44 protein-coding genes (2 of these 44 cut by a window edge) are annotated in these 57,671 nt (G+C 41.7%); 24 read left to right on the top strand and 20 right to left on the bottom strand.

Annotated features, from left to right (window positions below):
* Positions 1-129 carry the 5' end (the start) of a hypothetical protein gene (locus tag UYC_RS0117110; protein ID WP_016872380.1) on the bottom strand. 294 nt of this gene lie to the left of the window's left edge, so only the first 129 of its 423 coding nucleotides appear in the window; its start codon is at positions 127-129; its stop codon lies off the left edge, out of view.
* A 69-nt stretch (positions 130-198) separates the two neighbouring features.
* Complete coding sequence (locus UYC_RS0117105) at positions 199-558, bottom strand: HesB/IscA family protein (RefSeq protein ID WP_016872381.1); 360 nt, start codon at positions 556-558, stop codon at positions 199-201.
* Between the two features lie 356 nt (positions 559-914).
* Between UYC_RS0117105 and UYC_RS0117100 the strand changes: the two genes are divergently transcribed.
* From UYC_RS0117100 to UYC_RS0117085, 4 genes are all read left to right on the top strand, one after another.
* On the top strand, positions 915-2,567 hold the full coding sequence (locus UYC_RS0117100; protein WP_016872382.1) for a DUF6930 domain-containing protein: 1,653 nt from the start codon (positions 915-917) through the stop codon (positions 2,565-2,567).
* 1,605 nt (positions 2,568-4,172) lie between these two features.
* Positions 4,173-4,340, top strand: coding sequence for a ribbon-helix-helix domain-containing protein (locus UYC_RS0117095; RefSeq protein WP_016872383.1), 168 nt, complete (start codon positions 4,173-4,175; stop codon positions 4,338-4,340).
* A gap of 212 nt (positions 4,341-4,552) precedes the next feature.
* Entirely contained in the window at positions 4,553-5,992 is a 1,440-nt protein-coding gene (zds, locus tag UYC_RS0117090) for a 9,9'-di-cis-zeta-carotene desaturase (RefSeq protein WP_016872384.1), read from the top strand.
* A 37-nt stretch (positions 5,993-6,029) separates the two neighbouring features.
* Positions 6,030-6,479, top strand: a complete 450-nt coding sequence (locus UYC_RS0117085; RefSeq protein WP_016872385.1) for an SRPBCC family protein — start codon at positions 6,030-6,032, stop codon at positions 6,477-6,479.
* Between the two features lie 146 nt (positions 6,480-6,625).
* Here UYC_RS0117085 and UYC_RS0117080 read toward each other — a convergent pair whose 3' ends face one another.
* The 3 genes from UYC_RS0117080 to UYC_RS0117070 all read right to left on the bottom strand — a co-directional run bounded on the left by UYC_RS0117080 (position 6,626) and on the right by UYC_RS0117070 (position 9,244).
* Positions 6,626-6,865, bottom strand: coding sequence for a 2Fe-2S iron-sulfur cluster-binding protein (locus UYC_RS0117080; protein WP_016872386.1), 240 nt, complete (start codon positions 6,863-6,865; stop codon positions 6,626-6,628).
* 13 nt (positions 6,866-6,878) lie between these two features.
* Complete coding sequence (gene cobQ, locus UYC_RS0117075) at positions 6,879-8,357, bottom strand: cobyric acid synthase CobQ (RefSeq protein WP_016872387.1); 1,479 nt, start codon at positions 8,355-8,357, stop codon at positions 6,879-6,881.
* Between the two features lie 482 nt (positions 8,358-8,839).
* Positions 8,840-9,244 (bottom strand): Npun_F0494 family protein, encoded by a 405-nt coding sequence (locus UYC_RS0117070; RefSeq protein WP_016872388.1) that lies wholly within the window; start codon positions 9,242-9,244, stop codon positions 8,840-8,842.
* A gap of 185 nt (positions 9,245-9,429) precedes the next feature.
* On the opposite strand from UYC_RS0117070, the gene UYC_RS0117065 reads away from it, so the two are divergent.
* Positions 9,430-9,867, top strand: coding sequence for a peroxiredoxin (locus UYC_RS0117065; RefSeq protein WP_016872389.1), 438 nt, complete (start codon positions 9,430-9,432; stop codon positions 9,865-9,867).
* Between the two features lie 172 nt (positions 9,868-10,039).
* Here UYC_RS0117065 and UYC_RS0117060 read toward each other — a convergent pair whose 3' ends face one another.
* The 4 genes from UYC_RS0117060 to UYC_RS0117045 form a co-directional block, all read right to left on the bottom strand.
* Positions 10,040-10,432 (bottom strand): hypothetical protein, encoded by a 393-nt coding sequence (locus UYC_RS0117060; protein WP_016872390.1) that lies wholly within the window; start codon positions 10,430-10,432, stop codon positions 10,040-10,042.
* A 46-nt stretch (positions 10,433-10,478) separates the two neighbouring features.
* On the bottom strand, positions 10,479-11,375 hold the full coding sequence (locus UYC_RS0117055; RefSeq protein ID WP_016872391.1) for an ABC transporter permease: 897 nt from the start codon (positions 11,373-11,375) through the stop codon (positions 10,479-10,481).
* A gap of 69 nt (positions 11,376-11,444) precedes the next feature.
* Positions 11,445-12,464 (bottom strand): daunorubicin resistance protein DrrA family ABC transporter ATP-binding protein, encoded by a 1,020-nt coding sequence (locus tag UYC_RS0117050; protein ID WP_016872392.1) that lies wholly within the window; start codon positions 12,462-12,464, stop codon positions 11,445-11,447.
* A gap of 105 nt (positions 12,465-12,569) precedes the next feature.
* On the bottom strand, positions 12,570-13,415 hold the full coding sequence (locus UYC_RS0117045) for a DUF4351 domain-containing protein (RefSeq protein ID WP_016872393.1): 846 nt from the start codon (positions 13,413-13,415) through the stop codon (positions 12,570-12,572).
* 347 nt (positions 13,416-13,762) lie between these two features.
* Between UYC_RS0117045 and UYC_RS0117040 the strand changes: the two genes are divergently transcribed.
* From UYC_RS0117040 to UYC_RS0117020, 5 genes are all read left to right on the top strand, one after another.
* Positions 13,763-20,392, top strand: a complete 6,630-nt coding sequence (locus UYC_RS0117040; RefSeq protein WP_016872394.1) for a HAMP domain-containing protein — start codon at positions 13,763-13,765, stop codon at positions 20,390-20,392.
* Positions 20,393-20,548: 156 nt separating this feature from the next.
* Positions 20,549-24,226: a response regulator gene (locus UYC_RS35595; protein WP_016872395.1), complete on the top strand. Its 3,678-nt coding sequence runs from the start codon at positions 20,549-20,551 to the stop codon at positions 24,224-24,226.
* Positions 24,227-24,560: 334 nt separating this feature from the next.
* A complete protein-coding gene (locus UYC_RS0117030) occupies positions 24,561-25,385 on the top strand; it encodes a CheR family methyltransferase (protein ID WP_016872396.1) in 825 nt (274 codons plus the stop codon).
* A 264-nt stretch (positions 25,386-25,649) separates the two neighbouring features.
* The gene (locus UYC_RS0117025; protein ID WP_016872397.1) at positions 25,650-26,234 is read left to right on the top strand and encodes a chemotaxis protein CheB; all 585 of its coding nucleotides are present in this window, start codon (positions 25,650-25,652) and stop codon (positions 26,232-26,234) included.
* 173 nt (positions 26,235-26,407) lie between these two features.
* Positions 26,408-28,567, top strand: coding sequence for a hybrid sensor histidine kinase/response regulator (locus tag UYC_RS0117020; protein ID WP_016872398.1), 2,160 nt, complete (start codon positions 26,408-26,410; stop codon positions 28,565-28,567).
* A 133-nt stretch (positions 28,568-28,700) separates the two neighbouring features.
* Here the strand turns inward: UYC_RS0117020 and ald are convergent, their stop codons facing one another.
* Positions 28,701-29,789: an alanine dehydrogenase gene (gene ald / locus UYC_RS0117015; RefSeq protein ID WP_016872399.1), complete on the bottom strand. Its 1,089-nt coding sequence runs from the start codon at positions 29,787-29,789 to the stop codon at positions 28,701-28,703.
* Positions 29,790-30,187: 398 nt separating this feature from the next.
* Between ald and UYC_RS37250 the strand changes: the two genes are divergently transcribed.
* From UYC_RS37250 to UYC_RS0116990, 5 genes are all read left to right on the top strand, one after another.
* On the top strand, positions 30,188-30,358 hold the full coding sequence (locus tag UYC_RS37250; protein ID WP_016872400.1) for a chlorophyll a/b-binding protein: 171 nt from the start codon (positions 30,188-30,190) through the stop codon (positions 30,356-30,358).
* 613 nt (positions 30,359-30,971) lie between these two features.
* Positions 30,972-31,265, top strand: a complete 294-nt coding sequence (locus UYC_RS0117005; protein WP_026087295.1) for a hypothetical protein — start codon at positions 30,972-30,974, stop codon at positions 31,263-31,265.
* A 264-nt stretch (positions 31,266-31,529) separates the two neighbouring features.
* A complete protein-coding gene (locus UYC_RS0117000) occupies positions 31,530-32,489 on the top strand; it encodes a WD40 repeat domain-containing protein (protein WP_016872402.1) in 960 nt (319 codons plus the stop codon).
* Positions 32,490-32,721: 232 nt separating this feature from the next.
* Positions 32,722-33,903, top strand: coding sequence for an aldo/keto reductase (locus tag UYC_RS0116995; protein ID WP_016872403.1), 1,182 nt, complete (start codon positions 32,722-32,724; stop codon positions 33,901-33,903).
* Positions 33,904-34,045: 142 nt separating this feature from the next.
* Positions 34,046-34,837 (top strand): superoxide dismutase, encoded by a 792-nt coding sequence (locus tag UYC_RS0116990; RefSeq protein WP_016872404.1) that lies wholly within the window; start codon positions 34,046-34,048, stop codon positions 34,835-34,837.
* 85 nt (positions 34,838-34,922) lie between these two features.
* Here UYC_RS0116990 and rsmG read toward each other — a convergent pair whose 3' ends face one another.
* Together rsmG and UYC_RS39940 are read right to left on the bottom strand one after the other, a co-directional pair.
* Positions 34,923-35,675: a 16S rRNA (guanine(527)-N(7))-methyltransferase RsmG gene (gene rsmG, locus UYC_RS0116985; protein ID WP_016872405.1), complete on the bottom strand. Its 753-nt coding sequence runs from the start codon at positions 35,673-35,675 to the stop codon at positions 34,923-34,925.
* Between the two features lie 68 nt (positions 35,676-35,743).
* Positions 35,744-35,866, bottom strand: a complete 123-nt coding sequence (locus tag UYC_RS39940) for a hypothetical protein (RefSeq protein WP_268743974.1) — start codon at positions 35,864-35,866, stop codon at positions 35,744-35,746.
* A gap of 224 nt (positions 35,867-36,090) precedes the next feature.
* Between UYC_RS39940 and UYC_RS0116980 the strand changes: the two genes are divergently transcribed.
* Complete coding sequence (locus UYC_RS0116980) at positions 36,091-37,734, top strand: ArnT family glycosyltransferase (protein ID WP_016872406.1); 1,644 nt, start codon at positions 36,091-36,093, stop codon at positions 37,732-37,734.
* 106 nt (positions 37,735-37,840) lie between these two features.
* Here UYC_RS0116980 and UYC_RS0116975 read toward each other — a convergent pair whose 3' ends face one another.
* Positions 37,841-38,956: an LptF/LptG family permease gene (locus UYC_RS0116975; RefSeq protein WP_039750739.1), complete on the bottom strand. Its 1,116-nt coding sequence runs from the start codon at positions 38,954-38,956 to the stop codon at positions 37,841-37,843.
* A 782-nt stretch (positions 38,957-39,738) separates the two neighbouring features.
* On the opposite strand from UYC_RS0116975, the gene UYC_RS0116965 reads away from it, so the two are divergent.
* Positions 39,739-42,420: a glycosyltransferase family 39 protein gene (locus UYC_RS0116965; protein WP_016872408.1), complete on the top strand. Its 2,682-nt coding sequence runs from the start codon at positions 39,739-39,741 to the stop codon at positions 42,418-42,420.
* A 3-nt stretch (positions 42,421-42,423) separates the two neighbouring features.
* On the opposite strand, the gene UYC_RS36605 is transcribed toward UYC_RS0116965, so the two are convergent.
* Positions 42,424-42,678, bottom strand: coding sequence for a hypothetical protein (locus tag UYC_RS36605; RefSeq protein ID WP_235082849.1), 255 nt, complete (start codon positions 42,676-42,678; stop codon positions 42,424-42,426).
* A 110-nt stretch (positions 42,679-42,788) separates the two neighbouring features.
* On the opposite strand from UYC_RS36605, the gene UYC_RS0116960 reads away from it, so the two are divergent.
* Entirely contained in the window at positions 42,789-44,006 is a 1,218-nt protein-coding gene (locus UYC_RS0116960) for a lipid-A-disaccharide synthase-related protein (protein WP_016872409.1), read from the top strand.
* A 179-nt stretch (positions 44,007-44,185) separates the two neighbouring features.
* On the top strand, positions 44,186-45,922 hold the full coding sequence (locus UYC_RS0116955; protein ID WP_016872410.1) for an ABC transporter ATP-binding protein: 1,737 nt from the start codon (positions 44,186-44,188) through the stop codon (positions 45,920-45,922).
* 105 nt (positions 45,923-46,027) lie between these two features.
* On the opposite strand, the gene UYC_RS0116950 is transcribed toward UYC_RS0116955, so the two are convergent.
* The 4 genes from UYC_RS0116950 to UYC_RS0116935 form a co-directional block, all read right to left on the bottom strand.
* Entirely contained in the window at positions 46,028-46,462 is a 435-nt protein-coding gene (locus UYC_RS0116950; protein ID WP_016872411.1) for an NUDIX hydrolase, read from the bottom strand.
* Positions 46,463-46,704: 242 nt separating this feature from the next.
* Positions 46,705-47,157: an NUDIX hydrolase gene (locus UYC_RS0116945; RefSeq protein ID WP_016872412.1), complete on the bottom strand. Its 453-nt coding sequence runs from the start codon at positions 47,155-47,157 to the stop codon at positions 46,705-46,707.
* A gap of 8 nt (positions 47,158-47,165) precedes the next feature.
* Positions 47,166-47,618: a DUF3531 family protein gene (locus UYC_RS0116940; RefSeq protein WP_016872413.1), complete on the bottom strand. Its 453-nt coding sequence runs from the start codon at positions 47,616-47,618 to the stop codon at positions 47,166-47,168.
* A 225-nt stretch (positions 47,619-47,843) separates the two neighbouring features.
* On the bottom strand, positions 47,844-48,782 hold the full coding sequence (locus UYC_RS0116935; RefSeq protein ID WP_016872414.1) for a Sll0314/Alr1548 family TPR repeat-containing protein: 939 nt from the start codon (positions 48,780-48,782) through the stop codon (positions 47,844-47,846).
* Positions 48,783-49,093: 311 nt separating this feature from the next.
* Between UYC_RS0116935 and UYC_RS0116930 the strand changes: the two genes are divergently transcribed.
* From UYC_RS0116930 to UYC_RS0116905, 5 genes are all read left to right on the top strand, one after another.
* On the top strand, positions 49,094-49,777 hold the full coding sequence (locus UYC_RS0116930; RefSeq protein ID WP_016872415.1) for an ABC transporter ATP-binding protein: 684 nt from the start codon (positions 49,094-49,096) through the stop codon (positions 49,775-49,777).
* Between the two features lie 288 nt (positions 49,778-50,065).
* Entirely contained in the window at positions 50,066-50,800 is a 735-nt protein-coding gene (locus tag UYC_RS0116925; protein ID WP_016872416.1) for a phycocyanobilin:ferredoxin oxidoreductase, read from the top strand.
* Positions 50,801-51,941: 1,141 nt separating this feature from the next.
* Positions 51,942-53,237: an HlyD family efflux transporter periplasmic adaptor subunit gene (locus tag UYC_RS0116915; protein ID WP_016872417.1), complete on the top strand. Its 1,296-nt coding sequence runs from the start codon at positions 51,942-51,944 to the stop codon at positions 53,235-53,237.
* Between the two features lie 84 nt (positions 53,238-53,321).
* Positions 53,322-54,479 (top strand): ABC transporter permease DevC, encoded by a 1,158-nt coding sequence (devC, locus tag UYC_RS0116910; protein WP_016872418.1) that lies wholly within the window; start codon positions 53,322-53,324, stop codon positions 54,477-54,479.
* Positions 54,480-54,811: 332 nt separating this feature from the next.
* The gene (locus tag UYC_RS0116905; RefSeq protein WP_016872419.1) at positions 54,812-55,522 is read left to right on the top strand and encodes a DevA family ABC transporter ATP-binding protein; all 711 of its coding nucleotides are present in this window, start codon (positions 54,812-54,814) and stop codon (positions 55,520-55,522) included.
* A gap of 173 nt (positions 55,523-55,695) precedes the next feature.
* Here UYC_RS0116905 and UYC_RS0116900 read toward each other — a convergent pair whose 3' ends face one another.
* Positions 55,696-56,472 carry a hypothetical protein gene (locus tag UYC_RS0116900; RefSeq protein WP_016872420.1) on the bottom strand — a complete coding sequence of 259 codons (777 nt, stop codon included), beginning with the start codon at positions 56,470-56,472 and terminating at the stop codon, positions 55,696-55,698.
* 419 nt (positions 56,473-56,891) lie between these two features.
* Positions 56,892-57,671, bottom strand: partial view of a photosystem II manganese-stabilizing polypeptide gene (gene psbO, locus UYC_RS0116895; protein ID WP_016872421.1) — the 3' portion only. 54 nt of this gene lie beyond the right edge of the window; only the last 780 of its 834 coding nucleotides appear in the window; its start codon lies beyond the right edge, outside the window; it ends in the stop codon at positions 56,892-56,894.

The raw sequence follows: 57,671 nt of genomic DNA, 5'->3' as shown, positions 1-57,671 counted from the left end.
CCACGCCGAACTACTTTTAGGAGCGCGATCGCAAACTTCTTTAAACACAGGAATCAAAGCGTCTGCTGATTCTCCGGCTTTATACCTTTCCAAACCTGTGTCAAACAGGGATTCAACTGTATTAGTCATTAGTCATGAGTCAGTCATTAGTCATTAATCATTCATCCTTTGCCAGATGACAAAGAACAAATGACTATATTACACTCCAAATGACTTACCGCAGCCGCAAGTTTGGGAAGCGTTGGGGTTAGTGAACTGGAAACCACCGCCAATCATAGAATCACTATAATCAAGCATTAAGCCATAAAGATATAATAAACTCTTGCGATCGCAAACAATTTTGAAGCCATCATAATCAAAAACTTCATCGTTAGAAGAAATCTTACTGGGATCTTCAAAATCCATCATGTAAGACATTCCAGAGCATCCACCTTGACGCACTCCTACCCGCAAGCACAAATCTTTGCCAGCTTGTCTCTCCTGCAAAAACTTAACTTGCCGCAATGCTGCCTCGCTCAACTGAATGCCTTTTTGTGATGATTGAGTTGCTTGTGTCATTTGCGTTTCAACTCCTTAATCTGATGAATTTTCAACCTATAGTGAAGAAGGAAGAAACTTTTAACTCCAAACCTTCATCCCCAGGTTGCCTAAAAGTTAAAGTTTTTCTCTCTATTCTAGCGATATTGATGTCTCAAGTTGCCAAATTGTAAATACTCCGTCCAAAGCACGCAAAGATTTTTATTCTAGAATTGAGAGACTCAATATGTTTTGAGATTCAGTATTTTTGGAGTTTTAGCCTTTGGCAGCCATCAACCGCAATCGCCCTTCAATCAGCAGCTAAGGGAGTTTTGATCCGAGGCTAGCTCTGACCCAAAAATGTACTTCTAAATCGCTTGTTTTGATTCACTTACTCTATGACAAGTTTTAATCGCTCTACCAGCCGTCGTTTGCGGAAATTAACTCAAATTCCTTCTGTATGGGAGGGCGATCGCCGTCCATTGTCATCATCACCAACTCAGCACTCAGACTCAGAGACAAAAGGCGAATGCATTCTTTGGGTAGATGGTACGCAAGGTATTGTCCGAGGAATGGACGTAGTACCTCCAGAAAGTGGCCCGGAGGCAATCGTTCGTACTTTAATGCGAGCAATGGAAAATCCCCACAGCCCAGCCAAGGCAGCTCGTCCTCAAAGAATAGTAGTCAGAGATCGCGAAATCCAATTTTATTTGCGCGGCGTGTTGCAAGACTTGGATATAGCAATTGACTATTCACCGGAATTGCCTTTAATTGATGAACTATTTCGAGGGTTTTCGGAAATTCTCGACTCTCAAGTTCCCGAATTACCCCCACGGTATGCACAAGCCTTAAGAGAAAAGGCATTAGCGATGTGGCAAACAGCGCCTTGGGAATTATTGGAAGAACAGCAAATCTTGTCAATAGAGATTAACAAGTGGGATGTGGGTACACTCTATGCCTCAGTTATGGGAATGTTGGGGATGGAGTATGGAATATTGTTATATCGTTCCGAAGAATCCCTCAAGCAGTTTCGCGCCACTATTTTAAGAGAAGACGAATCACAAGGGCATTTAGAAGAAGCTTTTCTCAAGCAAGATTGTCTGTTTTTAACTTTTGAACGTGCCGATGACATTGACGAAGAAGAGGATGAAGAATTTGAAGATTTAGCAGAACTGCCCTTGTCGGAAATTCAACCCACTTTTGGCAATATTCATCCTCTAGAAGGGCTGCGATCGGTTTTGTATGACGAAGAAGCATTAATCGTATATGTTGCTCTAGAAGGCTTGTGTCGGTTTATTCGGGATCACCGTCGTCAATTAGGAGGCGATTCTTTTCCCTGTGCTAGTCGTCGCTACCGGATCTCGTTGCCTGTTGCTAGTGATGAATCTACGAAATCAGTATCAATTACTGTTTCTACGATGCCCGAATTGGCAGCAGAATTAGAGGAAATGGCAGGCTACGACTTTGAGGAAGACGATGAAAATGAGTCGCACATCGATCCTGTGTTCCGCTCTTTGCGAGATGACTTAATACCAGAAGATTCTTTCCTGAGCTTGGGTGTTGTGTCTTGGGAGATGTTGGAGTACCTGCATCAGGGAGTTAAATACTACAAAGCTGGAGAAATTCAACCAGCAGGTGATGGTTTGCCCGTGATTTTAATTCAAACCTCCCGCCCCAAGGCTAAAACTGTAATTGAAAATATTGAAAAAGCTGGTGGACTCAAAGCCATTTGCTTTAATCCTGGTGCCGATCCCTTAGGTGGCGATCGCTATGACCTTGGTTTACTGCAAACTCAAAATGGTGAATTGTTCCTTTTCGGTGAGTTTTTGGATGACGATCCCATTCACGTAGAAGCACGGAAAAAATGGAACCAGCGATGTAAACATACTAAAGGCTACTGCGGTCTGATTATCGCCAAAGGGCTAACAGGTGCTGCCCGTGGCAATCCCCAGTTGCGAGATATGATGGCTTTGTTTGAAGCGCGATCGCTTTCACCAAAAGATCTAGGCATAGGCACTCTCCAACTCATGCCCCAACTGCAATTTGAATAATTGTTTACACTATCACTACAACCATTCACTCTGCGGGTATTTTCCTGCCGAGTAGATATTGTTTGTATACAATCAGTTGTATTTATCAATAACTCTATACCTTTGAGTCCAGGATTATTTGTAGAGTGCAAGGCAGTAAACCATTACTGTTAGAAGTTTTTTCATGTCTACAGTAGCCAGTAGTCAAGGGAGAGTAAGAGCTACTTGCATAAGCCACTATTTGACCTATAAATTCTCCGCACAAGTACAATCAGCCACCCTAAGTACCCAATTTTACGGGCGTCTACTATGTGTCTACTCGCAGGTATGGTTAGCCTGCATAATTTTTTTCTTTTGCTTTTAACCGAATTGTATTGAGCAATAAATGGTTAATTAGAAGAATAAATCTTCAGCAATATCTAAATCTTTTGGAATAAATTTGATTTTAAATTTCACATTGGATGCGGACATCATAATATATTTTAGTACAAATAAACTGTTTTTAAATGTTTTTAGAGTTAACTTAATATCCTAAGTTTATTAATTTTTGATTAAGAGCGATTCCTCATTTTTCTCAGTAACTCTTGTAAATCGTCAACCAGTAATAATAAAGTATTATATTAAACAAGCTCCATACTTAACAGCTTCTATTGCCAATCTAGCTAAATAACTTGACTCCATAAATTCTCTATTCACTCTATTAGGACTTGTAAAAAACCAGTCCTAATACTTTTAAAAAATTACACTTTAAATATAATAACTTTATAATTTCATGTTATGAATAGCACTAATCTTATAAAGGTATAATTAAGTATAAATTCGGTAAAGTTTGAGTAAAGAGAAAGTTTTTCTAGAAAAAAGGGATACAATAAAAAATTAATACACAGAGAATTTGTACTATTTTTTCAAACAAATATCATCCTACATGAATGACAAATATGGTAACAACTCCAATTATTGTTTAGACATAAATAACGGATAGCTTCTAGCCAATTAGCAATGGCAATAATTGCAAATGTTGGACACTAAGAAAAAATACATCTTGCTTTCGAGATGTGGAAGCATTCCAAGTTTACCTGTAAGTGTATGTACCTGAGAAGAAAGTATCAGTGCTATTTAACAAAATTGATTTCTCGTATTTTCTATGCTGCACTTTCTAGAACCGAAAATATCTCAGTATCTATACGACATAGCAAACTCATACCTTGATGTCATATCTGCAAGGCGTTGTAGGATAAATCTTCCCCAACAGTGATTATTGAAATTATGCTAGAGAGATAGTTAGATGTTTTAGCAATAACATACTGGAGAAAAAGTTATGTAGGAAAAATGGTTATTTGTACTCAATTTATAAAATTTCTAGTCCAACTTGTCCTATACTCACTCCTGCCGACTTCTTGCCTTTAACAGCGAGAATACGCTAGTGTTTCTGTCAAAAGAACAATCAACAAATTTCAAATTCTCTATTTTATTAGAAAAATGAAGGACACATTAACCAAATTGAGATTTTAGTACTTATGACATTGCTTGTTACCTGAAAAAAACTCTGATATTCTTATCTGTTTCATCCTCACTGAATCGGTGATTTCTTTAGTGATGTTAGTATCTAGCAAATAACACAATCAAATGACTAATAAGAAGTGGGCTGTAAAACGTATCACTGTGAATTTAGCAACACAGGAGGCAGAAAAACTAGAAAAGTACTGTCAGCAGACTGGCAGACCAGCAACTGATGTAATTCGGGAACTAATTCGAGGATTACCCACCAACGAAGACACTAAAGATACCAACTAAATAAGGAAAACAACTACCAACAGAACCAATCAAATCAGAAGAAAAAGGGCTGCAACTATTTATACCTTTTGTCTTTGATCTGATTACTGCTTTAACTTTTGTGTAAGTATATGGGGTAATATCTACTCCCTTAACCCTTGATTCAATATGAATAGCTAATTCCGACACCAACCCAGTTACAATTTGTAAAGAAACTGAAAAGGAAGTACGGAATGCGTGTTGCGATCGTGGGTGCGGGGCTGGCTGGGCTAACAACAGCCGTAGATTTAGCTGATGCTGGTTGTGAAGTCCAGATATTAGAGTCTCGTCCATTTGTTGGGGGTAAAGTAGGCAGTTGGATAGATGGTGATGGCAACCATATTGAGATGGGGTTGCACGTCTTCTTTGGAAATTACTATCAATTGTTGGAATTGATGAAGAAAGTGGGGGCGTTTGGAAACCTCCTGCCTAAAGAACATACCCATACCTTCATTAACCAAGGAGGGCAGATTGGCACCCTTGATTTTCGCTTTTTTATGGGCGCGCCTTTCAATGGGCTAAAGGCATTTTTCACTTGCTCTCAAATATCATTGTTGGATAAATTGCAGAATGCAGTAGCACTTGCGACAAGCCCAATAGTAAGGGGTTTGGTAGATTACAACGGTGCGATGCAAAATATTCGTAACTTAGATAAAGTTAGTTTTGCCGACTGGTTCCGAAGTCATGGAGGTAGTCAAGGCAGTATTGAGCGAATGTGGAACCCGATCGCCTATGCCTTGGGCTTTATTGATTGCGAAAATATTTCTGCCCGCTGTATGTTGACAATCTTTCAGTTATTTGCAGTCAGAACAGAGGCGTCGAAACTGCGGATGTTGTCGGGTTCACCTTATGAATACCTGCACAAGCCAATCTTGGAGTACTTAGAAGCAAGGGGAACAAAAATTTACACTCGCCGCAGAGTACGAGAAATCCAGTTTGCCGAGGAAGGGGAACAAACCCGCGTCACTGGTATAGTAGTTGCCAACGGCGAAACAGAAGAAATTATTACTGCCGATGCCTACGTAGCTGCTTGTGATCTTCCAGGTATTCAACGCCTCCTACCCCAACAGTGGCGCAAGTGGTCAGAATTTGAGAATATCTATAAATTAGAAGCAGTACCTGTAGCTACGGTGCAGTTGCGGTTTGATGGTTGGGTAACGGAACTGCAAGATGCCGAAGGGCGCAAACAGCTAGAGCGTGCAGCCGGAATTGATAATTTGTTGTATACTCCCGATGCAGACTTTTCCTGTTTTGCTGATTTAGCTTTAACTAGTCCTGCTGATTATTATCGCCAAGGGCAGGGGTCTTTGTTGCAATTGGTGCTGACACCAGGAGATCCATTTATTAAACAAAGTAATGAGGAAATAGCCCAGCACGTTCTGGCGCAAGTACATGAGTTGTTTCCCTCATCACGGGAACTGAATATGACTTGGTACAGTGTAGTGAAACTTGCTCAGTCTCTTTATAGGGAAGCACCAGGAATGGATATTTATCGTCCCAGTCAACAGACACCTGTGGCTAATTTCTTTCTAGCAGGGAGTTATACGCAGCAAGACTATATTGATAGCATGGAAGGAGCGACAATTTCGGGAAGACGTGCAGCGAAAGCTATTTTAGAGACTGTGAAAAAGTAGAGGTTAAAAACAAACCGCGAAGGAAGAAAAAGAGAGAATGTCTGATTGGCTAGAGCATAGCGTGCAAGTAGAGGTAGAGGCTCCCATAGATGTAGTATGGAGCCTTTGGTCTGATTTGGAGCAAATGCCCCGTTGGATGAAGTGGATTGATTCAGTAAAGGTTCCGGAGGATAATCCAGAAATATCTATATGGAAGCTGAAAACTGGCGGTTTGGAATTTACTTGGAAATCTCGCATTCTCAAAGTTATTCCCAATCAAATTATTCAATGGGAATCGGTAGATGGTTTACCAAATCGAGGGGCAATACGCTTTTACGATCGCCATAATACCAGTATCGTCAAACTTACTGTAGGCTATGCTATCCCCGGTATCATTGGCAAAATCATGGATAATTTGTTTTTGGGAAAGGTAGTAGAATCAACGCTTCTAGCAGATATGGAAAGGTTTAAAGAATACGTCTTAAAAGTAAAACAAGAGAGTAGATAGTGGTTAGTGGATAGTAGGGGCGGGTTTATTTAGATGTTCCGTCATTTTAGAGAAATTGCTGGGAAAACCCGCCCGTACAGTCGTTAGTAGTAATTTTTGACCACCGACTAGTAACTACTAACTACTAACTACTAACAATTATTGAATTACCATGTTGGATCGCTAAACAAATTTATTGTCAATTCTTCGCGTCCGGGTGGAACTGCGTTGATGCAAGCACGAATAGTTTCTCCATCCTCTAATTCTACTGCACAAGCATAACAAGAACCCATTAGACAACCAGTGGGAATTAATACTCCAGCTCGATCTGCAACATCTAGCAGGGGTTCTCCCACTTCGGCATCAACTGTAATATCGTCTGGTAAGAAATGGACGCGAACACTCATGATTTCTAAGTTATTACGACAAAAATGGAGTTAAATCTAAATGTCGTTCAATTTCTCTGGCAATGTAGTCTAAGAGATTCTCTCGCTGATCTCGATAGTTGGCAACACCTGTAGGTAGAGATTTCAAACCCCGTTGTTGACGCAGTCGATTTAACCAAGCACGACGCCAAGGGCCATTATCAAATATACCGTGAAGATAAGTACCCCAGACTGATTGACAACGATCTACTAATCCCAAATTAGCATCGTCAAATAAAGGATGATAAGCTTGGGGATCTACTCCTTGAGTTTCTGTGCGCGATCGCCCTTGATGAATTTCAAATCCGCTTACTGGTAAACCCATTTGCGGATAATTTGAGGTAACTTGGCGCTGACGAGCGATTTTTTGTCCTGTAATTACTGTTTTGATGGGTAATAGTCCTAAGCCTTGATACCTGCCAGCTTGCCCTTCTATGCCTTCTGGATCGGCGATAATTTGACCAAGAATTTGGAAACCTCCACAGATACCCAATACTGTACCTCCAGCTGCTGCATAATTTTGAATTGCTTCTGCCATGCCAGTTTTTTGCAGTAGTAGCAAATCAGGAATTGTCGCTTTTGTTCCTGGGATAATTACTGCATCTGGACGTCCTAATTCATGCTTGGGGCTTAGGTATTTAATTGTAACTGAAGGTTCTGATTCCAACGGATCGAAGTCGGTAAAATTGGAGATTCTCGGTAGGCGGATAACGCTAATATTTAGTTCAGTTGAAGATTTGTACGATTTACGTTCCAATAAATCCAGGGAATCCTCGGCAGGGAACATAGTATCTAAGTAAGGAATAACGCCAACTACAGGAATACCTGTACGTTCTTCCAACCATTTTATACCTGGTTCTAGGAGCGATCGCTGTCCCCGAAATTTGTTAATGACGACACCACGAATTAGGGCACGTTCCTCTGGCTCCAGTAATTCTAGCGTTCCGATTACATGGGCAAAAGCACCACCTCTATCAATATCAACAACCAATAGAGTAGGAGCATTTAAATATTTTGCTACCCGCATATTAGTTAAGTCGCGGTGCTTGAGGTTAATCTCCGCGGGGCTACCAGCACCTTCACAAATTACCACATCAAATTCTGTTGCTAAATGCTGTAGAGATTCTTCAATTGCTCGCCATCCAAGTTCAAAATACTGCTCGTAGTAATCTTGAGCATGAACTTTGCCTACGGGCTTACCTTTGACAATCAATTGGGAAGTCATGTCACCCTGGGGTTTAAGTAAGATGGGATTCATTTCTACCCAAGGAATAACTCCTGCCGCCCAAGCTTGTACAGCTTGTGCATAACCAATTTCCCCCCCATTCACAGTGACATAAGCATTTAAAGCCATATTTTGACCTTTAAAGGGAGCCACTCGCCAGCCACGTTGTGAGAGAATACGACAAATAGCTGCTGTTATCAGTGATTTCCCTGCGTGGGATGTTGTTCCCACTACCATAATTGCTTTCATATTTAGCTTTTTTTCCCGATCCAGATGATCTTAAAAGTTGAAATGTAATATAGCTCACCCTAGTAGTGAAAGAGTAATAGAAGGCAGTCCCGATGAAACTTGTTTCACCCGCCAAAGATGAAAGAGGTTTTTTCTCCTACACCCCTAAATCCTCTTTCAAGTCAGAGGGGAGGGAAGTTTTTTCGTCCCTTCTTGTCTATGCCGTTTATGGTGGCTAGTTATTTGATAGTAATAATTTACGGTTTACTATTCTCTATTCACTTAATTCAGTTAGACAACCACAGTAAAAACTTCATAAAAGAAGTAGCAACTTCCGTACATATTGTTCCCGCTTCAGTGCCACTCCTAACTTTTGACTTGAAATTATCAAAAATACTGATAGGTTTAGTGGTTAGTAGGCAATAGCAATGGGCAATGGGCATCGACAATAAAACTTGTTTCCACCCAACTACTACCTACTAACTACCAACTAAACCCAAATTCTAAAAAGGTAGTCTAAACCAACGAAGTATAGCATCGGATATGCGATCGCCCCAACTAGGAGTAGGGCAAGGCTGGCTTTGACATTCTTCTACAACTTGACGACCAACAGGTGTGAGGCGGAAACTATCTGTAATTCCCTGTCCGTCAACTTCACGTCGCAGCACACCTACTTGGATCAACCACACCAAATTGTTTTCTGCTGCTAATTCTAATAAAGGACGTTTGGTGTAACCATTACGAACACCAGCATTGCCGATAATTTCCTTTAAAGCCACCCTCTCGGACACCATAACTGCAAATAAACTAAGATTGAAGGGAGAACAAAGCAGCGATCGCTTGGCTCGTTCTATGGTGGCACGTGGATATATCAAGGTTTCCTGGCTTTGGGAATCAACAACTGGCATTTTTATTTCCTGAGAATGTTCTGGTTGATAATTAAAAATTGATTGACAAATATATCTGTTTTAACTTGTAGCTAAGAGCTACATATTGATGCTGAGTAATAACTTTTTTTAGCTATTTATTTAATTATTGTAAATTATTGTAAAATTTCAAATGCATCAAATTTTTCACACAGGAAAGGTAAATTATGCCTCTAGCAGTTGGAACAGATGCGCCTGCATTTACCGCCAAAGACACTAACGGCAACACCGTTTCATTGTCTGATTTCAAAGGCAAAACAGTAGTTTTGTATTTTTATCCCAAAGATGACACTCCAGGCTGCACTAAGCAGGCTTGTAGCTTCCGTGATGCCACTGACGAATATAAGAGTAAAGATATTGTGGTGTTGGGAGTCAGCGCAGATGATGAAGTCTCCCATCAAGCATTTACTCAAAAATATAATCTCAATTTCCCCCTGCTAGCCGATACCGATAAGGCTTTAATCAAAGCTTACGATGTCGATGGTGGTGGCTATGCCAAGCGCGTTACTTATGTAATTGATGGCAACGGCAAAATTATCCACGTTGACTCCAATGTCAACACTCCTACCCACGCTAGTGATGTTCTAACAGCAGTCGGATTGTAAAAATTTTTGAGCAATTTTGTAGGGTGGGCGCTGCCTAATTTCCCTCAAACCCTTATTTTTCCGTTGTGTAAGTGCCCACCTTACGATTTGTACAGATGCGAGCAATCGCGTCTTAAGATTTAAATGTAGGGGCAACTCTTGCGGTTGCCCCGTGTCTATTATTGCAGTCGATTCATTGATTCGGCTGGGGTGTAGCTGATGGCAGCGTAATCACTGGCAAGCTTGTGCTTGGTTGTGTCTGCGGTTGTCCTTGCTGCTGTTGTTGAAAGCGTAGTTTTTGCCTTTCTTTAAAATCTCTGGCAACATCATTAATGTCCGAGTTTTGTTCCGTAGAATCCCAACTGCGGCCTCTAAGATTAGCGCAATGAATTAAGTTAAATACATTGAAAGAACTGTCTTGACTATTGCCAGAACAGAAATCGGTATTCTGTGGATCGTAAGTTGTTTGGTCGTACTGATTGGTAAGTTGAGCTAAACTGGGTTGCGGCACGAGCAAAGAGGCAAAGCCAAGACTTGCAAAAGTGGCAACAGTAAGCCGAGTTAGTGGTAAAAAAAAGATTTTCATGCAGATTTACCCCTCGTGTTCCTCCGAGTATAACGATGCTTCTATTTTATGAGAGAGTTTGCCGAAGTCGGGGTTGGATAATTAGCAAAGCAAAGACAGCAAACCCTAGTAACACGAGAATTGAACTGCCAAAAGTAACATCACCCCAAAAAGCGTGCATGACTACACTATTTAATCCCCAATCTTTGTGGAGATAAAGATAGCGAATTGGCTCAATAGCATAGCTGAGGGGATTAAGAGTAGCAATAATTTGCAACCACTTGGGCATGAAAGACAAAGGAGCCAAAGCAGTGCTGGCAAATAATAGTGGCAAGTTTGAGACAAAAATTACTGCAATCAATTCTATGTGCCCCGGTAAGGCAAAAGCCAATCCCAAGCTCAACGCTGTCACACCCAAAGCGAGTAGAAAGACTATCAAAGCGATCGCACCTAACCCAGTTGCATTCGGTAAACCTGCACCCAAGAATGCCGCTGCTGCCACAATCACCGCTGCTTGCAGCAAACTCTGACTAATAATAAAAATTGCCGAAGCTAGAACAATCGAATACCGTGATGCGAGAGGAGCCACTAATAAGCGATTCAAAAAACCAAACTCGCGATCAAACATCACAGGTAAACCAGCATTCAGCGCTCCAGCAAAAGCTGTAAACACAATGATGCCTGCGCTTAAAAATTGGGCGTAATTTGGAGTATCGCCAAATATTCCTTTTGGTGCATTTTGAAATAAAGCGCCAAACAGCACCAACCACATTACAGGCTGTATAATTCCTGCAATCAAAGTGGAAGGACGTCTCTGCAATTGAATAAACAAGCGACGAGTCAACGCCAAAGTTTCTTGAACTAACTCACCAAAGAAATTGGGAGTTTTATCTACATAAGCTTGTGGCGCAGCAACTTGCTGCCAGTTAATATCCGGTTTTGGAGGTATGACAGTACCACTCATGTTAATTTTTGGTAATTGTTAATTGTTCATTGCCATTAGCTATTAACCATTAGCTATTAGCCATTACCCTCATCTCATATTTTGCTTTTTTTCCGCCTTCGGATCGCGATTTCCCAGTGCAGCCAGTTCCGCATCCATTAGTGTACGTCCTGTCGCTGCCAGGTAAACATCATCTAAGCTAGGACGAGATTGAGAAATACCAAATATGGGTAATCCAGCATGGTTCAAGGCTTGCTGAATGGTGATTAAAGTGTCATTCTGTGGTGTTACCACCAAGTTGAGGGAATTACCTTGAGCGCTATTGATAATTACTTCTTGGACAAATGGTAAAGGTGCTAGTAATTCTTTTGCTTTTTGAGCTTCCTCTGGTGGTGTAAACTCTTGGATGCGTAAAGTAATACGATCGCCTCCCACTTTATCTTTGAGTTGGGAAGGTGTACCAGTCGCAATTACTACTCCACGGTCAATAATTGCCACGCGATCGGCTAAAGCGTCAACTTCTTCCAGATAATGACTGGTAATCACTACCGTGGTTCCTGCTTCCCGCAACTTTCTTAAGAATTCCCAGACGATAAAACGGCTTTCAATGTCAAGCCCAACGGTTGGCTCGTCCAAAACCAGTACATCCGGTGCGTGCAGTAATCCAGCAGCTAAGTCGAGACGCTTGCGCAAGCCACCAGAGTAAGTACCAGTTTTTTTGTCGGCGTATTCCTGCAAACCAAGCAAACTCAGCACTGTGTCAACACGTTGTTTTGCCACTGCCGTTGGTAAGTGATAAAGTGCTGCTTGTAGTTGCAGCAGTTCGCGTCCAGTTAAAACTTTATCTAAAGCCACTTCCTGTGCTACATAACCAAGCCGTTGTCTTGCAGCTTTAGGATTATCTAACACCGAAATGCCAGATACTTCTATTTTGCCAGCATCTGGTGTGGTGAGAGTACACAAAGCACGTAGGGTAGTGGTTTTACCTGCTCCATTTGGCCCTAGTAAACCAAAAATTTCTCCTGGTTCAACCTGAAAGGAAACATCCTTAACAGCTTCTATTGAACCGTAACGCTTTTTTAGATTTTCAATTAAAACGGCGGGAGCCATGACAGCTTATCCCTAACAACTATACAAATCTCAACAATTTCTACTTCTATTGTAGTTGAGTAGTGTTAGGTGAAGCGATCGCTTGGATACTGCTTTTCAATCTTATTAACTGGTTTGAGGAGGAGAGATATTTGTAAGGTAATTTATTAAATCACTTTGGCTATTGAAATCCAACAGCGCCTCAGCTAATTCCTCTAGTTGAGTAATAGAGAATGTGCGGATCTGCTGTTCTATCTCTGGCTCAATTACACCAAACCGACGTGTCAAAAGACGTAGAATCAGCGCTAAAGCCTCTTGTTTCTTTCCTCGTTCTTCTCCCTTCTGCAAAATATCTTGATAAATTACAGATTCTTGCATAATTTCCTCTCTGAAAAGCTGTTTAATCAGATTTTTCTCAAACCGCAAACCAGCCAAAACCTGCACGCAAGCTGATATGTTTTGTCGTTCGTCTGTTTCTTCAATCATATCGACAGCAGCAGCGACTTGCTCTAATAAAGCTTGAGGTGAGTTGGTTTGGGCTAGCGTCGCCAGTGGTAAGAGTGCGGGGTTAGCTAGTAGTGGTGTGGGATCTTCTTCCCATAAACGAATGATTCGATATCGGTGTGTGGTGTTTGTGTCTATATACTGATTTTGAAAAACGATTTCAGAAGATGTAGCTTGAAGGAAAATTAACACCTGCTGAATATCACACCAGTATTGTCGTTTTAATCTGGTGTAATAATCCAGCATCCGAAAGTCTAATGAGGGTGTGGATGCTGGGGAAGCTTGAAACTCTAAATGTAGGATTTGGTTGGAGATTTGTAAAAACGTTACCGAATCAGCGCGTATTGGTTCAAGGTTCAGTTCTGTTTTTAGTACCTGTATATCGGAAGTGTCAGATGCAAGTAACCATCTGGCAAAATCAGCAGGGTAGTGTTCGGCAAGGTATTTGCAGGTGTTGTCGTAACTCAAGAGGAATCGCTTTTTAAGTGACTATATCCATATACTAATTAGCATGAGTTATTTAATATACCATTTGACTCAAGAAGCGATCGCTCCGTTGTGATTACCTTCTAAATTTTGGGTTTGCCTATTTTAATAAATTTTAATCATACTTGTAGATAGATTTATTTATATAGCTAGATCGGATTTTTTTTAATTCGTTATAGTCTATACATCACAACTTGCCCAGCCAACTAACGACAGCAAAGTTTCTTCTGGCGTGACTAAATAGGTTGGTATACCTCTCGTAAGAAAAGCGCAATTGAAACTAATAGTCGGCTTTAGCACTAAGTGTATAAATTTTTGCATTTAACCGTATGCCCACTGAACAGTTAACCAGAGAAAGCGACAATTTAGATTTAAAACAGCTACTGAGAACCTTATCGGCTGTCAAAAAAGGCGACTTTTCAGCGCGGATGCCTATAGACCAAACTGGTATGGCAGGAAAAATTGCCGATACACTCAACGATATTATTGAGCAAAATGAGCGACTGGCAGCAGAGCTACAGCGAATTAGTAACGTTGTTGGTAAAGAAGGCAAAATCTCCGAACGTGCTTCTTTGGGAAATGTACGCGGTTCTTGGTCTGCTTGTGTTGATTCTGTCAATACACTAATTACAGATTTAGTGCAGCCGACAGCGGAAACAGCACGAGTGATCCGAGCCGTTGCGAATGGCGATCTATCCCAAAGGATTGCACCAGAAATTGAAGGCAGACCTCTCAAAGGCGAATTTTACCAAACTGCCCAAATGGTAAATACGATGGTGGATCAGCTCAACGGGTTTGCCAGTGAAGTAACGCGGGTAGCTCGCGAGGTGGGAACTGAAGGAAAACTCGGCGTGCAAGCCCAAGTACCGGGCGTGGCTGGTACTTGGAAGGATTTAACAGACAGCGTGAACTTGATGGCAGGTAACTTGACTGCTCAAGTTCGTAACATTGCTGAAGTAACAACAGCAGTGGCGAATGGCGACCTTTCCAAGAAAATCACCGTTGATGTTAAAGGTGAGATTTTAGAATTGAAGGATACCATCAACACGATGGTGGATCAACTCAATTCTTTTGCTAGTGAAGTAACGCGAGTTGCCCGTGAGGTAGGTATAGAAGGAAAACTCGGCGTGCAAGCAGAAGTGAGGGGTGTTGCTGGCACTTGGCGAGACTTGACTGAATCAGTAAATATGATGGCGGGAAATTTAACCGCTCAAGTCCGTAATATTGCTGAAGTGACGACAGCAGTGGCAAATGGTGACCTTTCTAAGAAAATCACTGTCGATGTCAAGGGCGAGATTTTGGAGTTGAAAAACACCGTTAACATCATGGTGGATCAACTCAACTCCTTTGCTAGTGAGGTAACGCGGGTTGCTCGCGAAGTAGGTGCAGAAGGAAAACTCGGTGGTCAAGCAGAAGTGCGAGGTGTAGCTGGTACATGGAAGGACTTGACTGACAGTGTAAACTTTATGGCTGGCTCTCTGACAGCACAAGTGCGCAACATTGCCGAAGTGACGACAGCAGTGGCAAATGGTGACCTTTCCAAGAAAATTACCGTTGATGTCAAAGGCGAAATTTTGGAGTTAAAGAACACCATTAACACAATGGTGGATCAGCTTAACTCCTTCGCTAGTGAGGTAACGCGAGTTGCCCGCGAGGTGGGAACTGAAGGAAAACTTGGTGTGCAAGCGGAAGTCAGGGGTGTTGCTGGCACTTGGAAGGACTTGACCGACAGTGTGAATATGATGGCTGGAAATTTGACAGGCCAAGTCCGTAATATTGCGGAAGTTGCCACAGCCATTGCCAACGGCGATCTCTCCAAGAAAATTACTGTCGATGTTAAAGGCGAAATTTTTGAACTCAAAAACACCATTAATATCATGGTGGATCAGCTTGGTTCCTTTGCTTCTGAAGTAACGCGGGTTGCACGGGAGGTTGGTTCTGAAGGTAAATTGGGCGTACAAGCAGATGTCAGAGGTGTTGCAGGTACTTGGAAGGACTTGACTGACAGTGTGAACTTTATGGCAGGTTCTCTGACAGCACAGGTACGCAACATTGCCGAAGTGACGACAGCAGTGGCAAATGGTGACCTTTCTAAGAAAATTACTGTCGATGTTAAAGGTGAAATTTTAGAACTCAAAAACACCATTAACACAATGGTGGATCAGCTTAACTCCTTTGCCGGTGAAGTGACGCGGGTTGCTCGCGAAGTGGGTGCAGAAGGCAAGCTGGGCGTGCAAGCGGAAGTGAAGGGTGTAGCAGGTACTTGGAAGGACTTGACTGACAGTGTGAACTTTATGGCAGGTTCTCTGACAGCACAAGTGCGCAACATTGCCGAAGTAACGACAGCGGTGGCAAATGGTGACCTTTCCAAGAAAATTACTGTCGATGTTAAAGGTGAAATTTTGGAGTTGAAAAACACCATTAACACGATGGTGGATCAACTTAGTTCTTTCGCTAGTGAAGTAACGCGGGTTGCCCGTGAGGTGGGAACCGAAGGTAAACTCGGTGTGCAAGCTGAGGTTAAAGGCGTTGCCGGGACATGGAAAGACTTGACCGGTGCAGTAAATATGATGGCGGGTAACCTCACCGATCAGGTGCGGAGTATTGCAGAAGTTGCCACAGCCATTGCTAACGGTGACCTTTCCAAGAAAATTACGGTACAGGTGAAAGGCGAAATTCTGGAGTTGAAAAGCACCATTAATATCATGGTGGATCAGCTCAATTCGTTTGCTTCTGAAGTAACGCGGGTTGCTCGTGAAGTAGGTTCTGAAGGAAAGCTAGGCGTACAAGCAGACGTCAGAGGTGTCGCAGGAACTTGGAAAGATTTAACCGACAGCGTTAACTTTATGGCTGGTTCTCTGACAGCACAGGTGCGCAATATTGCCGCAGTGACAACAGCAGTCGCAAATGGTGACCTTTCTAAGAAAATCACCGTCGATGTTAAAGGTGAAATTTTAGAACTTAAAAACACCATCAACACGATGGTGGATCAACTCAACTCCTTTGCAAGTGAAGTAACGCGAGTTGCACGGGAGGTGGGAACTGAAGGTAAACTTGGCGTGCAAGCAGAAGTCAGGGGTGTTGCTGGCACGTGGAAGGACTTGACCGACAGCGTGAATATGATGGCAGGAAATTTGACATCACAAGTCCGTAATATTGCAGAAGTTGCTACGGCTGTAGCGAATGGTGACCTTTCTAAGAAAATCACTGTTGATGTCAAAGGTGAAATTTTGGAGTTGAAGAACACTATCAATACGATGGTGGATCAGCTCAACTCCTTTGCTAGTGAGGTAACGCGAGTTGCACGGGAGGTGGGAACCGAAGGTAAACTTGGTGTCCAAGCTTATGTGCGGGGTGTGGCTGGCACGTGGAAGGATTTAACCGATAACGTTAACTCGATGGCAGGCAACCTGACGGCACAGGTGCGCAACATTGCTGAAGTGACGAAGGCGGTGGCAAATGGTGACCTCTCGAAGAAGATTACCGTTGATGTTAAAGGTGAAATTTTCGAGTTGAAAAACACTATCAACGTCATGGTAGATCAACTGAGTTCCTTTGCATCAGAAGTAACACGGGTTGCGCGGGAGGTAGGAACTGAAGGTAAACTTGGCGGTCAAGCCCAGGTTCAAGGTGTTGCTGGGACATGGAAAGATTTGACCGACAATGTGAACTCGATGGCGAGTAACTTGACGGCACAGGTACGGGGTATCGCGAAGGTAGTAACGGCAGTTGCCAACGGTGATTTGAAGCGGAAACTGATGCTGGATGCCAAGGGTGAAATCGAGGCTTTGGCAGAAACCATCAATGAAATGATTGATACATTGGCAACTTTTGCTAACCAAGTCACTACTGTGGCGCGGGAAGTGGGGATTGAAGGTAAGTTGGGCGGGCAAGCCAAAGTGCCGGGGGCTGCTGGCACCTGGAAAGATTTGACTGATAACGTGAACGAACTTGCTGCCACACTAACTACCCAGTTGCGGACGATCGCCGAAGTAGCAACTGCCGTTACGAAGGGTGACTTGACACGTTCAATTTCCGTTGAAGCTCAAGGTGAAGTAGCCATCCTCAAAGACAACATCAACCAGATGATTGCCAATCTGCGAGAGACGACGCAGAAAAATACTGAACAAGACTGGTTGAAAACTAACCTGGCTAAGTTCACGCGAATGCTCCAAGGGCAACGCGATTTAGAAACCGTATCCAAACTAATTCTCTCGGAGTTGGCTCCACTGGTGGGCGCATCTCATGGCGTTTTCTACATCATCGAGGCTGCAGAAACTCCAGCATTTTTAAAACTACTCAGCAGCTATGCCTACCGCGAGCGCAAACATCTTGCCAACCGCTTCTACTTGGGTGAAGGCTTGGTGGGACAATGCGCTTTGGAAAAAGAACGCATTCTGCTTACAGAAGTACCGCAAGACTATATCAAAATCAGTTCTGGCTTAGGCGAGGCTACTCCACTCAATGTCGTGGTGCTACCCGTACTATTTGAAGGACAGGTATCGGCGGTAATTGAGCTTGCTTCCTTCCGGCGCTTTAGCGAAATTCACCTGACATTCTTCGACCAACTGACAGAAAGTATAGCGATCGTGTTAAACACCATCGCTGCTAGTATGCGTACCGAAGAACTACTCAAACAGTCGCAGTCTTTAGCAGAAGAATTACAAATTCAGCAAAACGAACTTCGGGAAACCAACAAGCGTTTGGAACAACAAGCTCAAACACTCAAGTCATCCGAGGATTTACTGAAAAACCAGCAAGAAGAATTACAAAAGACTAATGCTGAACTCGAAGAAAAGGCAGAGTTATTAGCACAACAAAATAAAGAAGTTGAGCGCAAAAATTACGAAATTGAACAAGCCAGGCTGTCTTTGGAAGAAAAAGCCGAGCAGTTGGCGCTGTCGTCTAAGTACAAGTCAGAATTTCTGGCGAATATGTCGCACGAATTGCGGACACCACTCAATAGCTTGTTGATTTTAGCTAAATTGCTAACCGAAAACCCTGATGGAAACCTTACCACCAAGCAAGTCGAGTATAGCCGCACGATTTACTCCGCAGGTACCGATTTATTGTCATTAATCAACGACATTTTGGATTTGGCAAAAATTGAATCTGGAACTATGTCAATAGACATGGAGCAAATGCGGTTATCCGACTTACAAGAGCACATAGAACGTAATTTTAGACAATACGCTCAAGACAAAGGACTTAACTTTAGCATTGAAGTAGCTCCAGAATTGCCGAGAACGATTTATACCGATGCCAAACGTCTGCAACAAGTCCTCAAAAACCTATTGGCAAATGCATTTAAATTTACAGAACGTGGCGAGGTAAGCTTGCAGATATTTGCAGCAAAGCAGGGGTGGAGTTCCGATCGCCAAACTTTGAATAACGCTCCTTGGGTGATAGCCTTTGCTGTCAGAGATACAGGTATTGGCATTGCTCCTGAAAAGCAGAAAATTATTTTCGAGGCATTTCAGCAGGCAGATGGTACCACCAGTCGCAAATATGGCGGCACAGGTTTGGGCTTGTCGATTAGTAGAGAAATTACCTACCTACTCGGTGGTGAAATTAAACTTATTAGTTCCCTGGGAGAAGGTAGCACATTTACGCTGTATTTGCCGCAGCCAGGAGGACAAGAGGACAAGGGGACAACCAGACAAGGGGATACGGGAAAACAAGAGGACATGGGGAATATTTCTCTTTCCGCGTCACCGCGTCTAATGCTCTCCGCGTCTTCTTCCCCCACTCCCTTGATTGACGACAGAGACAATATTGCAGAAGGCGATCGCGTACTTTTAATTGTCGAAGACGATGTCAAATTCGCCCGGATCTTGTTGGAGATGGCACGGGAACATGAATTTAAGGGAATTGTCGCCCAAAGTGGCAGTGCAGGTTTAGCTTTAGCAGAGGAATATCAGCCTGCTGCCATTATCCTCGACATTCGCTTGCCGGGAATGGACGGTTGGACGGTACTTGATCGCCTCAAGCACGATCCTAATACTCGTCACATCCCAGTACATATCATGACAGTTGAAGAAGGACGTCAGCGTAGTTTGCAACAAGGAGCGATCGCCTATTTACAAAAGCCGATTAATAGCGAAGTGCTGCACCAAGCATTAACCAAAATCAAAGGTTTTGTGGAACGGCGAGTTAAAAATTTGTTAATCGTAGAAGATGACGAGAATCAACGTCAAAGCATCATAGAACTAATTGGTAACAGCGATGTTGCTACTACTGCTGTGAGTACTGGCAGTGAAGCTCTAAGAGCGATTGCTTCCCAGCATTATGATTGCCTGGTTCTGGATTTAGGACTACCAGACATGGACGGATTTGAGTTGATTGAACAAATCAAATCTTCTCCCAATGGCGAAGCACTTCCGATTGTAATTTACACCGGCAGGGAAATTAACAAGGCACAAGAAACACAACTGCGGCGCTTGGCAGAGACAATCATCGTTAAAGATGTCCGCTCTCCGGAACGTCTTTTCGATGAAACGGCTTTGTTTTTGCACCGCGTGCAAGCCGAATTACCCGCGCCTAAACGCTTAATGCTCGAACAACTGCAAAACACTGATTCTCTACTTGCAGGCAAAAAAGTTCTGATTGTTGATGACGATGTACGTAACATCTTTGCCCTGACTAGTGTGCTGGAGCGTTATCAAATGCAAATTCTGTATGCTGAAAACGGAAATGACGGCATAGAAGTTTTGCAAAACAATCCAGATATCAATGTTGTGCTGATGGATATCATGATGCCAGAAATGGATGGTTACGAAACTACCCGTCGCATCCGTCAAAAAGCTGAATTTAAATCTCTACCGATTATTGCTTTGACTGCTAAAGCCATGCAGGGCGATCGCGAAAAATGTATCGAGGCTGGTGCATCCGATTACATCACAAAGCCTGTAGATACCGAACAATTGCTTTCACTGTTGCGTGTTTGGCTATATCGATAGCTGTATTGTCATCGTTCATAGTTCATACTCGTGAACTATGAACGATATAATTAACTAGAAATATCTATTAATTGGCATTATTGTAATTATCATCATTGGTTATAAATAATTTGCTTAAAAAATAATATAAATATATTTAAAGCTAGCTAATGTTAAATGCTCAAGAATTTAAAAATTGCTACTAAAATAGGTGCAAGCTTTGCATTGGGGTTATCAATTCTTACTGCTTTAGGAATAATTGCATATCGCACTACAAACGACTTAATTGAAACTTCTAGGTGGCAAAGGCATACTTATGAAGTGATAGGAGAATTGGATAATTTAATTGCTAATATCAAAGATGCTGAAGCAGCACAGCGAGGTTACTTAATTACACGAGAAGATATTTACCTAAAACCTTATAAAAATGCGCTTCCATTAATTGAAAAAAATTTTAACTCTCTCCTAAAACTAACAGCAGATAACCCTAGACAACAACAGAGAATTAAGTCGCTCAAGCCAGTAATTGACCAAAGAATAGATAGACTTCAGCAAGGAATTACATTACTGAATAATCAAGGATTTGAAGCTTCAAGGCGATTTGTATTGACGAATCAGGGTAGAGAATTAATGAATCAAATTCGTCAACTAATTGCAGAAATGGAAGCTGAGGAGCGTCAATTATTGCAACAGCGTACTCAGCAGACTCAACTAGCTTCACGACAAGCAATAGAAACTATTACCTATGGTGCTCCTCTAGCTTTTTTACTCTTAACCTTAATTGGCATTTATCTCACCAGAAATATTTCTCTACCCCTGGAAGAAATCTCCAAAGCAGCAGAAAAGTTAGCAGAGGGAGATTTATCTGTCAGTGTATCTGCTGGCAAGCGCCGAGATGAAATTGGGATTTTGGCGCAGACTTTTAACGAGATGATTGCTAATTTACGCTCCTCAAATCTCAAAAATAACGAACAAAACTGGCTTCAATCAAACCTTGCTAAAGTTAGCCGGATGTTGCAAGGACAGAGAAATCTGGAAACTGTGGCAAGAATGATTTTACAAGAGCTAGCGCCATTGGTAGGCGCACAACAAGGCGTTTTCTACTTAATGGATTCTGAAGGCGAACAACCTGTACTGAAGCTGTTGAGTAGCTATGCTTACCAAGAACGTAAACAGCTATCGAATAGATTCCGCTTGGGAGAAGGGCTGGTAGGACAATGTGCCCTTGAAAAACAAAAAATTATACTAACAGATGTTCCGAGCGACTATATCAAAATAAGTTCTGGATTGGGGGAAGCCAAGCCACTAAATATTATTGTCTTGCCTGTTCTATTTGAAAAACAGGTAATAGCAGTAATTGAACTCGCATCTTTTCAAAAATTTAGCGATTTGCATTTAAATTTTTTAGATCAAGTTAGTGAAACTATTGGTATAGTCCTGAATGCGATCGCTGCTGATAACCGCACCCAACAGCTGCTGCAAGAATCCCAAATTTTGGCACAACAGCTACAAATTCGCCAACAACAACTGCAAGAAACCAACGAGCGCTTGGAACAACAAGCCCAACAATTGCAAGCATCAGAAGAACTCTTAAGACAACAACAGCAAGAACTGCAACAATCGAACGAAGAATTGGAGCAACTCAATGCAGAGTTAGAAGAAAAGGCAGAATTGCTATCTACAAAAAACGAAGAAGTAGAACGCAAAAATCAAGAAGTTGAACAAGCAAGGCTGTCTTTGCAAGAAAAAGCCGAGCAGTTGGAACTTTCTTCTAAATACAAGTCAGAGTTTTTGGCGAATATGTCCCATGAATTGCGGACACCACTCAACAGCTTGTTGATTTTGGCAAAAATGCTCACAGACAATGTTGATGGTAATCTGAGCGATAAACAAGTTGAGTATAGCCGCACGATTTACGCTGCTGGTAACGATTTATTGTCGTTAATAAATGACATTTTAGATTTGGCAAAAATTGAATCTGGAACTATGTCAATTGACATAAATCCGATCCAGTTGTTTGATTTGCGCGATTATCTAGAACGTAATTTTAGGCAATTTGCTCAAGACAAAGGACTAAATTTCTCAATTGAGCTATCTCCAGAACTACCAAAAACAATTTACACTGATGCCAAACGCCTGCAACAAATTCTGAAAAATTTACTATCAAACGCGATTAAATTTACAGAACGTGGTGAGGTACGCTTGCGAGTATTTGTTGCCAAACAAGGATGGAGTTCAAATCACGAAAGTTTGAATAGTGCTGAGACTGTCATAGCTTTTGCTGTCAAAGATACAGGTATTGGTATTGCCCCGGAAAAGCAGAAACTTATTTTTGACGCATTTCAGCAGGCAGATGGTACTACCAGTCGCAAATATGGTGGTACAGGATTGGGTTTGTCGATAAGCCGGGAAATTTCCCGGCTTTTAGATGGGGAAATCACCTTAGAAAGCAATCCGGGAGAAGGTAGCACGTTTACGCTGTATTTGCCGCAGTCGGGAGGACAAGAGGACAAGGGGACAAGGAGACAAGGGGATACGAGAAAACAAGAGGAGACTCTGACACGGGGACGCGGGGACACGGAGAATATTTTTAATAATCTTTCCGCGTCACCGCGTCTCATGCTCTCCGCGTCTTCTTCCCAGTCTCCCCTAATTGACGACAGAGACAATATCGCAGAAGGCGATCGCGTACTTTTAATTGTCGAAGACGATGTTAAATTCGCCCGGATCTTGTTGGAGATGGCACGGGAACACGAATTTAAGGGTATTGTAGCCCAAAGTGGTAGTACAGGATTAGCGCTGGCATCCGAGTACCAGCCTGCTGCGATCATTCTCGATGTTCGCCTGCCAGAAATGGACGGTTGGACGGTACTTGATCGCCTCAAGCACAATCCCCATACACGTCACATCCCAGTACATATCATGACAGTTGAAGAAGGACGTCAGCGTAGTTTGCAACAAGGAGCGATCGCCTATTTACAAAAGCCGATTAGTAGCGAAGTGCTGCAACAAGCATTAACCAAAATCAAAGGTTTTGTGGAACGGCGAGTTAAAAATTTGCTGATTGTCGAAGATGACGAAAATCAACGTCAAAGCATTATAGAACTAATTGGTAACAGCGATGTAGTTACTACTGCTGTGAGTACTGGCAGTGAAGCTCTAAGAGCGATTGCTTCCCAGCATTATGATTGCCTTGTTCTGGATTTAGGACTACCAGATATGAGTGGATTTGAGTTGATTGAACAAATCAAATCTTCTTCTGATGGTGAAGCACTACCTGTTATCGTCTATACTGCCAGAGAACTGACTAGGGCACAAGAAACACAACTGAGGCGCTTGGCAGAGACAATCATCGTTAAAGATGTCCGCTCTCCGGAACGTCTTTTCGATGAAACGGCTTTGTTTTTGCACCGCGTGCAAGCTCAATTGCCCGTGCCCAAACGCTTAATGCTCGAACAACTGCAAAACTCTGACTCTCTACTGGCAGGCAAAAAAGTTCTGATTGTTGATGACGATGTACGTAACATCTTTGCCCTGACTAGTGTGCTGGAGCGTTATCAAATGCAAATTCTGTATGCTGAAAACGGAAATGACGGCATAGAAGTTTTGCAAAACAATCCAGATATCAATGTTGTGCTGATGGATATCATGATGCCAGAAATGGATGGTTATGAAACTACCCGTCGCATCCGTCAAAAAGCTGAATTTAAATCCCTACCGATTATTGCTTTGACTGCTAAAGCCATGCAAGGCGATCGCGAAAAATGTATCGAGGCTGGTGCATCCGATTACATTACAAAGCCTGTAGATACCGAACAGTTGCTTTCACTGCTGCGTGTTTGGCTATATCGATAAGGTTAAAACCTCAGGTAGAGGTATTAGTGATGATTTCTGATTTGTAGATGGATGCAGGATTTAACACTTTCATTCTATAAAAAATAATAGCCAACACAGTTTCTCTAAATACTTGTACTTAAATATCCCTCTATTTGGAAAGGAGATTTTAAGTTTCCTTCAATCAAGAGGGAATGTAATAGGCTGCAAAGTCAAGGAGGATGGTAATATCGCCATTTAATTGTGATACTTCAAATTTAGTGAGCAAGAGGTAAAGCCTCTATATAGTGATTAATTTTTTCAACAGATTTACAACCAAAAAATGAGGCATCTTCTTGTGGATTTAAGAAATATTATGGAGAGAGAACAACTCGAAGATATAGAAATTCAATTGCTCTTAGAAGGTGTATACCGTTATCACGGATTTGATTTTAGAAATTATGCCTTAGCTTCACTGAAACGCCGGATCTGGAATATGATTCATAACGAAGGCTTAACTACCATATCCGGTTTACAAGAAAAAATCCTTCACGATCGCGAATACCTGGAAAGATTTTTGTTCAATCTTTCAGTTAATGTTACAACGATGTTTAGAGACCCTGATTTTTTTCTCACCTTTAGACAAAAAGTTGTACCAATACTGAGAACTTATCCTTTTATTCGCATTTGGCACGCTGGTTGCTCTACTGGTGAAGAAGTTTATTCTATGGCGATTTTGCTCAAAGAAGAAGGTCTTTATCACCGTTCGCGGTTATACGCTACAGATATTAACGATACTGTATTACGTAAAGCAAAATCTGGAATTTTTTCTCTAAAATTAATGCAAGAATATACCGCTAATTATATAAAAGCAGGAGGAAAAACATCTTTTTCAGAATATTATACTGCTGCGTATGGTAACGCTATTTTTTCATCAGAACTCAAAGAAAATATTGTTTTTTCATTGCACAATTTGGCAACTGATAATTCTTTTAATGAATTTAATGTGATTTTTTGTCGAAATGTTTTAATATATTTTAATAAAGCATTACAAAGTCGAGTTCATACACTTTTATACGATAGTTTAGTTAGATTAGGAGTTTTAGGCTTAGGGCGTCAAGAATCAATTAAGTTTACACCTCACGAAAAAGACTATGAGCAGATAGTAGGTAGTGAAAAGCTTTACCGCAAAATGGGCTAGGGGTTAGTGGCTAATAGCTAATGGTTAATGGCAATGAACAATTAACAATTCAGTACGGGCGGGTTTAAAAGATAAATTGTCGGTTCTAACCCAAAGTTAATCAAGAAAACTCGCACGGCAGTCGCTACAACGGAGGAGCCACTGCGGTGGACGGGTTTCCCGGCATAAAGCATGTGGCGTGGAGCCGGAGACGTTTTTGTTAGCTCCTCTTAACCTCCAAGGGCGCGCTGCCTCCCCTACTAACTACTAACCAGTAACAAGATTATGACGTTTAAACTGATTGCGATCGGTACTTCATTTGGTGGATTGAACGCTCTGCAAGTGATATTATCAGACTTGCCTGAAAACTTCCCAGTACCTATAGCTGTTGTTCAACATCGTCATAAAGATTCTGATTGCAGGCTAAGAGCTTTATTGCAGAATTACACCAATTTAAGTGTCAAAGAGGCGGAAGATAAAGAAGAAATTTTACCCGGTTCGGTATATTTAGCACCAGCTGATTATCATTTGCTGATAGAAAATAAAGATAAAACCGTAAGCTATGCTTATTTTACTCTCTCTACCGATGCTCCCGTCACTTACGCACGACCATCAATTGACGTACTTTTTGAAACAGCGGCTGATGCCTATGCCGAGAAAGTTATTGGCGTTCTATTGACAGGAGCCAATCAAGATGGTGTGCAAGGATTGGCAAAAATCAAAGCACGGGGTGGTTTGACCATAGCAGAGGAACCATCCACAGCCTTTTGTCCAGTTATGCCCGCGGCTGCTATCACCGCTGGAGTTGTAGACAAAATTTTACCATTAGAGTATATCGCATTGTTCTTAGTAAATATTTGCAATCTTTGAATTGCAAACTTTTTTACCTTAATATTTGTATTCTGATAACCTATAAACTATTGATATTAGTAGAAAAATAAATCTATAACTTAAGATAGTGTGAACAGAGCCAGCTAAAACGTCAAAGTCAATAACAAAGACACCAAAACCGTTTGGTCTATTTCTAAAAGCGTACAGTCGAAATGTCATTTGAACCGAAAGTCAATGTTCTGTTGGTAGACGATCATCCAGAAAACTTGCTAGCCCTGGAGGCAATTTTAGATAGCCTCGGTCAAAATTTAGTAAGGGCTACTTCAGGTGCAGAAGCCTTACGACATTTGCTCAATCAGGATTTTGCCGTGATACTGCTTGATGTGCAGATGCCAGATATGGACGGGTTCGAGACAGCAGCGCTGATTCGACAACGAGAGCGATCGCGTTACACACCAATTATTTTCGTCACGGCTTTCAACACCAGTGATAATATGGTGTATAAAGGGTACTCTCTTGGTGCAGTAGATTACTTATTCAAACCAATTGAGCCAGAAATTTTAAAATCTAAGGTGGCAGCATTTATTGATTTATTTCAGAAAACTGCCGAGGTGAAGCGCCAAGCCTTACAACTATCGGCAATGAATGCTGAACTTAGAAAACGCGAAGAGATGTTTCGCTCTTTGAGCGCTTGCTCACCTGTTGGTATTTTCCTTGCAGATAAATTAGGTAAATGCACTTATGTTAATCCCTGCTACCAAGCTATTTTTGGTTTGACAACCCAGGAAAACTTTGACGAGGCTTGGACACAAAGAATTCATGCCGAGGACAAAGAACAGATTGTTTCCGACTGGTATACTGCTGCTACAGAGGGTCGAGAATATAAAGGCGAATTTCGCATCCTCACCCCGGAAGCAAATGAGCGTTGGGTTTACCTATCTTCATCCCCAATGCTTTCAGAAGAAGGTAGCGTCATCGGATTTGTCGGTACAGTAGAAGATTCTACTGATCGCAAAAAAGCTGAAGAAGATCACATCAAACTGATCCGCGAACAAACAGCACGACAAGAAGCAGAAACAGCAAATCGCCTCAAAGATGAATTTTTAGCAACCCTCTCCCACGAACTCCGCACACCCCTAACTTCCATACTTGGTTGGGCAAGACTACTGCGTCAGCGAAAATTGGATGAAAAAGCGATCGCCCGTGCCATAGAAACAATCGAGCGTAATGCAACTTTACAAGCACAACTAATAGAAGATATTTTAGATGTCTCGCGAATTATGCGAGGCAAGTTAAATCTAAATATCTGTCCAGTAAATCTGGAAACTATTATTTCAACAGTCGCCAACGGCGCACATTTAGAAGCAGAAGCGAAAAATATTCAACTTGAGTGCTTCATTGAAACCAGCCAAGTAGAAGAAACGGAGATAGAAGAACAAAAAGATGCCCAGACACAAACATTCTCTCCATCAGAGCGTCTTCCCTTTCCCCCCCATTCTTTAATCGTCTCAGGAGATTCCAACCGCTTGCAACAAGTGGTATGGAATTTGCTTAACAATGCCATTAAGTTTACACCTAGTGGCGGCAGAATAGAGGTGCGATTGTCACGGGCTAGCTCCCCAATCCCCAATTATGCTCAAATTACTGTAAAAGATACAGGTATTGGTATTAGCCCAGATTTTCTTCCCCATGTTTTTGATCGCTTTCGTCAAGCAGATGGTAGTATAACGAGAAACCACGGTGGATTAGGGCTGGGCTTGGCGATCGTGCGTTATTTAGTAGAAATGCATGGTGGAAGCGTTCATGCTGATAGCCCAGGAGTAGGGCAGGGAGCTACTTTTACTGTCAAACTGCCTTTATCAGAAACAGGTATACAACAAAAGACGGGGGAAAATAGGGAGGAGAAGGAATGGGGCGATCGCTCAAAAAATCCTAGCTCATCTCCTCACCAGGCAAAATCTCTCTGTTCTTCTGATTCACCTCTTGATGGTTTGCAGGTACTACTAGTAGATGATGATACTGATACGCGAGAGCATATCTGCAACTTATTGCAAGAATCTGGAGCAAAAGTAACAGCTGCCGCTTCGGTTAGTTTCGCACTTTCAGCTATGGACAAATCACAACCAGATATCCTAATCGGTGACATCTGCCTGTTAGAAAAAGACGACTACACCCTGCTCCAGAAACTAAGAAATTTGCAACCACAAAAAGAAAGACAAATACCAGCTATTGCACTCTTCACCGATCCCAAGCCGCAAAGTTCTCGCCAAATCCTAGAATTAGGCTGCCAAATCTATATATCCAAGCCAGTTGAACCAACCAATTTGATTAGTTCTGTGGCAAAACTGGTGCAAGGCAATTGTATTGTCTGAGAAAATTAGTTAGTGGATAGTGGTAATAGTTAATAGCTAATGGCAATTAACCACTGTACGGGCGGGTTTAAAAGATAAATTATCTGTTTTGAGTCAAAGATAATCAGCAAAACCCGCCCCTACGAACTATCCGCTAAACCAAATCCGGAAATACCTCAGCTACAGCAGGATGTACTAAGCGATGATTCTGCACGTTCACCCCCTTAGCCAAAGCTGGGTTATTTTTTAATGCTTCCAAACCCTGATTTGCTAATTGCAACACGTATGGTAAAGTACTGTTGTTAAGAGCTTGAGTTGCTGTCCAAGGAACTGCCCCTGGCATATTGGGAACACCATAATGTACAACACCCTCTTCGATGTAGACTGGTTGAGTATGAGATGTAGCATGTAAGGTTTCCACACAACCACCTTGATCTACTGCCACATCAACAATGACTGAACCAGAACGCATTTGTTTTACCAAATTGCGATTGACGAGGATCGGTGCTCTACGTCCTGGCAATAAAACCGCACCAATCAGTAAATCTGCTTGGGCAACGGTTGCTTCAATATTGGCAGAGTTGCTATAAAGCAGTTCCACTCTCGAACCAAATAAAGTTTCCAAATAACCCAAACGTTCTATATTCACATCTAAAATCTGAACACTCGCTCCCATTCCAACAGCGATTTTCGCAGCTTCTGTTCCAACTACTCCTCCGCCTAAAATTACCACTTTACCAGGGCTGACTCCAGGAACACCCCCTAAAAGAACACCTCTACCACCTTGTTGACGTTCTAAAAACCTTGCTCCAAATTGCACTGCCAATCTCCCAGCAACAATGCTCATTGGTGTCAGCAGGGGTAATTTGTTAGCTCCGTCTTGTTCAACTGTTTCGTAGGCGATCGCGCAGACGCCACAATCAATCAAGTGTTCTGTCAATTTTCGGTCGGCAGCTAAGTGCAAATATGTAAAAAGTATTTGTCCTTTTTGCAAGAATTTATACTCTATAGCCTGTGGTTCTTTAACTTTGATGACTAAATCTCGATTCCAAGCTGCTTCCGAAGTCTGGACAATTTCTGCGCCAACACTTCTGTAATCATCATCTGTAAATCCAGCACCTACACCCGCTTGAGTTTCTACAAAAATGGCATGACCATTTTCTTTTAAGACTCTAGCGCTAGAAGGACTTAACCCAACTCGAAACTCTTGATCCTTAGTTTCTTTGGGAACACCTATTTCCATTTACAGCCTCTAAAATAATATTTGTTTAGCTTTAGTTTGTCAGTCTCATCTTTGTGATTTTGAATCAGAGACTACGAAAATTACCCGATATCCAGTTCTACAAATAATTAGCAATTAGTAACTTCAGCATAACTGTCCAGCCGCTTTTTTGCCCTCTACCTCATGCCTTCTATCTTTCGGTACAACTATATATTGCGTTTTTCAAATTAGGTATTGGCTAGCCCTGACATTGCCCAAATATACTTCCAACAATTACCCTTGACGATTTCCAGAGTCTCTCTAAAATATATTAAGAATAGTAAATAATTGTAAAAGCGGCAATTGGGCTGCACAGTTCAAAATATATTGCCAGCAAAGCGCTGATTAGTTTTCACTTCTTGATAGAGGTTTTTGAAATGATGACACAACCACAGCCAAGCGTAACTCCAAAGCTAGAAGAACCAAAATTTGGATTTAATGAATATGCCGAGCGTTTAAATGGTAGAGCTGCGATGATCGGCTTTATTATTATGGTAGTGATTGAATATGTCACTGACCAAGGGGTTTTATCGTGGCTTGGTCTGAAATAGGATAAGCAATTAGTACAAGTCTAGTTTTAGCGATCGCTAACTATCCTTAAGGTGGGCACTGTCCACAACCTCAAAATAAGGATTTGAGGAAAGCAAGGAAGTGCCCACCCTACAAAAAATTCTGATACAAATTAGGATTAGCAATTAATACAAGTCTAACTATAGCGATCGCTAACTATCCTTAAGGTGGGCACTGTCCACAACCTCAAAATAAGGATTTGAGGAAAGCAAGGAAGTGCCCACCCTACAAAAAATTCTGATACAAATTAGGATTAGCAATTAATACAAGTCTAACTATAGCGATCGCCAACTATCTGTAAGGTGGAGAGAAGTCTGTGCGGAGGTTTCCTCCGTAAGCATTGCTCTTCCACAAGGAGGCTTAGAACTTCGGAGTACTGTCTACAACCTAAAAATAAGGGTTTGAGAAAAGCAAGGAAGTGCCCACTCTACAAAATTGATTGTACAGCGGATTTGGAAAGCTGTATTAATGTTATCGTTTAGGCAAGAAAACTATAATATGATAGAGGCTCTTCTAAATAGAGTGCCAATTGCGGATGTAAAGAATCTCGGTAAATTTAAACAATCAGGTGAACTTAAAATAAACCAAGCTGTGATGAATGCTGTATTGCCTCGTGTTTTAAAATCAGCCTACCGGAAAGAACCGCTAATTAGTGTCTTGATTACGATGGGCGTAGTAGATGCGATCATTGGTGGATTCGACGATAGCTGGTCATTGTTCGCTTTTGGCTTGGGAACAGCAGGGGTAACGCTCTTATTTAAGGTATGGCGTAGCCAACAGCGCCGCCCTATTCCAGAGGAGCCTGTAGTGCAACATTACTTGCCCTCCCGCTCTTCCACTCCGACTTTACCAATGCTGACTATTACTAAGAAAAAACCACCCCAGTAAATATTAGATTTGAAATTTTAGATTAGGAATTGGGGAACTATAAATACATCGTCAAATACCTGCATCTGTAAGTTGTAGGTGAATTTTTTCGTGCCAAACAACCGAAAGATATGTATTAGATGATCGCACTTTATGCGGGGATGGTGACTCCGTCGTGCGCACATCCCGAACGCCCCAATCCTAAAATTTATGAATAATTGTCAGTATAAATTCTGCCATCACAGCACAATTGGCTTAGTAATTAGCATAGCAAGCACTCTTTGCGTGTCCATACCAATTGCGACCAATGCAGCGATTGAAGTTAAAACTAATCCCTTAACAACCAAACATCTTGCCCATTATCAGTTAGCTTACACTCTTAAAGGGCATTCTGGAACAGTTAAATCTCTCACCTTTAGCCCCAATAGCCAAATTCTTGTAAGCGGTGGCGCAGAAAATGATGGTGTGATTCGCCTGTGGAGCACAAAAACTGGTAAGCGAATTGGAATTATTCGTAAAGCCCACAAAACAACTGTGGAATCCTTAGCGATTTCTCCTGATGGTAAAACCCTAGCTAGCTGTAGTAATGACAACACAATCAATCTTTGGAATCTTAAAACTCATAATTTCAACCGTTCTTTGCTAGGACATAGTAGTAATGTCTTATCGCTAGCTATTACCCCCAACGGAAAAGTTCTAGCAAGCGCGGGTTTAGACGGAATAAAATTGTGGGATTTTATACAACAGCGTCCCTTAGCTACTCTGGTACGCTTTGATAATATCATCTCAGGAATGGCGATTAGTCCTGATGGTCAAATATTAGTAAGCGGTGACAATCAAGGGGTAATTAAAGTGTGGGATTTGAATTCTGGCAAAGTAATCAGTAAATTTGTTGCTCACACTGATACAGTTACTGCTCTCGCTTTGACACCAGATAGTCAGACTTTAGTGACTGCCAGTCGCGATCACACCATTAAAATCTGGAAAGTGAATACAGGGGAGATACTCCATTTCTTAACAGCCCATAACAACTGGGTGAACGCTATTGCCATCAACCCAGATGGACATACCCTAGCTAGTGCTGGTAGAGATGGTATCAAGCTATGGGATTTAACCACAGGAAAATTATTAAATACACTCAACGAGCATTCCGATTGGGTGAGTGCGATCGCTTTTAGCCCTGATGGCAAAGTACTTGCTAGTGGTAGCTACGACAAAAAAATTAAGCTTTGGCGCATTCTATGAGATGTCCATGCTTGAGTCATAAAACTTTAACAATATCCTGCTAATTTCATCAATTTGCTAAGGTTTCTTAATATTTAACACTTTCTTAAGATTTAGCAGATAAGATTCTAGATTAACCGACAATGCTAATGATGCCCCAGCTAGAATTCTAGCCGGGGCTTTGCTTTGTCAAGAGGAGTTAAAATTTATAGGTATTGAGTGAAAAGTTTAAAAATTGTAACGCGTGTAGTGGATGCTATACAGAAGATTTGGTCGCACAGAATTACAAATGCCTGTGTTTTCCTGCGGGGGGATGAGATACCAATATAAATGGCAAGATGTACCGCAGTGGCAAATTCCCAAACATAGCCAGGAAAATCTGGAAGCGACTATTAGACGCGCAATAGAAGTAGGCATCAATCACATCGAAACTGCCCGTGGCTATGGAACTTCGGAGATGCAGTTAGGGCGAATTTTGCCCAAGTTCCCCCGCGAACAGCTAATCGTACAGACGAAAGTAAGTCCGAAAGCAGATGCTAAAGAATTTCAACGTGACTTTGAAAAATCACTACGAAACCTGCGGCTAGATTACGTGGACTTACTGGGAGTACACGGTATCAATAATACTGAATTGTTAAACTACAGCATTCGTCCGGGTGGTTGTCTAGAAGTAGCAAGAAAACTGCAAGCACAAGGTAAAGTTAGATTTATTGGCTTTTCCACTCACGGGGCGACAGATACTATTATTGAGACAATTAATACCAACCAATTTGATTATATTAATCTGCATTGGTATTACATTAATCAAAATAATTGGCCTGCCATTGAAGCTGCCACCCAGCATGATATGGGAGTATTTATCATTAGTCCATCTGATAAAGGTGGAAAGTTATACGATCCGCCACAAAAGTTAGTTAAGCTTTGTGCTCCCTTAAGTCCGATGGTGTTTAACGATCTATTTTGTTTGAGTCATTCTCAAGTGCATACTCTCAGCTTAGGTGCAGCAAAACCAACAGACTTCGACGAACATCTGAAAACTTTAGAGTTGTTGGATCATGCCTCAAGTATTTTGCCACCGATTTTGGCACGATTAGAGGAACAAGCCATAGCAACTTTGGGAGAAGACTGGGTTAAAACTTGGCACGTCAATTTGCCCACCTATAAAGAAACGCCCGGACAAGTTAATATTCCTGTAATTTTGTGGCTGAGAAATTTAGCGATCGCCTACGATCTGGTTGATTATGCAAAAATGCGCTACAACCTACTTGGTAATGGCGGTCACTGGCTTCCTGGTAATCAAGCAGACAAAATAGATAAACTAGACTTGCGAAAATGTCTTGCTCGCAGCCCCCATGCTGACAAAATTCCCCGCTTACTTGCACAAGCACATCAGCTTTTAGGTGGTGAAGCAGTACAGCGCTTGTCACGAAGCTAGTTAACATATTAACTCTTGTAAAGTTTAAAGATGTGATTAATTAATCGCATCTGCGTCCGAAATATCTATGAATCGGTGAGTTTATCTAAGAAAATAAAAACTGCAAACAAATTTCACCGATTTATTGGTTTCGTTGGCTAACATGACTCTTAATCGTCGGCATTTCTTATTTTTACTTGGAGCAAGTGCTAGTGCTGCTGCCTTCTATGGTTGTACTTCGACAGAGGGTAATTCGGCTGCCACCTCAGCAACTACTGCTACTTCTAACTTAGCTACTACCACTACTGAATCAACTACAACTATTGCAAGCAGTGTAGGAGAGGTTAAACTTCCACCTTTGCCTTATACACCTACAGCTTTAGAACCATACGTAGATGCAGCTACAATGCGCATTCATCATGGTAAACACCATGCTACTTACGTCAAAAATTTGAATGCAGCATTAGACAAGTATCCACAGCTCAAAAATAGAAGTGTTGAAGATTTATTACGTAACCTCAATAGCGTGCCAGAAGACATTCGCACAGCAGTACGCAATAATGGTGGTGGTCATGTAAACCACTCGATGTTTTGGAGAATCATGAAACCAAAGGGTGGTGGAGAGCCAACAGGAGCGATCGCATCTGCAATTAAACAAAACTTTGGCAGTTTTGAAAATTTTAAAAAGCAGTTTAATGAAGCTGGTACCAAGCGTTTCGGTAGTGGTTGGGTTTGGCTTGTTCGCAACCCAAATGGCAGGCTTGAGATTATGACTACAGGCAATCAAGATACTCCCCTCAGTGAAGGCAAATATCCAATCATGGGTAATGACGTGTGGGAGCACGCCTATTATCTGAAGTACCAAAACCGCCGTGCCGACTATTTAAATGCTTGGTGGAATGTTGTGAATTGGGATGAGATTAACAGGCGTTTTGCAGATGCCCAAAAAGCTTAGAAAGCTAATTAACCAGTAAAAACTAGTATTCGTCTTTTGTCCTGTTTTAATTGTGAATGCAAACAAAAAAGGACAAAAGATGGCTTTACAGAGGTTTTTGTGTGGGTATACCAGCCGCACGGGGAAATTGAACTGGTGTAGTTGCAACTTTGCGTAAGTAAAGACAGTGGCGGATGCTATTACTTAAGGGAGTTGTGAATTTTTCGATTGATTCAATCACGCCACCCAGTTGCTGAACTGCATTTTCCATTGCAGTGTTTTCATCCTCCGTCCAGTTACCCCGGTAAACTATTGCTAAACCACCTTGTTTAAGCAGTGGTAGAGTATATTCTGCACAAACAGAGGCTGCCCCAACAGCGCGAATTAATGCCATATCATATTGTTGGCGGTGTTGAGATTGTTGTCCTATTTCTTCAGCTCTGCCTGTTAGAGTTTTGACATTATTAAGCTCAAGTGCAGACACTACTTGCTCCAGAAAAGCCATTTTTTTTCGAGTAGAGTCCAAAAGTGTAATCGTGCAATCGGGTAAAGCAATTGCGACTGGAATTCCTGGAAAACCCGCACCTGTACCAATATCAACACAAGTAGGAGAACTAGCTTCCCCTAATTTCTCATCTTTCAACAAAGGGGCGATTCCCCGTAAAGAATCCCAAAGATGCTTTTCCCAAAATTCTTCAGGGGCAGTGATGCGAGTTAGGTTCAGCTTTTGATTACCCTCTAAGATTGATTCATACAATCTTTGGAATTGTTCTTGCTGCTGGGCTGTTGGTTGCCAATTGAGAGTAGATTGCCAAATTTCTGGCATTTGAGGCAAATAAGGCAAAGTCAAGTTGTTCACAATTAAAAAAGCGATCGCTACAATTTTGCTACAAAATAGTTTTATCTAAAAATAACTAATTAATTCCCTTAAATAAATAACTGACTCAGTCGTTTTAAAATTCTCAAAACCGTGTACAAATCATGACTGCGTTTGAGGGTATATTCATCAGGTAATTCATAAACAGGCTGTTCTTGTTGAACCATTTTCATAAAAATAAAATTACTACTATTTGTCACAAATCCAAAAAAAGGCCCAAATCAGATGAGAGAAGCAAGTAGAAATGGTAGCATAAATGACCTAGCTTAACGTAAAAACTGAAAAACGGAAGATTTCAAACGGTTGTGTGGCATATAATCACCAAATGTTTAAGCAAATAGTGGATTTAGTGCAAGCATACAGCCAGCCAAAATATTTTGGGTAAGAATTCAAGTAAATGCAAATAGCTCAGAAATTGTTAGCGCAAAAAACTAATTTGTCAGTATTTTTTTTGCTGTTTGGGGGACTGCTGTTTCGAGGCTTCCTTGCTTTCTGGCTTTACCCTACCTTTGATGAAGCTTACTACTATCTTTACAGCCTGCATCTGGACTGGAGTTATTTCGATCATCCAGTTCTGGTTGCACTCACAACTGGTTTTGGGCCGTGGTTGACTGGAGATGTATCCCAATTCACGATTCGCCTGGGAGCGCTGATTTTGTACACAGGCAGTTTGGTGCTATTGTATCTGGCTAGCAAAAGACTATTTTCTGCCAAGGCTGCCAACCTAACATTGGCGATCGCTACCATAAGCCCAATTTTTCTAGTTGGCTTTGGCATCCTCAGCCTACCTGACAGCCCACTGATGTTTTTTTGGTCAGCCAGTTTATATTGTGCAGCCAATGAATTTTTTCGGCAGCCTCGAACTCAAAAGCAAAGCCTTGTGAAGTATGTCCCTAGTTATCGCTTGAGCTACCTTGGTATCCTAGTTGGATTAGCCTGCCTAAGCAAATATCACGGTTTTGTTTTGGGTCTGGGGCTAATTGGTTTTTGTTTAACAAGTCCACCTCATCGCTGTGTAGTCCGCTCTCCTTGGGCATGGTTAGGATTAGGTTTATTTGTCATAACTATCTTGCCAATATTGTTTTGGAATATGCAGCATAATTGGGTGTCCTTTAGTTTTCAATCACAGCGAGCGGTACCCAAAAGCGGCTACAATCTGCTGAGTGTAGGAGCCGTCAGTTTAGCTGGAGTAGTTTACCTGTTCCCAACCATTGGATTACCGCTGTGGTGGGTGAGTTTGCAATCAGCCCTGGCTCGAATAACTCAACTTTTTTCTAGGAAATCACCAAACTATGGGAGAGATTTAGAGGCTTGTGAACTATTGATTTTATGGGTTTCTCTGCCCTTGATTTTAGGATTTACAGTCCTGGGGGGATATCGGCAAATTTTGCCAGCTTGGCCGATGCCAGGATTTTGGGGAATTACTTTACTCTTAGGACAACGGGCAGTCATCTGGGAGCAGCAATCCCGACTTCGGGTGCGGCGATGGCTTTTAGGTTCAGGGATTATGGTTGCCACCATTTTATTTATTCTTCTGCTCCAAGTGACAGCAGGAATATTACAAAAGCCCAGCCAATACGCTTTGATGGGAGGGTTTTTACCCCCCAAGGACGATCCCTCTACAGAATTAATTGATATTCAGCAACTACGGCGCGGCTTTGCTGAATCTCCTGTCCTGCGTGCGGCGTTAGAGAACTCTAACTTTATATTCACCAATCGCTATTACCTGGGTGGGCCGATTGCCATGTCCCTTAGACCTCTAGCTCAAATACCGATTACTTGTTTTGACATTGGTAAAGATTTACGTGGCTTTGCTTTTTGGTCAAGGGCCGATCAATGGTTGGGAAAAGATGCTCTGTATATCACTACTGCCTCTTTTAATAACAGAAAAGACTTGATGGCTAGCTATCGAACTTACTTTAGCAGCCTAATTGAACTCGAAACAGTATTGATTCGACGAGGTGGTGTAGTTACCAACGTCATTTATATTTATCAGGCTAAGAAACTCCTCAAGCCCTATCCCCGTTCTTACGGGATTTGACGAGGAGTTGATTGTGGTTTGTTTATCAATTGTTAGAAATTTGGATTAGCGATTCAACTTCTGCTTACCCACACCTTTGGGTTATTACCTCTACCTCAGTTTCTAGTTAAGATCGCGTGACCCGCCTCAATAAAAATATACCTACTCCCAAAAACACAAAGTTGGGCAACCAAGCTCCCATAAAGGGAGAAAGGATTTTTGCCTGTGCCATAGCACCAGTAATAAAATAGAACAAATAATAAGTAAATATCACTATAACGCTGACACCAAAACTTGTGCCTCGCCCAGTCCGTTGGGGTATGCTTCCCATCGCCGCACCAACTAAACCAAAAACCACACAGATAAAAGGCAAAGAAAATTTTTGTTGAATCCGCACTTGGAGTTTGCGAATCTTTTGCTCATCACCACCGAGACGTTCTAATTCCAATTGTTCTAGCGATTGGATAATGTTCATCTCACCGTAGTCACGGCTTCTTTGTGCCACATCTAATGCTGTGCGGGGTAGTTTAAGCTGTTGTTTTTCAAACCTGACAATATTGCGATAAGAGCGATCGGGGGCGATTAAATAGATAGTACCGTTGTAGAAATCCCAGACACTTTGAGTTGGATTCCATTGAGATGATTCAGCCACAACAATTTGATTGAGACCTTCTTGTGATCGATCGATAATAGTCAAGCCTTTCATCTGTTTACCATCAAACTTGTCGGCGTAAAACAAGCGTGTCAAAATCTTTTCCTTGTCACCATCATTCTGCTGAACGTACCGATATTCTGGATAAAAAATATTTTCCTGCTTAAATGTTGGCTTATCTGACTTCAACACTTTGTCTAGAGTTAGAGATGCTTGATAATTAGCTGCTGGTACAATCTGCTCGTTAAATACAAACGTTAATACTGTCACTAAAAAGCTCATGATTACAGCAGTCAACACCATGCGATAAGTGCTGACCCCACAACCACGTAGGGCAATTAACTCACTCTCGCTAGATAGACGACTGTAAGTCATCAAAGTAGCAAGGAGCGTGGACATAGGCAAAGCTAAAACAGCAAACTCAGGAAATCTCAATAAAAAAACTTTCAAGGCAATGCCTATTGGTAGCCCTGATTCTATTATTTTCCTGACTAGGTCAAAAGCAGTGTCGATTGTAACACCGATGGAAGAAAAAGCCCCAACACCAAATAAAAATGGTGGCAGTAGTTCGCTAGCCAAGTAGCGATCCATGATGGAAAATGGCAGCAGCGAATTGAGGGTATAGAAAAATTTGTATTTAGCCATTAGTTAATAACTTTTCTCCAGGCTAATCATCGAGATGTTGGAACAAAAAGTTCCCCCTCATCAGCAAACAAGTAATCCCAAAGTTGTCAAAAAACTCGCTCCCAGTTTTTGTCCAAAAAGCTAATCCTTGTTTTTTGTCGTTTACTTTAGCAATCACTATCTTTTTTAGCAAATACTATCTGTTCTACTTGATAAAACTTATGGTTAACAAAATCACATTGACAAATTTAAATTATTTCGTGACTGCGCTGACCATTATAAATATATTCTCTAAGCAGTCCAAATAGCGAATATAAGTTAATTATGCTTGAATTTCTTCTTGTAACTTGTGCTTGCAGGCTTCTAAACTAAATTAGTCATAAAATTTATCAATGGTTAAGTAAGTAGGTTAAGTAAGTATATGAGTAGGAAAACATGGTAATTTGTTGGCCCAACTGTGGATGCGATTTGAAGAGCCACAAAAACTACCTGCCTACGGTTGTGTTTCTACTGGTACTTTGTAGGTAAAATTTGCCCCTTGAGGGAACAATATCTGATTTTGAAGCGATCGCGTTTGATAGCGGTTTATTTATTTCCCTCCCGGCAGTAGATAATAGGTATTTGCCAGTAGGTAGCTTTTTGTGCCAATGCTGCCAAATGGGACTGGGTTAATCCTCTAGGCTTTGCGAATGCGCTCTTGCGTTATTGCTAGCAGGCGTCGCCAATTTAGAAACACAACCTCCTAGCTTATGAGTCATCGAAAATATCCAAGCAAAGGCTGCAAAAATTTACTGATATTGGGCATTATTTGGTTATTAGGTGCAGTATGCGATCGCATCTGGTTCGCCTTAGATCGCTCCATTCCAGCTTGGGATCAGGCAGATTATTTAACTGGTACGTTGAATTATTGGCAAGCGCTGCAAAACCCTCAATGGTGGGATAGCGAGTGGTGGCAAAGTTTTTGGACGATTTCTTCTAAAATACCGCCCTTAACTTACATTCTTGCAGCTGTTGTACAGAATATATTTGGCACTGGCCCCGATCAAGCTGCACTAGTAATGTTGTTATTCAGTGCAATTTTACTAGGCTCAGTCTATGGATTAGGCACAGCCTTGTTTAACAGTACTGTAGGCTTATGGGCAGCTGCACTCTGCCAAGTCATCCCCGCTCTTTATGTATTACGTCTAAATTTTCTCCTTGATTATCCTCTAACATCTGCTGTCACCTTCAGTTTTTTTTGCTTCACGCTTTGGCAAGTCACACTTAAGAAGGTAGAAGGAAATAGCGACAAGGGGACAAGGGGGCAAGGAGTTGAGGGAGGTGAGGAATTGATAAGAGTAAATTCTTCCCCATTCTCCCCATCTTCCCTATCTTCCTCATCTGTTGCTCCCCCTCCTCTCCTCCTGGCAGCAGTCTTTGGTTTATCTTTGGGTTTGGCCTTATTGGTAAAGCAAACGGCGTTATTCTTTCTATTCACACCGATCGCATGGGTTGGGTTTACCTCACTTCGTCAACGCCGTTGGGGACAACTGGCGCAGTTGCTTGGCGCTTTATTATTATCAACCTTGGTATTTGCTCCTTGGTATCGTGCCAATTGGTTACTTATTCTCACTTCTGGCAAACGGGCAACGATAGATTCTGCTATTGCTGAAGACGATCCACCTTTAAATACGCTGGAAGCCTGGACTTATTACTGGCATCACTTACCCGCTCAAGTTTCTTGGCCATTATTACTTATACCAATATTTGCTTTACTACTTTATTGGGGACTGACTGCGGTAGATGACGCAAAGACTCGGAGAGGGGGAGACGCGGAGAAACTATCAAAAATATTCCCCGTGTCCCCTGCCTGGAGCCTGAAATGGTTGGCAATATTTTGGATAGGCGCTTATTTACTGTCATCGCTAAACCCAAATAAAGATGACCGTTATGTGTTGCCTTATTTACCAGTACTAACAGTATTTTTAGCATATGGGTTAACTCGTCTTCGTAGTTTGTGGGGACAGCGGATTCGTTGGGGTACTTTTGGTTTAGCAGTGCTTTTAATGTTGTTCAACCTATTTCCCATTGGAGGATTTATTGGTAATGGCATGACACTTGCTTTGAGTCCAAATGCCCGGCAGTTCCCTAATATGAAAGAAGAGTTACCACTGCCCCAAGTAATAGCCCAAATCGTTGAAACAGAACCATATTTGCGTTCTACTTTGGGAGTTTTACCATCAACGAAAAAAATTAATCAACACAATTTGAATTATTATGGAAGGCTGGCAAATTTCCAAGTTTACGGACGACAGGTAGGAGTCAAAAAGAAGTTTGTTCAACAGGATGCGCGATCGCTTTCGTGGTTTCTAAGCAAAGCTGGCAAACAAGGTTCAGTCCCGAAAGCTCAAGCTCTGATGGTTAAAACTGTCGAGGAAGATGGTAATTTTCAACTTCACAAAACTTGGACTTCTGGTGACACCACTCTGAAGCTTTATCATCAACAAACACCGCCAATAGAAGTCAAACAGATTTCTCAACAACAACCACAAGCTCAGATTGCTTTGTTACAAGTCACAGTACCGGAAAAAGCCCCACCACAAGTGCCAGTACCTGTAACTTATGAGTGGAATGGTTCTTGGGAAGAATTGCAAAACGGTATCGTGTTGTTAACTTGGCGAAACCTCTCCGCTCAGGAAAGTGGGGAAAAGACTGCCTCTACGCTTGCAAGGGAGAAATTATGGATACACGATCACGGTATCGGCATGGGAAATTTATATGCAGGCGCAAACAAACCTCAAGGTACATTCCGAGTTATTGAAAGATTGGCAATGCTACCGCCTGCTGATGTGACACCAGGAAATTACGCTTTAGAAGCGATGTACCTTAACCGTGTTTCTGGAGAAACTTATCCAATTCCTGTACCAAAAGTAACACTACAAATTGATCCGCAAGCAGCCCCTGCAACCTCACCAGAGTTGGATTTACTTACACAGTTGCGGGTATTAGCAGCAAATTTACCACAAGGAACAAAGGCATTAGAGCAATTGTTTGCAGAAATTGGACGTATCAATCAATACGACCCCATCCAAGATTATTTAGAACAAGCGCGATTGAGTTTAGAATATCGCTTGCAACAAGATTCGCAAAATCGTGATTGGGCTTATGCTTTGGCTTTAGCAAACGTGTTGCAAAAAAGAGTGAGTGGTGCGATCGCTGCCCTAGAACAAGTAACTCAATTAGACTCAGAAAATCCTTACGCTTGGGCATATTTAGCATTTGTCCAACTCTATAACTGGCAGCCAAGAGCAGCGGAAAAATCTCTGCAACCAAGTTTGACTAAAAATCCTGACTCTCAAGAAATTCAAGCATTGAATGGAGTAGCTGCGCTCATGCAAGGAAAAGTAATTCAAGCATGGCAGATATATCAAAAATTAGGGGCTAGGGGCTAGGGGCTAGGGGCTAGGAAAGAAGCACCAAGAGCACCAGGAGTAGAGGGGCAACAGGGGAGAACGGGGGAGCGTGGGAGCGAGAGAATAAGAGTAAATACCCTCGTACCTTCCCTCTTTCATACCCTCACTCCTTCTGGGTGTCCCCTTGTCACCGCGTCTTCCCATTCCCCAACCTCGCGGCACATTTTCGATAATTCCAGCGACTATACCACAGTGGTCAATATCTTGTACTCTGATTTGTGGGGCTGATGGTGTCATGAGTAAAAATACCATGAATTTCTTTGCCGATCTGCGGAATGGCTAAAAGTCTCACAACAAAGCATTTTATATTTAGCAACCATTTTTTCTTTTGCTATTAAAACTCCAAAATGCCTTCTTCTAAGCGAATCTTATTTATTAGTAACGGTCATGGAGAGGATAATCATACCTCTCATGTTATTCAAACTTTGCGCCAATTGTGTCCTGCTCTTGACATGGCAGCAATGCCGATTGTGGGGGAAGGAAAAGCCTACCGCAGCTTGAACATCCCCATTATTGGCCCAACCCAGAGAATGCCCTCTGGAGGATTCTTCTACATGAGACGCTTCTATTTGCTCAAAGATTTTCAAGCAGGATTGATTGGGCTAACTTGGCAGCAGTTACAAGCGGTGTTGCAGTATGCTCCCAACTGCGATTTGATTATGGCTACTGGGGATGTCGTCTCTCAGACATTCGCTTACTTAACGAAACGCCCTTTTGTCTCTTTTATCTCTTGTCTTTCTGCCCTCTACGAAGGGCGATTGCGTCTCAATCCACTTCTGTGGCACGATCTTAATTCTTCTCGGTGTCTGGCAGTTGTAACCAGAGATCCTTATACAGCCAAAGATCTAAATAAACAAGGTTTAACTAAAGCTCAGTTTGGTGGTATTCCGGCTTTAGATCGGCTTGTGCCTACTGGCAAAAACTTGTACCTAAAACCAGATATTCCTGCGATCGCTCTTTTGCCTGGCTCGCGCATCCCAGAAGCTGTGCGAAATTTCTGTTTGCAGTTGCAGCTGGTGTTGGAAATAGCCAAGATCATGCCTGAACCAGGAGTACAGTTTCGCGCCGCCTTAGTACCAGATTTGATGACACAACTGGACGAAATTGCCAAAAGTCAAGGTTGGCAACACCAGCAAGGCATACTCACCTATTCTCCTGTGGGAAGTTCTCCTGACGCACCACCGCTTGCAGAAGTCAGATGTTACTCAGATGCCTTTAGCGACATCGTTTGTGAATCTACCCTCGTTATTGGCATGGCAGGGTTGGCAGTGGATCTGGCGGTAGCGATCGGTAAACCTGTCATCCAAATTCCCGGAGAGGGGCCTCAATTCACTTATCAATTTGCAGAGGCACAGACACGGCTCTTAGGCATTTCTGCACAAACCATCGGCACCAAGCCAGCAACCCCTGAAATTCTCAAACAAGCAGCTAGACGAGTAGTCGAGACTTTACAAGATGCAGACTACCTTGCCAAGTGTCAAGAAAATGGCCGCCAGCGATTTGGGCCGCCTGGTGCATCTGAGAGAATTGCCCGCCTTCTGCTAACTTATCTAGGAGAAACTTAGTAGAAATTGCTGCTCAACAGAGATATTGCACTATTCTCAATAACCGTAGGGTGGGCAATGCTCACAAGGTAAAAATAAGGGTTTGAGCCAATCAATAGTATTGCCCACTCTACAAAAATCTAAAAAACATAGTAAAAATTAATACTCAGGCTAGCGAATCTCAATCAAGTAAGGAGAAAATGAAAGTCCGCTCTAGCTACTGGCAATTGTTGCCTTATCTGTGGCCCCAATGGCCGCTGTTAATTCGGGGAGTAGCTTGTATCTTGGGATACGTGCTGTTTACCTTATCACTGCCCTACCTAGCAGGTCAGGTCGCTTTTTTTATTGGTCAGGGAAATGTTAACCAGATTGCCTACTGGCTCGGGCTAGCCACTCTGGTATTTTTGGTGCGGGGGCTTTTTCAGTACGGGCAGAATATCTTTATGATCGACGCTGCTCTGGAAATGGCTTTGAACGTGCGCAAGCGAGTCTACGCCCACCTGCACAAACTCGGATTGGATTACTTTGAAACTACACAAACAGGCGACCTTACTTATCGCTTGACTGAAGATGTCGATCGCGTAGGCGAGATTGTTGATAAGTTATCTCATCAGTTTCTTTCCAACATCTTGCAGCTAATTGCCATTCCCGCTTATATGCTCTACCTGAATTGGCCGCTCACGCTCGCGGGTTTAATATTAGCTCCCATCATGGCTTGGTTGATCGGGCAATTTGGTCAGCGATTACTTGTGTTATCTCGCCAAAGTCAAAACCAAGTTTCCAATCTATCTGCGTTACTAACTGAAGTTTTTAGCGGCATTCGCGTTGTTCAGGCTTTTGCGGCACAAGGCTATGAAGTAAAGCGATTCAATCGGGAAGCAGAATACAATCGCTTGGCTAAGTACCGCACTCAACAGCTCAAAGCCATTCAGTTTCCTGTGGTAGGTTTTTTGGAAGCAGTCAGTATTATGCTGCTGTTTTTATTGGGAGGATGGCAGATTTCTCAAAACAATCTCACCGGTCAAGAATTTATCAGCTTCTTAACTGCCGTAGCTTTACTGATTCAGCCCATCGATTTAACGATAAGCAATTACAACGAGTTTAAACAGACTGAAGCCTCTGTTGAACGGATCTTTGAATTAATGGCGAAGCAGCCTAGTCTCAGCGAAAATCCGAATGCAAAAGAACTGCCACGAGTCATGGGGAAAGTAGAGTATCGTCATGTCAGTTTTGCCTACAATCCCAGTCAGCCAGTCCTAAAGGATCTGTGCCTGCAAGCTTCTCCTGGCGATGTCATTGCCCTAGTTGGTTCTTCTGGAGCAGGTAAATCGACGTTAATTAGCCTTTTACTTCGCTTCTACGATCCTCAGGCAGGTCAAATTTTGATTGATGATATTGATATCCGCGATGTGACACTAACTAGTTTGCGCCGTCAAATCGGCATTGTTCCTCAGGATATTACCTTATTTTCGGGAACGATCGCCGAAAACATCGGTTACGGCCAAGAAGAATTAGATTTAGAAGCAATTCAGGAAGCGGCAAAAATTGCCAACGCCCACTCCTTTATCACCCAATTTTCCCAAGGTTACCATAGCTGGGTAGGCGAGCGTGGAGTTAACTTATCTGGAGGACAACGCCAAAGATTAGCGATCGCCAGAGCAATTGTCAACGATCCTCGAATTCTGATCTTAGATGAGGCTACCTCTGCCCTAGATTCTGAATCAGAAGCATTAGTTCAAGAGGCGCTTGAGCGAGTCATGCAAAATCGTACCGTGTTTATTATCGCCCATCGCCTCAGCAGCGTCCGTCGCGCTGACTGCATTCTCGTACTAGAACAAGGACAGGTGGTAGAAGCTGGTACCCATGACTCCCTCCTTTCCCAAGGAGGACGGTATGCCCGTTTTTACGCCCAACAGTTCTACTCTACAAATCAGTAGCCGACACCTTAAAAGGTGCGGCTACACAGACAAAGCCTGCCTTTGCAGGCTTGGTTCGTGTAGCCTCAGGCTTGAGCCTGTAGGCTTCAGTGAACCGTTATGAGTCTATAAATAATCGCAAAACTCTTCAGGCACTAATCTCAATTCACCTGATTTCACGCGAGAAATATCTATCCAAAGAGCTTTGTGTTGAGAATTATGTGTTGGTTCAATGAAAACTAATTCCTGCAACTGATAAAACTTTGGATCGATAAACTCGCACTCATAAACTTGTACAATTTCATGACCTGGCTTACCTTCAAGAGTAAATAAATTTTCCAGACAACCCCGATAGCGAATATTTTTTAATTCTGCTTGGATTTCTTCTTGAAATTCTCGTTCCAGTGCGGCACAGCTAGTTTCACCAAATTCAATACTGCCACCCAAGGCACGATAATATTTTTGTTGCTTTACTGAATCATAATCTTCAGAAACAAAAATCCGATTTCCATCTCGGATTAATCCAAATACTTTCACCCGAATTTTTCTTGTTTTTTTCATTAATTTATGTTTAATGAGAATTCAAACGGCAAGCAAAAATCATATTTTAGAAATCGACCACAGATGAACACTGATAAACACAGATAAAATCTGTGTGCATCTCGTGGTTTATCTGTGGTTGTAATTAACGTAGATCGTGATGGTTGCTAAAAGTCTATTATAGTAGTCCTCAACTTCTGCTCAGATAGCCCTACTACAAGCTTTTTCTATTGAATCATTTTAGTCGTGTCAGTCTACTACAATCACAGAAATTCAAAAATCTGCTCTGGAACTAACTTTAATTCTCCTGATTTGAAGCGACTAATCTCTACCCAAAGCGCTGTTTTTTGTCGTTCACCTTCAGCAAATTCTATCTTTTCTAATTGATAAAAATTAGGGTCAACAAAATCGCATTCATAAAGTTGAATGATTTCGTGCCCAGGCTGATTATTATAAATAAATATATTCTCCAAACAGCCCAAATAGCGAATATTAGTTAATTCCGCTTGAATTTCTTCTTGAAACTCGCGCTTGAGGGCTTCTAAACTAGTTTCACCAAAGTCTATACCACCACCCAAGGCACGATAAAAAATTTGCTGCGTGAATTTATCGTAGCCTTGGGAGATGAAAAGGCGTTCGCGTAGCGTACGCTTTGCGTACTCGCCATCTCGAATTAATCCCAAGGCTAAGACGCGAATTTCTCTTGACTTGCCCATTGTTATCGCTAGTTATCGTAGATAAACGAAGGACGACTTTCACTTTCTTCGACAGGCCAATCTGGATTCTCGCCACCGATGTAAACTTCATCAATGGTGACGTATTCCACACCCAATTGCTGAATAGCATTAATCAGGATATCTAAGGCGATCGCATCAGAAGTTCCCAAGTCAAACCAGCAACGTGCCCAGTCTCCTTGGTATTCAAAGTCACCCTTATTGTGCATCAGTGCTAGCAAGCTTTTATCGTATGCTTCTGAATCATAATTCATGTAGCTGATATCTAATCCCGTCTCCTGTACCTGGAGATTTTCGGCATTAAATGCGCCTAATTTGCCCAAGTAAAACCAAGAATCAAAAAGTTCTTCTACATACTCTCTTTCACGTGCAGAAGGCACAGTGCTAAATTTTAGCCAAATCCACAAATCAAAAGGGTTAAACTCGCGAAACTGTATTTTCATCCCTTTAAAATCTCTAAGTAATTATTGCTCAAGACTAATTGTAGAAGAAGGGGATTGGGTATTGGGTATTGGGTACTGGTGATTGGGTAATTCAATTTTGGATTTTGGAGCAAAGCTATTTTAGATTGGAACTTAATCTAAAATCCAAAATCTAAAATCTAAAATTTCTAGCCCCTAGTCCCCTGTCACCTGTCCCCTGTCACCTATCTCCTAATCCCCTCTCCCCTACCTTTGAGCTTTAGCAATATCTCTAACTGTGAGGCGGCGTTCGCGTTGAATTTGTTTCACCAAACCTGCTGGCAATTGAGCTTGTTTTGTCAATGCTTTGTCAAAATTATTGACCGCTTCCTGCATCATTTGTTGATTTTTATCTTTTTTCGCCATTCCCCGCTGGATTTGGGCTTTGAGATAATACAACTCTGGGTTATCTGGTGTCATTTTCAAGGCACGCTCTGCATATTCGAGTGCGCGATCATACTGTTTTAAATCTCGATAAGCAAGGGCAATACCCCGATCAACCAGATATTGAGGCCCGGCATTTTTTTCTAAACGTTCTATTGCCTGCTGTGGACTAGCAAATGGCAAATTTACAGCTAGCATCAAGTCCATATAGCCCTTGAGCAAATTCAATTCTGCATCGTTGGGAGCAACAGCTTCGGCTTGATCTAAATGTTTATAAATTTCCCGCAACCGACTCAAGGCTTTTGGTGCAGCATTGACTGTACCCTCGCGCTGCATAATAACTGCCCCTTCTAAAAAATGACCAACAGCAGTATAAAGGTTACCGCGCAAGGGATCGCTAGAAATTAGCTTTTGGGCGCTTTCTAAAGTTTTCTTGCTGTAAATTTCTAATGAAGCCCAATCTTTATTGGTGTATGCTAATGATGCCTTCATTGCATAGGCTAGAGGTTCATTTGGTTCTTTAGATATTGCCTGTTGCAAGTAGCTTTCGGCGGCTTTATAGTCACCCTTTTGGAAAATGGCGTTGAATGCTGCTTCGGTGTTGTTACCAATGTTACGTGGTTCTTTACTACGAAAAGGATCGGCAGCAACAGAGGGATTGCCCCAGACATTGAGAACCAGGGTTGTGGCAATAGCTACTTGAGCAAGCTTTGTCAATCTAGCAGGCACAGTTGCTTGCACAGGTAGAAACCTTTTAATCATTGTTACGTTTCCTTCAGAATAATTGCTGTTGAATTTGTTTAATGTGTTACTTAAAATGCAGAAAGTGAGTCATGCTCGCTATTGTGTTAGGCTGAATTTTTATACAGTTTGACTGTGGTAATTTTTACAGGTTCCCATTCTCTTATAGCTATTATTTAAAGTTGTAACTCGCTGCAATAAGGCAGCAGTGTAATTCTAGCTGCTATATAGAAGATGTGAGCAGGGTATGCAATACAAAATTTTCGGGACTTTGCAACCGCTCGCAGTGTAGTTAATTAAGTAAGTTGCTGACTTTTTGGTACTTTTAGCAAATGCTCTATCTTAAAAATCTAATTTATCACCCTACAGCTTGCCCAACTTCGATTCTCAAATCTATTAATTTGAACTTAGCACCCCAACAGTTAGGTCTGATTATCGGGCCGAGTGGTTCTGGCAAAAGCACGTTACTCGAAATTTTGTCTGGTTTAGCTGAACCCACTTCTGGCTATGTTTTCTGGCGCGAACAAAATCTGACTGCCGAACAGCTACAACAATTGGCAGGATTAGTGTTTCAGTTCCCCGAACGCCATTTTTGTGGCGGTACGATTTTAGAAGAATTGCGCTTGGGACATCCAGAGTTGGGAACAGAGCGAGTTAGGCAGGCATTGCAAGAAGTAGGGTTAGAGCATTTATCACTTTCGTCATCACCCCATGCCTTAAGCGGTGGTCAGCAACGACGTTTGGCTTTAGCCGTACAATTAATTCGCCAGCCAAATTTATTATTGTTGGATGAACCTACAGCTGGGTTGGATTGGTCGATGCGTAGGCAACTGGTAAATTTATTGGCAAAACTAAAAAGAGATCGGACTTTACTAGTAGTAACCCATGACGCGGGAGATTTGTTAGCGATCGCCGACTGTTGCTGGAGCATCAATCATGGCGAACTAGAAGCAATCGATCCATATACATTAGAAAAATTGGAAACCAATGTTCAAGAACCTTTGCCTGCAGCGTAGATGAGGGAGGGTAACAAGGGGAGGGGGAGAGTGGGAGATGGGGAAGCTGGGGAGATGGGGGAATAACCACTAACCACTAACTACTAACCACTGTACGGGCGGGTTTAGAAGATAAATTATCAGTTTTAACCCAAAGATAATCAACAAAACCCGCCCCTACTAACAAATAACTAATGACTAATGACTAACTACTAACCACTTGGTTACTGTTTGGTTATGTTGCAGTGACATTAGCAAGTGCGTGGCGGGCTGTACACTGGCCACTAGATAAGATTCTTTGGTTAAAAGATGTTAACGATTAAGCCCTCACTACGCGAGCAACAACATCCTCTCATTCGTCAACTGGCTGATAGTATTGAAGCAGCTTGGCAACAGCACCTAGATCTGTCACCCTACAATTTGCCTGCGGATCTGGGGTATGTAGAAGGCAGACTGGAAGGCGAAAAACTAACCATCGAAAATCGCTGCTATCAAACACCCCAATTTCGCAAATTGCACTTGGAACTGGCAAAAGTGGGAAATATGCTGGATATTTTACACTGTGTCATGTTTCCTCGCCCAGAATACGATTTGCCGATGTTTGGTTGCGATTTAGTCGGAGGTAGGGGTCAAATTAGTGCAGCGATCGCCGATCTTTCACCAGTTAGTTCCGATCGCTCTTTACCAGAATCTTATATTTCCTCACTCTCGGCACTACCAAAAGTCAATTTTTCCCAACCGCGAGAATTACCTGAATGGGGACATATCTTTTCTGATTTTTGTGTCTTTGTCCGCCCGGCTTCACCAGAAGAAGAAGCGATGTTTCTCAAGCACGTGCAGGCTTTTCTAGAAATTCACTGTCAAAATGCGATCGCTTCTACACCAGTTTCATCCGACAAGGTGAAACAAATTCTGGCCGGACAACGTAATTATTGCAGCAACCAACAGCAAAATGACAAAACTCGTCGCGTTCTGGAAAAAGCTTTTGGTTCAGAATGGGCAGAAAATTATATGTCTACAGTTTTGTTTGATTTGCCAAATTAAATAAGTAGAAGGCAGAAGGCAGAAGCTATTTTTGTAGGGTGGGCACTGCCTAAATTTCCTCAAGCCCTTATTTTTACTTTGTGGACAGTGCCCACCTTACTGTTATTGAGAGTGGTACAAGTTATCAGTCTACGTACTTATTTCTTAAGCTGCTTTCTTTGGTAGCAACTAAACAGCGAGAGCGTAAAGTGTGAAGTGTAAATTGTACAGTATGAACTAATTAAGTCATATTTACACTTCAGCAAGTAGCCTTGAGATTTCATCCTTTATGCTCTCTTTCTTTTCCAAAATCTTACCCATCATCTGTAGACTCTGTTACGTTTCACAAAAATCTATTAATGTAGAATTCATTTAACGAGAGTACAATGGAGTAAAACAAAATAAAAAGCCAGAGGAGGATTTTGGAAGTAAAAATCCAAAAATAATCTGAGTAAGTGTAAGTAACGATTGATAGAAGAAAACTACACAGTTAAAATCAACTCTCATTCAACTCAAATTCCTCAAATGGATGGCAATAAATCCATTTCAACAAGTACTTAAGCAAAAGTACCCTCAAAGTCCACAGCATCTCTTCAAACAGCCGGGTGTGTCTAACGGGTACAAATTTTGAATTTTCAATTTTGGCTTTTGCAATGAAAGAAACTGATAGCTCGGTACTAGTTATGTCTTTTTTTGCAGTAGTTTTTTATGAACATTGTACAAGTAAATCTCATCAAGCAGTAAATTTTAGACAACAAGCATAAGGTAGTTGAAGTTGACAAATAAAATTGCTTCAAATAGCCTGTAACTCATTTTCAAGAGTTGTATAGGCACGATTTTTTGCATTTTTCCTCATCCCATTTCATTGACATTAATCTTGTGGAGACGTGCCATGACAAGTCTCTACAAAAAGATTTGTTTCGCCTATAGAGGAAATTCGTGTTATTTCAAATTATTGAATATTCATGAAACCAAAAACGCCATTGTGAAAACTGTGGCGTTGAATGTTCTTAAATTTTATGATTTTCAGCGACATACACCTTGAAGTTACTGTTAGTTATCCTTGACATTTATTCGTTAACGACGAATTTTTGTTGACTAATTTAATTATGTTTGACTTGCTTTTTACTTTCGTTAGTAAACTTCAGACAACCAACATACCATGTCAAGGGCAAGAGAAGAGACAAGGTTAAACGAACAGCCCCAGGTTTTGTGGGCGATCGCTATAGCTCTACCGGTAACAGTTGCCGCTGGAGTGCTGACTATGGCTAAACTAGAGCAACTTCAAAAGCTCAACGAGCCTGTTACCAGCAAACCTGTTGTGAATAGTATTCATGCAATGGGGCGCTTGGAGCCGCAAGGAGAAGTGATTAAACTTTCTGCTCCAGCAGGAGTTCAGGGAGGCACACGAGTTGAGCAACTGTTTGTCAAAGAAGGAGAGCGTGTTAAAAAAGGGCAAGTAATTGCTATTTTAGATAACTTTGCCACCAACACAGCAATAGTAGAAGAAGCAAGAGCAAGACTCTTAGAAGCCAGAGCTAACTGGGCGCAAGTCAAAGCTGGTATGCCAAGGGACATTCAAGCTCAAAAAGCGGTGATTGCTCGCTTACAAGCCCAGTTACGTGGTGAAGCTGTTGCTCAACAAGCATTGATAAATCGTGTTGAAGCTGAATTGCGAGGGCAACAGGATGTTTTTAGAGCGACGGTGGCTCGCATCCAAGCAGAACAACGTAATGCCCTAGTTGATGCTCAACGCTACGATTTTTTATACACAGAAGGTGCAATTTCTCAACAAGAACGCGACAGGAGACGCTTGAGTGCCACAACTACTACTCAGCAACTAGCCGAAAGCCAAGCTAGCCGCAGACAGGCGATCGCTACTCTACAACAGCAAATTGCAGAAGCTAAAGTTAGCCGGGATAAAACTATAGCTATTTTGCAACAACAAATCGACGAAGAAAGAACTAGATTGCAAAGACTTCTAGAAGTTAGTCCTAACAGTATACAAATAGCACAAGCTCAAGTTGTGAATGCGATCGCCACTCTCAAAAAGGCGGAAGCACAGCTGCGGTTGAGCTATCTGAAAGCACCCATTGCCGGAGAAATTTTAAAAGTTCACACCAAGTCTGGAGAAACTATGGGCGTAGATGGGATTGCTGAAATTGGACGAACAGATCAAATGATGGTTGTCGCAGAAGTTTCTGAAGACAGTATTGGTAAAGTGCGTTTAGGTCAAGAAGTGACAATTACTAGTGATAATGGGGCTTTTAGCGGAGAATTGCAAGGAACTGTAGCTGAGATTGGTAGAAAAATTGGTAAGAAAGACGTACTAAATACAGATCCAGCAGCAGATGTTGATGCCAGAGTTGTGGAAGTCAAAATTGCTCTATCTCCATCAGACAGTGCCAAGGTTGCAGGCTTAACTTATGCCAAGGTAGTTGTTGGTATCAAAATCTAAATCACGAATTTTCAAATAATAATTCGTGTCTAATTCATCGTTATAAACTTATAATTTTTTTCAAATTTTTGGGAGATAAAGATAATGTTTGGCGGTAAACTTCCTCTAGCATGGTTACAATTAAAGCGAGAAAAAACACGTCTAGCTGTAGCCTTAGCAGGAATTGCATTTGCTGATATTCTCATGTTTATGCAACTTGGTTTTCGAGATTCTTTGTATTACAGTAATGTTAGATTCCATAACAGCTTACAAGGTGACATCGTTCTTCTTAGTCCCCAATCTAGCGCTCTTTTATCTTTAAAGCCTTTTTCTCAACGACGGCTATATCGAGCTTTAGATTTACCAGCAGTAAAATCAGTACACCCTATATATTTAGACTATACTAGCTGGAAAAATCCCGTTACAGGAATTCCTCGCAATCTTCTTGTTGTTGGTATTAATCCAACATCTAATATATTAAACATACCTGGATTAGAGCAGAACCTAGATAGTATAAAAATACCTGACGTAGTGTTATATGATAGAGCTTCTCGACAGGAATATGGCCCAATTGTTGCTGAATTTGCTCAAGGTAAAATTGTCACCGCAGAAGTTCAAAGGAGACTGATAAAAGTAGGAGGATTATTTACTTTAGGTGCATCTTTTGGTGCAGATGGTAACTTGATTACTAGTGATGTTAATTTCCTGCGCCTCTTCCCAATTCGACAAAAAGGATTAATTAGTATTGGACTGATTAGATTAAAACCAGGAGCAAACGTAGAAGCAGTTGCTAAAGATTTGAGAAAATATTTACAACAAGATGTCAAAGTTTTAACTAAACAAGAATTTATTGATAAAGAAAGACAGTTCTGGGCAAGTAGTACAGCGATAGGATTTATTTTCACTTTGGGTACAATCATGGGTTTTATTGTCGGAACCGTGATTGTTTATCAAATTCTCTATACTGAGGTGGCAGATCATCTAGTTGAGTATGCAACTCTCAAAGCTATCGGTTACGCACAAAAATATTTTTTAGTAGTAATTTTACAAGAAGCTTTAATTTTGGCAATTTTAGGATATCTGCCAGGATTTGCTTTTGCTCTATTTTTATATCAAAAGGCTAGAGAAGCAACACTACTACCAGTTTTTATGAGTTTTGCACGAGCAATACAAGTGCTACTTTTAACGATTATTATGTGTTTTATTTCTGGTGCAATTGCCGTCAGAAAACTCCGCTCCGCTGACCCCGCAGACATTTTTTAAATGAATTATAAATTATGAAAATCTCTCTGATTAATCAAATTAAGAATTTGAATTTTTATGAAATTAAGAACATCTAAATATACTGTATAGGCACATTTAGGAAATAATAAACACACCTCTACTTACTACTGTACGGACGGGTTGGAACAAAATCTTTCTCATGATTACGAATACCTGTAAATAAAACCCGCTCCTACTAGAACTTACGCAAAATTCCTCTAAAACCCTCTTTTCTCCGTGTACTCTGCGTTCTCTGCGGTTAATTATTCCGTAACTCGTGCGTAAGTCCTGCTAACTACTAACCACTATCTACTAACCACTAAACACTATCTATGAAAAGAGAACCTGTAATTTCAATTAAACATCTCAATCACTACTATGGTAAAGGTGCATTGAGGAGACAAATTTTATTTGATATAAACCTGGAAATTTATTCAGGAGAAATTGTAATTATGACAGGCCCATCAGGTTCTGGTAAAACAACTTTACTAAGCTTGATTGGTGGTTTACGATCTGTACAAGAAGGTAGTTTAAAATTTCTAGGTGAAGAGCTATATAGAGCTAGTCAAGCAAAACTAGTTAGCCTGCGGCGCAATATTGGTTATATTTTTCAAGCTCACAACTTATTAGAGTTCTTAACCGCTAGGCAAAATGTACAAATGGCGGTAGAACTAAATAAACATATTTCTCAGCAAGAAGCGATTGCTAAAGCAGAAGGGATTCTCAGAGCGGTTGGTTTAGGACAAAGAGTTAATTACTATCCTGATAGTCTTTCTGGCGGACAAAAACAAAGGATTGCGATCGCTCGTGCTTTGGTAAATAATCCTCCATTGGTTTTAGCAGACGAACCCACAGCAGCTTTAGATAAACAATCAGGGCGAGATGTAGTAGAAATCATGCAGCATCTTGCCAAAGAAAAGGGAACTTCGATATTGTTAGTAACTCACGACAACCGGATTTTGGATATAGCCGATCGCATCGTAGAAATGGAAGATGGTATTTTAGTCCGTCAATCCCATAGTGCAGTAGAAAGAAAGTTATAACTCTGATCGGTACAAATCCAAGTTAACTAGTTAAGGTTGCCATTAGTCATTAGTTAGTGGTTAGTAGCTGGTTGTTCTCCTCTGTCCCTGAAGCTCCCCTGCTTGTCTCCTTATTCCCTATTCCCCGTTCCCCAACACTGTCTCCACGAATGAATTTTATTTTGTCCAACTACTTATTTTAGAGAGTTTGGTTGACGGCTAGTACGGAAAGTTACATTTACACCTTCATTCGACTGCTCTAGTACTAACAAAGGAGTGGGTTTAGCCTTTTGATCCCAATGCATATAGGCAACCCTGCCTTGAATCGTCGGTTGCCAATTATCTTCCTCGTCTATAGGACTAAGATAAGTTTCAATACAGTCTATAATTTGGCTAATTGTGGCAGACGTGGGTTGGGTTGGTAACTTCATTAATCGGATTTGAACGCGAAACAAGACTCGCTTTGTAATATTTGGTGCATTGCCAGTTTCATACTCAACGTCAAACATTTCATCCACCTGCCTCCCGGCATTACTGGCAATGCCCACTACCCCTTGTTGAGCTTGATTGGGGCGCAGTGCTTGAGAAATTTTGTCTTTAATTTTGATTTTAATTTGATTAACAATAGCAAAATGAAATACCTCTTCTGACATCCGCATTCGCAGATAATCTAGGTTAAATTCCCGTGAGTTGATTAAATCGGGATTAGTCTCCATTTTGCGGATCGTTTCCAAAGCTAATTTAAACTTTTTCTCTATTTCCCGTGCCCGAAATTGTTCAAATTTAATTTTTTTCTTAAGCTTATTTATTTGGATATTACCAAAGATAATCAAAGCAATCACAAGTAAGGCTAAACCCCCACTAGTAGCTACCAATATCGGCGGTAATTGTGATTCGCTTGCGGGAACTTGCTGAGAAATCTTTTTTGTCTTTGTTCCAGGTGATTGGGCAATAAATATAAAAGTTGACATGGTGAGTACATAAAAATACTTGGCTTCTGATTTTTAGGATGCCCAAATCTCCGATATATTTTTGCGGTATCAGTGCTATTTTTACAGAGTTAGGGGTGGGGGCTAGGGATTAGGGGATAGGTGACAGGTGACAGGGGACAGGGGACTAGGGACTAGGGACTAGGGACTAGGAATTAAGAAATCCTAGTACCTAATCCCCAATACCCAATCACCAGTATCGTTCGGCTGAGGCTCACGGCGGAAGCCCAATACCCAATCCCTAACACCCAATCCCCAATTACCGGATGGCAATGCTCAAAAGTAAAAAACTACCCCTCAATCTCCTTCAAAACGTTTGCAAGGAAGACAAGGGGTAGCGATCGCCTTTACAGTGAAAAATACAGTCTTGAGTAGCAGTAAGTTGCTGCACTCAAAAGAATTTAGGCACGAGCTGGTTCAACACGAGCGTAGAAAATGCCACGAACTTTGACTTCTTCTGGCTCGTCAGCACCTAGATCGGTATCGGAGGGCTGTTCGCTCTCAAAAGTACCTGCAATCTCACCAGTCGCACTATCTACTTTGGCGATAGATAGGGAAATCTTACCTTCAAGCACATCAGCACGCTTGACATTGGCGCGAAGGAGTTGTTCTTCATCAGATTGGGCAGGAAGAGCTACAGCATTGTCATAACCGCTAGCAACACCACGTCCTTTGGGATCGAGGAAGGTAGCACCACGATAGGAAGGAACTCTGAAAGAACCTTCAAAATCCGTGGAAGTGTTAATGCTAGTCATGCCAGGTTGTGATTGAGCAACCAAACCTTTGACTGTAAACAAGAAAGGCACCATTTCACCACCAGGCAGTTTAACGGTAGCAGCTTGGAAGTCAAAGCCATCTTTTTCCACAAAAGTAAGGCTACCATCTGGGTTCACCTTCAGATCCCCTTGGATCTGATCGAGTGAGTAGGTTTTACGAGTCAATAATTTGCCAGCAATATATTGTGGTTTTTGCCGTTTGTTAGTAGGTTCTCCTTTCACAAAGAATTGGGTTGGTTCTAAACAAAGTTCTTTTATGATGTAGGATTGCCCGGCATCAACAGGAATCGAGCCGCGACTTGTTTCTGTCAGTTGAGGGCACTTGTTAGCCAAGCCAGTGCCTTTAATTTGATCGTAGGTAAGTAAATCTGTACTACCAGCCGCAGGGCCTTCACTACAAGCAGT

It is taken from the genome of Chlorogloeopsis fritschii PCC 6912, assembly GCF_000317285.1.
GTDB lineage: Bacteria > Cyanobacteriota > Cyanobacteriia > Cyanobacteriales > Nostocaceae > Chlorogloeopsis > Chlorogloeopsis fritschii.
This window is presented reverse-complemented; position numbering and strand designations above follow the sequence as displayed.

Coding starts and splice junctions, on each gene's coding strand:
- UYC_RS0116990 (WP_016872404.1), top strand. CDS start 34,046: ATGACTCTTAATCGTCGGCATTTCTTATTTTTACTTGGAGCAAGTGCT.
- UYC_RS0117095 (WP_016872383.1), top strand. CDS start 4,173: ATGACTAATAAGAAGTGGGCTGTAAAACGTATCACTGTGAATTTAGCA.
- UYC_RS0117050 (WP_016872392.1), bottom strand. CDS start 12,464: ATGGCTCCCGCCGTTTTAATTGAAAATCTAAAAAAGCGTTACGGTTCA.
- UYC_RS0116900 (WP_016872420.1), bottom strand. CDS start 56,472: ATGTCAACTTTTATATTTATTGCCCAATCACCTGGAACAAAGACAAAA.
- UYC_RS0116995 (WP_016872403.1), top strand. CDS start 32,722: ATGCTATACAGAAGATTTGGTCGCACAGAATTACAAATGCCTGTGTTT.
- UYC_RS0117105 (WP_016872381.1), bottom strand. CDS start 558: ATGACACAAGCAACTCAATCATCACAAAAAGGCATTCAGTTGAGCGAG.
- UYC_RS0116955 (WP_016872410.1), top strand. CDS start 44,186: ATGAAAGTCCGCTCTAGCTACTGGCAATTGTTGCCTTATCTGTGGCCC.
- UYC_RS0117100 (WP_016872382.1), top strand. CDS start 915: ATGACAAGTTTTAATCGCTCTACCAGCCGTCGTTTGCGGAAATTAACT.
- UYC_RS37250 (WP_016872400.1), top strand. CDS start 30,188: ATGACACAACCACAGCCAAGCGTAACTCCAAAGCTAGAAGAACCAAAA.
- UYC_RS0116935 (WP_016872414.1), bottom strand. CDS start 48,782: ATGATTAAAAGGTTTCTACCTGTGCAAGCAACTGTGCCTGCTAGATTG.
- UYC_RS0117070 (WP_016872388.1), bottom strand. CDS start 9,244: ATGCCAGTTGTTGATTCCCAAAGCCAGGAAACCTTGATATATCCACGT.
- UYC_RS0117080 (WP_016872386.1), bottom strand. CDS start 6,865: ATGAGTGTTCGCGTCCATTTCTTACCAGACGATATTACAGTTGATGCC.
- zds (WP_016872384.1), top strand. CDS start 4,553: ATGCGTGTTGCGATCGTGGGTGCGGGGCTGGCTGGGCTAACAACAGCC.
- UYC_RS0117040 (WP_016872394.1), top strand. CDS start 13,763: ATGCCCACTGAACAGTTAACCAGAGAAAGCGACAATTTAGATTTAAAA.
- UYC_RS0117025 (WP_016872397.1), top strand. CDS start 25,650: ATGACGTTTAAACTGATTGCGATCGGTACTTCATTTGGTGGATTGAAC.
- UYC_RS0116930 (WP_016872415.1), top strand. CDS start 49,094: ATGCTCTATCTTAAAAATCTAATTTATCACCCTACAGCTTGCCCAACT.
- UYC_RS0116960 (WP_016872409.1), top strand. CDS start 42,789: ATGCCTTCTTCTAAGCGAATCTTATTTATTAGTAACGGTCATGGAGAG.
- cobQ (WP_016872387.1), bottom strand. CDS start 8,357: ATGAAAGCAATTATGGTAGTGGGAACAACATCCCACGCAGGGAAATCA.
- UYC_RS0116905 (WP_016872419.1), top strand. CDS start 54,812: ATGAAAAGAGAACCTGTAATTTCAATTAAACATCTCAATCACTACTAT.
- UYC_RS0116940 (WP_016872413.1), bottom strand. CDS start 47,618: ATGAAAATACAGTTTCGCGAGTTTAACCCTTTTGATTTGTGGATTTGG.
- UYC_RS0116925 (WP_016872416.1), top strand. CDS start 50,066: ATGTTAACGATTAAGCCCTCACTACGCGAGCAACAACATCCTCTCATT.
- UYC_RS0116965 (WP_016872408.1), top strand. CDS start 39,739: ATGAGTCATCGAAAATATCCAAGCAAAGGCTGCAAAAATTTACTGATA.
- UYC_RS0117030 (WP_016872396.1), top strand. CDS start 24,561: ATGGAGAGAGAACAACTCGAAGATATAGAAATTCAATTGCTCTTAGAA.
- UYC_RS39940 (WP_268743974.1), bottom strand. CDS start 35,866: ATGAAAATGGTTCAACAAGAACAGCCTGTTTATGAATTACCTGATGAA.
- UYC_RS0117060 (WP_016872390.1), bottom strand. CDS start 10,432: ATGAAAATCTTTTTTTTACCACTAACTCGGCTTACTGTTGCCACTTTT.
- UYC_RS35595 (WP_016872395.1), top strand. CDS start 20,549: ATGCTCAAGAATTTAAAAATTGCTACTAAAATAGGTGCAAGCTTTGCA.
- UYC_RS0117005 (WP_026087295.1), top strand. CDS start 30,972: ATGAATGCTGTATTGCCTCGTGTTTTAAAATCAGCCTACCGGAAAGAA.
- UYC_RS0116915 (WP_016872417.1), top strand. CDS start 51,942: ATGTCAAGGGCAAGAGAAGAGACAAGGTTAAACGAACAGCCCCAGGTT.
- UYC_RS0117055 (WP_016872391.1), bottom strand. CDS start 11,375: ATGAGTGGTACTGTCATACCTCCAAAACCGGATATTAACTGGCAGCAA.
- UYC_RS0117065 (WP_016872389.1), top strand. CDS start 9,430: ATGCCTCTAGCAGTTGGAACAGATGCGCCTGCATTTACCGCCAAAGAC.
- ald (WP_016872399.1), bottom strand. CDS start 29,789: ATGGAAATAGGTGTTCCCAAAGAAACTAAGGATCAAGAGTTTCGAGTT.
- UYC_RS0116950 (WP_016872411.1), bottom strand. CDS start 46,462: ATGAAAAAAACAAGAAAAATTCGGGTGAAAGTATTTGGATTAATCCGA.
- UYC_RS0117020 (WP_016872398.1), top strand. CDS start 26,408: ATGTCATTTGAACCGAAAGTCAATGTTCTGTTGGTAGACGATCATCCA.
- UYC_RS0116945 (WP_016872412.1), bottom strand. CDS start 47,157: ATGGGCAAGTCAAGAGAAATTCGCGTCTTAGCCTTGGGATTAATTCGA.
- UYC_RS0117085 (WP_016872385.1), top strand. CDS start 6,030: ATGTCTGATTGGCTAGAGCATAGCGTGCAAGTAGAGGTAGAGGCTCCC.
- UYC_RS0116975 (WP_039750739.1), bottom strand. CDS start 38,956: ATGGATCGCTACTTGGCTAGCGAACTACTGCCACCATTTTTATTTGGT.
- UYC_RS0116980 (WP_016872406.1), top strand. CDS start 36,091: ATGCAAATAGCTCAGAAATTGTTAGCGCAAAAAACTAATTTGTCAGTA.
- devC (WP_016872418.1), top strand. CDS start 53,322: ATGTTTGGCGGTAAACTTCCTCTAGCATGGTTACAATTAAAGCGAGAA.
- UYC_RS36605 (WP_235082849.1), bottom strand. CDS start 42,678: ATGACACCATCAGCCCCACAAATCAGAGTACAAGATATTGACCACTGT.